The organism is Escherichia sp. HH091_1A (genome assembly GCF_030295175.1).
GTDB lineage: Bacteria > Pseudomonadota > Gammaproteobacteria > Enterobacterales > Enterobacteriaceae > Escherichia > Escherichia coli_F.
In genome coordinates this window covers 2,696,179-2,753,849 of sequence record NZ_AP025747.1, presented here as the reverse complement: position 1 = coordinate 2,753,849, position 57,671 = coordinate 2,696,179, and the positions used below count along the sequence as shown (strand labels likewise).

The following is a 57,671-nucleotide window of genomic DNA, read 5'->3' as shown; positions in this document are numbered from 1 at the left end:
TACCGACATCGGCAATTTGCGAGAACGTCAGACGGAAGCCATAAAGAATGATACCCAGACGTAATAAATATTGCTTGGCAAACAGCACGCCACCGTCACAGCTTTTCCAGATGTGCGGATAGATGGTGTTGCCTAAAACCATCCCCAACAAGATTGCGAGGGTGAGGGCACTAAACCCGGCACCCGCAACCGCGGGAATGGAACCACCCCACAGGGCGACCCCGGTGATAACTGCACTCAGGGCTAACCCCGGAATAAAATGCCACAGTGTACGATGTTGTTTCTGTAAGGTGATATTCGTCATAACCCTCTCCTTTAACCGGGTATAAGGTTACGACTAACTGGTTTAAAAATAAAATTGATTATATATTTATAATCAATCTTTATAAGTGGTAAGCGACTATGCACATCACCCTCCGGCAGTTGGAAGTTTTTGCAGAAGTATTGAAAAGTGGATCAACCACCCAAGCGTCGGTGATGCTGGCGTTGTCGCAATCAGCAGTGAGCGCAGCCTTGACTGACTTGGAAGGGCAGCTTGGCGTGCAACTGTTTGATCGCGTGGGGAAAAGACTGGTAGTTAATGAACACGGGCGGCTGCTCTATCCGCGAGCGTTGGCACTGCTTGAACAGGCGGTTGAAATCGAACAACTGTTTCGCGAAGACAACGGCGCGATTCGTATCTATGCCAGTAGTACTATCGGTAACTACATTCTGCCTGCAGTTATCGCCCGTTATCGCCATGATTATCCGCAGTTGCCGATTGAACTTAGCGTTGGGAACAGCCAGGACGTGATGCAAGCGGTGCTGGATTTCCGCGTTGATATTGGCTTTATTGAAGGCCCGTGCCACAGCACTGAAATCATCTCTGAACCGTGGCTGGAAGACGAACTGGTGGTTTTCGCCGCGCCGACTTCGCCGTTGGCTCGTGGTCCGGTCACCTTAGAGCAGCTGGCCGCTGCGCCGTGGATCCTGCGTGAACGCGGTTCCGGCACGCGGGAGATTGTCGATTATCTGTTGCTGTCACATTTACCGAAGTTTGAGATGGCGATGGAGTTAGGTAACTCCGAGGCAATCAAACATGCGGTGCGTCATGGATTGGGAATTAGTTGCCTGTCGCGACGGGTCATTGAAGATCAATTGCAGGCAGGCACGTTAAGTGAAGTTGCGGTCCCTCTGCCGCGCTTGATGCGCACGTTGTGGCGTATCCATCATCGGCAAAAACACCTTTCCAACGCGCTTCGGCGCTTTCTGGACTATTGCGATCCCGCGAATGTACCGCGTTAAGTTGCTGTACAAGAACATGCTGGTGCTGTGTCGATTTCGTGACGCAGCGCCCGCAGCATGCATTCGCCAGAAAAGAGATTGGCTGCTTTACTTATAATCCCGGGGCGATCATGAAGGTGTCTTATAACCGTGTATTTCTGCCGGAAGGATTGCCAATCGTCTGCTACAATCGCGCCTCATTTTTAAGATGGATAGCATTTTTGTATGGTTTCCGAAACTAAAACCACAGAAGCGCCGGGCTTACGCCGTGAATTAAAGGCGCGTCACCTGACGATGATTGCCATTGGCGGTTCCATCGGTACAGGTCTTTTTGTTGCCTCTGGCGCAACGATTTCTCAGGCAGGTCCGGGCGGGGCATTGCTCTCGTATATGTTGATTGGCCTGATGGTTTACTTCCTGATGACCAGTCTCGGTGAACTGGCCGCATATATGCCGGTTTCCGGTTCGTTTGCCACTTACGGTCAGAACTATGTTGAAGAAGGCTTTGGCTTCGCGCTGGGCTGGAACTACTGGTACAACTGGGCGGTGACTATCGCCGTTGACCTGGTTGCAGCTCAGCTGGTTATGAGCTGGTGGTTCCCGGATACACCCGGTTGGATCTGGAGTGCGCTGTTCCTCGGCGTTATCTTCCTGCTGAACTACATTTCGGTCCGTGGCTTTGGTGAAGCAGAATACTGGTTCTCACTGATCAAGGTTACGACGGTTATTGTCTTTATTGTTGTCGGCGTGCTGATGATTATCGGTATCTTCAAAGGGGCACAGCCTGCGGGCTGGAGCAACTGGACAATCGGCGAAGCACCGTTTGCTGGTGGTTTTGCGGCAATGATCGGCGTGGCAATGATTGTCGGCTTCTCTTTCCAGGGTACCGAGCTGATCGGTATTGCTGCAGGCGAGTCCGAAGATCCGGCGAAAAACATTCCACGCGCGGTACGTCAGGTGTTCTGGCGAATCCTGTTGTTCTATGTGTTCGCGATCCTGATCATCAGCCTGATTATTCCGTACACCGATCCGAGCCTGCTGCGTAATGATGTGAAAGACATCAGCGTCAGTCCGTTCACCCTGGTATTCCAACACGCGGGTCTGCTCTCTGCGGCGGCGGTGATGAACGCTGTTATTCTGACGGCGGTGCTGTCAGCGGGTAACTCCGGTATGTATGCGTCTACTCGTATGTTGTACACCCTGGCGTGTGACGGTAAAGCGCCGCGCATTTTCGCTAAATTGTCGCGTGGTGGCGTGCCGCGTAACGCGCTGTATGCGACGACGGTGATTGCCGGTCTGTGCTTCCTGACCTCGATGTTTGGTAACCAGACGGTATACCTGTGGTTGCTGAACACCTCTGGTATGACAGGCTTTATTGCCTGGCTGGGGATTGCGATTAGTCACTACCGCTTCCGTCGCGGTTACGTATTGCAGGGACACGACATTAACGATCTGCCGTACCGTTCAGGCTTCTTCCCACTGGGGCCGATCTTCGCATTCATTCTGTGTCTGATTATTACTTTGGGCCAGAACTACGAAGCGTTCCTGAAAGACACCATTGACTGGGGCGGCGTAGCGGCAACATATATTGGTATCCCGCTGTTCCTGATTATCTGGTTCGGATACAAGCTGATTAAAGGAACTCGCTTCGTACGCTACAGCGAAATGAAGTTCCCGCAGAACGATAAGAAATAAGTTTCCTCCCTTCCTTGCTAAGCCCTCTCAACCGAGAGGGCTTTTTCAATTCTATTTCCCTGACAAATCATGCGGATATAAATTTTAACATTTGGATTGATAATTGTTATCGTTTGCATTATCGTTACGCCGAAATCAAAAAAGGCTGACAAATCAGGGGCTGTTCCGGCTTTCTGGGATGATCACCTGCATACAAATAAGTCCACCGCGATGCTGCCGTACGCAAGGGGACGTGAAGAAGATGTGAGCGATAACCCATTTTATTTTCGTAGTTACCTCATGGAGATATGGAATGTTTAGGTTGAACCCTTTCGTACGGGTCGGGCTGTGTTTGTCCGCTATTTCTTGTGCATGGCCTGTGTTAGCGGTCGATGATGATGGCGAAACGATGGTTGTCACTGCATCTTCCGTTGAGCAAAACCTTAAAGATGCACCCGCCAGTATCAGCGTCATTACCCAGGAAGACCTGCAGCGAAAACCGGTACAGAATCTGAAGGATGTCCTCAAAGAAGTGCCTGGCGTACAACTGACGAACGAAGGGGATAACCGTAAGGGCGTTAGTATTCGTGGTCTGGACAGCAGTTACACCCTGATTCTTGTCGATGGTAAACGCGTTAACTCCCGCAATGCCGTTTTCCGCCATAATGATTTCGATCTGAACTGGATACCTGTCGACTCCATCGAGCGTATTGAAGTGGTCCGTGGCCCGATGTCGTCGCTGTACGGTTCCGATGCGCTCGGCGGTGTCGTGAATATCATCACCAAAAAAATCGGTCAGAAATGGTCGGGTACCGTTACTGTCGATACCACCATTCAGGAACATCGCGATCGCGGTGATACCTATAACGGTCAGTTCTTTACCAGCGGACCATTAATTGACGGCGTGCTGGGAATGAAAGCTTACGGCAGCCTGGCAAAACGTGAAAAGGATGACCCACAAAACTCAACGACCACCGATACCGGAGAAACGCCGCGTATTGAAGGATTCTCCAGCCGCGACGGCAATGTGGAATTTGCCTGGACACCGAATCAAAATCACGATTTTACCGCTGGATATGGTTTTGACCGTCAGGATCGTGATTCCGACTCGCTGGACAAAAACCGCCTGGAACGTCAGAACTACTCCGTTAGCCATAATGGGCGTTGGGATTACGGCACCAGCGAACTGAAATACTACGGTGAGAAAGTCGAAAACAAAAACCCTGGCAACAGCAGCCCGATTACTTCCGAAAGCAATACGGTCGATGGTAAATACACGTTGCCACTGACGGCGATTAATCAGTTTGTTACGGTTGGCGGTGAATGGCGTCACGACAAACTTAGCGATGCAGTAAACCTGACCGGAGGAACAAGCTCCAAAACGTCTGCCAGCCAGTACGCGCTGTTTGTGGAAGATGAATGGCGGATCTTCGAGCCGCTGGCGCTGACGACCGGCGTGCGTATGGACGATCACGAAACCTACGGTGAACACTGGAGTCCTCGTGCCTACCTGGTTTACAACGCCACCGACACCGTAACGGTGAAAGGGGGCTGGGCGACGGCATTTAAAGCACCTTCTCTGTTGCAACTTAGCCCTGACTGGACGAGCAATTCCTGCCGTGGCGCATGTAAGATTGTGGGTAGCCCGGATCTGAAACCTGAAACCAGCGAAAGTTGGGAGCTGGGGCTTTACTACATGGGTGAAGAAGGCTGGCTGGAAGGGGTTGAATCCAGCGTGACCGTTTTCCGCAACGATGTAAAAGATCGTATCAGCATCAGCCGTACGTCTGACGTCAATGCTGCTCCGGGCTACCAAAACTTTGTCGGTTTTACAGCGGACGGTGTGCCAGTATTCAGCTACTACAACGTTAACAAAGCACGTATTCAGGGCGTGGAAACCGAACTGAAAATTCCGTTCAACGATGAATGGAAACTGTCGATCAACTACACCTACAACGATGGTCGTGATGTCAGCAACGGCGAAAACAAACCGTTGTCCGATCTGCCGTTCCATACCGCTAACGGTACGCTGGACTGGAAACCGCTGGCGCTGGAAGACTGGTCATTCTATGTTTCTGGTCACTATACCGGGCAGAAACGCGCCGACAGCGCGACGGCTAAAACTCCGGGCGGTTATACCATCTGGAATACCGGCGCGGCCTGGCAGGTGACCAAAGACGTCAAACTGCGTGCGGGTGTGCTGAACCTTGGCGACAAGGATCTCAGTCGTGACGACTACAGCTATAACGAAGATGGACGTCGTTACTTTATGGCAGTGGATTATCGCTTCTGATGCGAATATGCCCGGCGTGGATCCCGCCGGGCATAATCCCAGAAATTCGCTTCTGGCTTTATAACCGATGAAATTTTGCCAGTAAGGCCAGTGAAAATGTTGTCAGCAAAATGGTAATGACTGCGTAAATATACACTCCTGACCATTCCCAACTGTTTTTCACCATAATAACTGGAAGCCCTGCCATTGCCGCGCCTAAATAACTAAACAAGCCCCTGAATCCAGTAATGGAACCTGCCGCATCTTTATGCGTAACATCAAGACACCCGACAGCGAATAACATATGCGGTCCATACAATGCAAACCCCATGATTGTAAACAGAATAGCCGTTAATGTGTAGGAGACGTCCTGCACCAGCGGTACGAGAACGATGCAAATACATAAAGCGATGGCAAAGATTAATCCTGTCATCCAGCGGTTACTTTTAAACATGAAATCGGACAAGTACCCCGCCAGTAATCCCCCAGCAAGTCCACCTGCTTCAAACCAGGATATAATGGAGTTCGCTTTAATCAGGCTCCAGTTATGAACCTGAGAATAATAAATTTGTGGCCAGTCATTGAGGATGGTGCGTGCAATATAGACCGACATATCCCCGAGGATAATGAGCCAAACTAATGGGTTGGTAAGAATATATTTAACGAATATTTGCCAAAAACTGAGATCAACCGGACTTGCTTTAACTTGTGCAAGTTCTGTCGGGTCGTTGCGCCACTTACCGACGTTAGGCAAACCGAGCGTGCCGGGACGATCTTTTATCGTAAACAAGGCAACAATCCCCATAATCAGTGAGATTACACCCGGAACATAAAAGCCCATCTTCCAGCTGCCACTAAAAGCAATAGCAAAGCTTGTCAGGAGAGGCGCAAGACTACCGCCAATATTATGCGCAGCTTCAACAACTGCCCACCAGCGTCCGCGTTCATTTTTCGAGAACCACGAGGCCATAATTTTTGCCATTGGCGGAAAACTGGTACCCTGGAGAATAGCATTAAGGCTATACAGGATATAGAACGCAGCAACGCTGTCTGAAAAACCGAAAAGAATGTTAACAATACCGACGCCAATAAGTACGGGGCCAGTCATCGCTCGTGGGTTAATTTTATCGACTAACATGCCACCTACAAACTTCATGGAGCCATAAAGAATGTAAAAGACCGACGACATGATAGCGAAATCTTGTGCGGTTAATGACGTATCCGTTAACATCGCTGGCATGGCCGCAGAGAAATTCTTGCGGGTTAAGTAAAATACGGCATAAGAGATAAATACAGAGGTGATGATTTCAATGCGAAATTTTTTATAAGTATGATCAACTTCTTCTTTTGGTTTGACCACCGGTTGGTCGGCCTGGCTGAAAATAAATTTTTTCAAACTCATTGTGAGTTTCCTTTTCTGTGAACCTTATGGCGCTATAATTTTTCTTCTATAAAAAAGAGAAGCGACTCGAAACCATTAAAATTAATCTGGTCAGCAATTTTTTCCCGGGTTTTAGGTTTTGCTTTCCATGCCACGCCATTTCCGGCATGCAAAAGCATAGGAATATCATTGGCACCATCTCCACAGGCAATGATGTTTTCACGGCAGATAGCTAACTCTGTCGCTAAATTTATCAGGGTTTGCTTTTTCTTTTCTGCATTCATAATAGGTAAGGTAATTGTATCAGTTAACAGATCTTCCTTAATGCGCACAGAGTTAGAAAATGCAAAATCAAGTTGATATTTTTCCTTCAATCGCTCAGTAAAAATATCCAAACCTCCAGATATAATTGCCGTCTTGAATCCTTTTTCTTTTAGTATGGGAAGAATAGTTTCAAGACCTGGTGAAAGAGTCATCTGTTCACAAACTTGATGCAATATATCTTTATGCGTTCCTTTAAGCATGGCAATTCGCCGGGTAAAACTGGTATCAAAATCGATTTTCCCTTCCATCGCTTCACGGGTCAGTGCGGTGATTTTTTCAGAGATGCCGAGTCTACGGGCTATTTCATCGACACCTTCTTCTTCAACAAAGGTGGAATCCATATCAAAGGCAATAATTCCCTGATCCGGTAAGACCCTGGGTTTACGGAAAAAATCAAACTGATGATTATCAGCACGGTGACGTAAACCAGCATAAAAAGCAGGGTTGGTAACATCATTTGGTAATACTAGCTTTAGATACTCTCTATTTATTTGCCTACTGTAATTCGTTGTTAGCGAAAACACCGAGGGGGAAATCTTTAAATGTTGCAGATAATCTTTCAGACATTTTTGGGTGATGTCGATGCCTGTTGGCGACAAGAAATAAATAATCGTCATTTACCGCTCCTTTTTATCTGCGATGATTATAATAAGATTTCGTAGAGGCTGATGTATCTGACAATCACAGTTGTGAATGTTAAATAAAAGATAAAAAGTACTTTTTTGATACTTTGAAATAATAAGATACTAAAAGTACCATTTTTGATATCTTTACCGGGATATAAAGAATAACTATTTTTCAACGTTGAAGGAATCATTTACAAATATGGAAAGCTGCATAGATATATTCAAGATAGTTATTGGTCCATCCAGTTCCCGCACAGTCGGGCCAATGCGTGCGGCTTATAATTTTGTGTCACAATTGAAACAGCAAGAAATGTTACCTTTGTTGCGGAAAATTGATGTCGAACTTTATGGTGCGCTGTCATTAAGCCGCAAGTGCCATAATGTTGATGTGGCGATTTATCTCGGTTTGCAAGGACACTTACCTGACAGCGTTGACATTCGCATGGAAATGTCCGCCATCAGGCGTGCAGAAACTGAGGCGACGCTGGAAGTTATGCCTGGTGTCAACGTCAGTGTATCCATTCTTTCTAATCTACAAGCGCATCCGGGGCACCCTTATGCGATGACATTTCGTGCCAGAGATGACTGGTTTACACTTTATGAAGAAACCTGGTTTTCTATCGGCGACGGTCAAGTGCTAAAAGCAGGAGAGGCGATTATTCCTCCATCAGTCACTCCACATCCTTTTGAATTCCAGAACGCAAACGAATTATTAAAACTTTGTCAGCAAAACGGATTATCTGTCGCGGCATTAATGATGAAAAACGAACTGCACTGCCAGACAGCAGCTTTTTTGCATGACGATCTTCATAAAAAATGGGAAGTAATGAAGGATGCGGTTTATCGCGGGATGCATACAGAAGGATTACTTCCAGGTCCGTTTCAGGTTAACCGTCGTGCCTGTGCTTTATATAAATCGTTGCAGTCAAAGGGGTTTTCCAATGACTTCCTGACTACGCTCAATTGGGTCAATACTTTTGCCATTGCGGTGAGCGAAGAAAATGCTGCGGGTGGACGTGTCGTGACAGCACCCACCAACGGCGCGAGCGGTATTATCCCGGCTGTACTGTGCTGGTATGATAAATTCATTCACGAGCTTGATACATACTCCGTTACCCGCTTTTTACTGACCGCTGGTGCCATCGCCATTCTGTTCAAAAAAAATGCCTCTATTCTGGGTTCTGAAGTTGGATGTCAGGGGGAAATAGGTGTTGCCAGTTCAATGGCGGCAGCAGGATTAGCAGAACTTATGGGCGGGTCAGTAGCTCAGGTACTTAGCGCGGCAGAAATTGCGATGGAGCATCATTTAGGTTTGACCTGTGATCCAGTTGGCGGGCAGGTACAAATTCCCTGTATTGAACGAAATGCTATTTCAGCTGTGAAAGCTATCAACGCAACGACGATGGCGTTGAGTCGCATAAGCGAGCCGTGCATTACGCTGGATGAGATAATTTCCGCGATGTATGAAACCGGAAAGGATATGAGCGCTAAATACCGTGAAACTTATCATGGCTGTCTGAGCAAATTGCAGCCAAGAAAAAAGGATGCGTAAGATGAAATATAATACTATGAATAACAACGAAATTATTTTATCACTGTGCGCTCGCATTAAAGAAACGCGTATCTCATTATCATTGACCCAACAGCAGTTAGCCGAGCGTGCATTGGTGGGCATAGCAACGGTCAAGCGGATTGAAAAGGGGGGAAGTTTAAATCTTGATACTCTCATTTCTCTTCTGCGCGCGCTGAATAAATTGCAAAATCTCGATGCCATATTGTTCGAAGCAGAAATGCGTAATTTCAACGAAAATAGTTCCAGCGGCGAAGGGGCAGGGCGACTACAGGTACGCCAGCAACTGACAGATTTAAACCAGAAGTCTCCAGCCCCGCACGCAGATGACCATAATTTTAGTACGGCGCTGGAAAATACCCTCTGCTGGTGATTATTTCTGTAAATACTGCGCATGGAAGCGCAGATGATCCTCTATAAAAGAGGCAATAAAGTAGTAACTGTGATCATATCCCGGCTGAATACGCAGCGTCATCGGCCACGCTTTTTGACGCGCGGCTTCTGCCAGCACTGCGGGTTGTAGCTGGTCGGCAAGAAACTGATCATTATCGCCCTGATCAATCAGTGTCGGGATCGCATCCTGCGCATTACTCGCATACATCAGCGCGCAACTGTCCCATTCCATCCAGTCATTTTTATCCTCACCCAGATAAGTGCTAAACGCTTTTATTCCCCACGGGACGCTGCACGGATTCACAATCGGCGCAAAGGCGGAAACACTGGTGTATTTGCCAGGATTTTTCAGCGCCATAATCAGCGCACCGTGACCACCCATTGAATGACCGCTAATAGCGCAGCGATCGCTGACGTTAAATTGCGATTGAATGAGAGTCGGTAATTCATCGCGCAGATAATCGTACATCCTATAATGCGTCGCCCACGGTTTTTGTGTGGCGTTGAGATAAAACCCCGCGCCCTGACCTAAATCGTAGCCCTCATCGTTGGCAACTTGTTCGCCGCGCGGACTGGTGTCTGGCATCACCAGTACAATCCCCAGTTCCGCCGCTACGCGTTGGGCCCCCGCTTTGGTGGTGAAGTTCTCGTCATTGCAGGTTAATCCGGAGAGCCAGTACAGCACCGGCGGCGGGGTGTGATCGCGAGGCGGTGGAAGAAAGATGCTGAACGTCATCGGGCAATTTAAGGTACTGGAGTCGTGCCGCCAGCGTTGTTGCCAGCCTTCAAAACAGCGGTGCTCTTCGAGCATTTCCATGCGTGGCTCCTTGTTGTGTTGTTTGCAATTTCTTCATCATACCGTTTATTCAATGTGCTGTGAGTAACTTTCACTTCCGTATATACATAACGATGTTTTAACATCTGCTGATGAAAGGCAGCGGCAATTACAATAATTATCGCTGTGAATACTGGATTATGTGCGCCGCCTCACGCACAATAATCAGGCTGTAAATCAGCTTAATAACTTTGCCCCCACGCAGGGCGGAGGCGTCACACCTGCAGGAGAAATCATAAATGCCATCACTCAGTAAAGAAGCGGCCCTGGTTCATGAAGCGTTAGTTGCGCGAGGACTGGAAACACCGCTGCGCCCGCCCGTGCATGAAATGGATAACGAAACGCGCAAAAGTCTTATTGCTGGTCATATGACCGAAATCATGCAGTTGCTGAATCTCGACCTGGCTGATGACAGTTTGATGGAAACGCCGCATCGCATCGCTAAAATGTATGTCGATGAAATTTTCTCCGGTCTGGATTACGCCAATTTCCCGAAAATCACCCTCATTGAAAACAAAATGAAGGTCGATGAAATGGTTACCGTGCGCGATATCACCCTGACCAGCACCTGTGAACACCATTTCGTTACCATCGATGGCAAAGCGACGGTGGCCTATATTCCGAAAGATTCGGTGATCGGTCTGTCAAAAATTAACCGCATTGTGCAGTTTTTTGCCCAGCGTCCACAGGTGCAGGAACGTCTGACGCAGCAAATTCTCATTGCGCTACAAACGCTGCTGGGCACCAATAACGTAGCTGTCTCTATCGATGCGGTACATTACTGCGTGAAGGCGCGCGGCATCCGCGATGCAACCAGTGCTACAACAACGACCTCTCTTGGTGGATTGTTCAAATCCAGTCAGAATACGCGCCACGAGTTTCTGCGCGCTGTGCGTCATCACAACTGATTAAAAGGCAGGAACCATGGAGCGCAACGTCACGCTCGATTTTGTTCGCGGCGTCGCCATTCTGGGGATCCTGCTATTAAACATCAGCGCCTTTGGGTTACCAAAGGCGGCTTATCTCAACCCCGCCTGGTACGGCGCTATTACGCCGCAGGATGCATGGACCTGGGCATTACTCGATCTCATCGGTCAGGTGAAATTCCTCACGCTTTTTGCGTTGCTGTTTGGTGCTGGCCTGCAAATGTTGCTACCCCGTGGCAAACGCTGGATCCAGTCGCGGTTAACACTGTTAGTCTTGTTGGGCTTTATTCACGGTTTATTGTTCTGGGACGGCGATATTCTGTTGGCTTACGGGCTGGTGGGCTTAATCTGCTGGCGGCTGGTGCGCGATGCGCTATCGGTAAAAAGCCTGTTTAATACCGGCGTCATGCTTTATCTGGTGGGGCTTGGCGTTTTGCTGTTGTTGGGGGTGATTTCAGACAGTCAGACCAGCCGCGCCTGGACGCCGGATGCATCGGCTATTTTGTATGAAAAATACTGGAAGCTTCATGGCGGCGTTGAAGCGATCGGTAACCGTGCCGATGGAGTTGGGAACAGTTTACTGGCACTGGGCGCACAGTATGGCTGGCAACTGGCAGGGATGATGCTAATTGGCGCGGCGCTGATGCGCAGTGGCTGGCTGAAAGGACAGTTTAGCTTGCGCCATTATCGGCGTACCGGTTTTGTGCTGGTGGCGATTGGGGTGATCATGAACCTTCCAGCGATCGCCCTGCAATGGCGGCTGGACTGGGCATATCGCTGGTGCGCCTTCTTACTTCAGATGCCGCGGGAACTGAGTGCGCCGTTTCAGGCGGTTGGCTATGCGTCGCTGTTTTATGGTTTCTGGCCGCAATTGAGCCGCTTTAAGCTGGTGCTCGCGATCGCCTGCGTCGGACGGATGGCGCTGACCAACTATCTATTGCAAACGCTGATTTGTACCACGCTTTTATATCACCTCGGTTTGTTTATGCAGTTTGACCGTCTGGAATTGCTGGCGTTTGTTATTCCGGTATGGCTGGCGAATATTCTTTTCTCTGTTATCTGGCTGCGTTACTTCCGTCAGGGGCCGGTGGAATGGCTCTGGCGTCAGTTAACTTTGCGTGCTGCCGGACCTGCATTATCTAAAACATCAAGATAACGATCTGGATCACATTCATTAACAAAATGGTTGTAACCGTTTCCATTGCTGTGACTCGATTCACGAAGTCCTGAATTCAGTGCTGACAAAATAGCCGCCAGCAAGCAGGCATTTACTGCAATCTCATAACAGGTAGTGAATATGATCACCATTCGTGATGTAGCGCGTCAGGCTGGCGTCTCTGTGGCAACGGTTTCCCGGGTGCTCAATAACAGCACGCTGGTCAGTGCCGACACGCGTGAAGCAGTAATGAAAGCAGTGAGCGAGCTGGATTATCGGCCAAACGCCAATGCCCAGGCGCTGGCAACTCAGGTTAGCGATACCATTGGCGTGGTGGTAATGGACGTTTCTGATGCGTTTTTCGGCGCGCTGGTAAAAGCGGTGGATCTCGTCGCCCAGCAGCACCAGAAATATGTGCTAATAGGTAATAGCTATCATGAAGCGGAAAAAGAGCGTCATGCCATTGAGGTGTTAATTCGCCAGCGTTGTAACGCGTTGATTGTTCATTCAAAAGCGTTAAGCGATGATGAATTAGCGCAGTTTATGGATAACATTCCCGGTATGGTGTTAATCAACCGCGTTGTGCCAGGTTACGCCCATCGTTGCGTTTGCCTGGATAATCTCAGTGGTGCCCGAATGGCCACGCGCATGTTGCTCAATAATGGTCATCAACGTATTGGTTATCTTTCTTCCAGCCACGGCATTGAAGATGATGCCATGCGCAAAGCAGGCTGGATGAGTGCGTTGAAAGAGCAGGATATTATTCCGTCGGAAAGCTGGATTGGCACTGGCACCCCGGACATGCCAGGCGGTGAGGCGGCGATGGTTGAACTGCTGGGGCGCAATCTACAACTTACCGCTGTATTTGCATACAACGACAATATGGCCGCTGGCGCACTGACGGCATTAAAAGATAATGGTATTGCGATTCCGTTACATCTCTCAATCATCGGTTTCGATGATATTCCCATCGCTCGTTACACCGACCCACAATTAACGACCGTGCGTTATCCTATTGCTTCGATGGCAAAATTAGCTACCGAACTGGCCTTACAAGGGGCAGCAGGCAACATTGATCCTCACGCCAGCCACTGTTTTATGCCGACGTTAGTGCGTCGCCATTCTGTCGCAACGCGCCAGAATGCGGCAGCGATCACTAACTCAACAAATCAGTCGATGTAACCGCTTTCAATCTGTGAGTGATTTCACAGTATATTAACAATGCGATAGCTATGATTGCACCGTTTTAACGCTGTAACCTGCATGTAACAGTGAATCATCACTTTCACCGAGGTAATAGCGTCATAACAACAATTAAAGCCTTTTCTGGAGCGTTACCGGGCATGGAAGAACGAATTTTAAAAAGTGAGCTTCGGCGTTCAGTAACACTTCATTAACTCTACTGCCCCGCCGAGCATTTATCTCAAGCACTACCCTGCATAAGAAAAACCGGAGATACCATGAATAAGAAGGTGTTAACCCTGTCTGCTGTAATGGCCAGTATGTTATTCGGTGCCACTGCACACGCTGCTGATACCCGTATTGGTGTAACAATCTATAAGTACGACGATAACTTTATGTCTGTTGTGCGCAAGGCTATCGAACAAGATGCGAAAGCCGCGCCAGATGTTCAGCTGCTGATGAATGATTCTCAGAATGACCAGTCCAAGCAGAACGATCAGATCGATGTATTGCTGGCGAAAGGGGTGAAGGCACTGGCGATCAACCTGGTTGACCCGGCAGCTGCGGGTACGGTGATTGAGAAAGCGCGCGGGCAAAACGTGCCGGTGGTTTTCTTCAACAAAGAACCGTCTCGTAAGGCGCTGGATAGCTACGATAAAGCCTACTATGTCGGCACTGACTCCAAAGAGTCCGGCATTATTCAGGGCGATTTGATTGCTAAGCATTGGGCGGCAAACCAGGATTGGGATCTCAACAAAGACGGTCAGATTCAATTCGTACTACTGAAAGGTGAACCGGGCCATCCGGATGCAGAAGCACGCACCACTTACGTGATTAAAGAGCTGAATGACAAAGGCATCAAAACTGAACAGTTACAGTTAGATACCGCTATGTGGGATACCGCTCAGGCGAAAGATAAGATGGACGCCTGGCTGTCTGGCCCGAACGCCAACAAAATCGAAGTGGTTATCGCCAACAACGATGCGATGGCAATGGGCGCAGTAGAAGCACTGAAAGCACACAACAAGTCCAGCATTCCGGTGTTTGGTGTCGATGCGCTGCCAGAAGCTCTGGCACTGGTGAAATCTGGTGCACTGGCGGGCACCGTATTGAATGATGCTAACAACCAGGCGAAAGCGACCTTTGATCTGGCGAAAAACCTGGCCGATGGCAAAGGTGCGGCTGATGGTACCAACTGGAAAATCGACAACAAAGTGGTCCGCGTACCTTATGTTGGCGTAGATAAAGACAACCTGGCTGAATTCAGCAAGAAATAAGACTGATTGGGCGCAGTCGTTTACTGCGCCCTTATTGTATGGCCAACAAGGTAAAATTATATGGTCAGCTCAACGACTCCGTCTTCCGGGGAATACTTGTTGGAAATGAGCGGTATCAACAAGTCTTTTCCGGGTGTTAAGGCACTTGATAACGTTAATTTAAAAGTCCGGCCACATTCTATCCATGCATTAATGGGGGAAAACGGCGCAGGAAAATCAACATTATTAAAATGCCTGTTTGGTATTTATCAAAAAGACTCCGGCACCATTTTGTTCCAGGGTAAAGAGATCGATTTCCATTCTGCCAAAGAAGCACTGGAAAATGGTATTTCGATGGTACACCAGGAATTAAACCTGGTATTACAACGTTCGGTGATGGACAACATGTGGCTGGGGCGGTATCCCACCAAAGGCATGTTTGTCGATCAGGACAAAATGTACCGCGAAACCAAAGCGATTTTTGATGAGCTGGATATTGATATCGATCCGCGTGCGCGCGTCGGCACATTATCCGTTTCGCAAATGCAGATGATCGAAATCGCCAAAGCGTTTTCCTATAACGCGAAAATTGTGATTATGGATGAACCGACATCTTCGTTAACTGAAAAAGAGGTCAATCATCTTTTCACTATTATTCGTAAATTAAAAGAGCGCGGCTGCGGTATTGTTTATATCTCGCATAAAATGGAAGAAATCTTCCAGTTATGTGATGAAGTCACCGTATTGCGCGACGGTCAGTGGATCGCTACCGAACCGCTGGCAGGGCTAACGATGGACAAGATCATCGCCATGATGGTTGGACGCTCTCTTAACCAGCGTTTCCCTGACAAAGAAAACAAGCCGGGCGAAGTGATTCTGGAAGTGCGTAATCTGACGTCGCTGCGCCAGCCGTCGATTCGCGATGTCTCGTTTGATCTGCATAAAGGGGAGATCCTCGGTATTGCCGGTCTGGTGGGGGCGAAACGTACCGATATTGTTGAGACGTTATTTGGTATTCGCGAGAAATCGGCTGGCACCATTACGTTGCACGGTAAAAAGATCAATAACCATAACGCTAACGAAGCCATAAACCACGGATTTGCACTGGTAACTGAAGAGCGCCGCTCAACGGGAATTTATGCCTATCTGGATATTGGCTTTAACTCGTTAATTTCCAATATCCGCAACTACAAAAATAAAGTTGGCTTGCTGGATAACTCGCGGATGAAAAGCGATACCCAGTGGGTAATTGATTCGATGCGGGTAAAAACGCCGGGACATCGTACGCAAATTGGTTCACTCTCCGGCGGTAATCAGCAAAAGGTAATTATTGGGCGCTGGCTGCTAACGCAACCAGAAATATTAATGCTCGATGAACCAACGCGCGGTATTGATGTCGGAGCGAAGTTTGAAATTTATCAGTTAATTGCCGAACTGGCGAAGAAAGGCAAGGGGATTATTATTATTTCCTCCGAAATGCCAGAGTTGTTAGGGATAACAGACCGTATTCTGGTCATGAGCAATGGTCTCGTTTCCGGAATTGTCGATACAAAAACAACAACGCAAAACGAAATTCTGCGTCTTGCGTCTTTGCACCTTTAAGATTAGGGGCCTCCCATGAGTGCGTTAAATAAGAAAAGTTTTCTTACTTACCTGAAAGAGGGCGGTATTTACGTCGTTCTTTTAGTTTTGCTGGCGATTATTATTTTCCAGGACCCAACTTTTTTAAGTCTGTTGAACTTAAGTAATATTCTCACCCAGTCATCGGTGCGTATTATTATCGCGCTTGGTGTGGCAGGATTAATTGTCACCCAGGGGACCGACCTTTCTGCGGGACGTCAGGTAGGGCTGGCAGCCGTGGTGGCAGCGACGTTATTGCAGTCCATGGATAACGCTAACAAAGTATTCCCGGAAATGGCGACGATGCCGATTGCGCTGGTAATTCTGATTGTCTGTGCCATTGGCGCGGTGATCGGTTTGATCAACGGCCTGATTATCGCTTATCTCAACGTGACGCCATTCATTACCACGCTCGGCACGATGATTATCGTCTACGGCATCAACTCGCTCTATTACGACTTTGTCGGGGCGTCGCCAATTTCTGGTTTTGACAGTGGCTTCTCTACCTTTGCTCAGGGCTTTGTTGCGCTGGGGAGCTTCCGTCTCTCTTACATCACTTTCTACGCGTTGATTGCGGTGGCATTCGTCTGGGTGTTGTGGAACAAAACCCGCTTCGGCAAGAACATTTTTGCCATTGGCGGTAACCCGGAAGCGGCGAAAGTTTCTGGTGTCAACGTTGGCCTGAACCTGCTGATGATCTACGCGTTGTCTGGTGTGTTCTATGCCTTTGGCGGGATGTTAGAAGCCGGACGTATCGGCTCTGCCACCAACAACCTCGGCTTTATGTATGAGCTGGATGCTATCGCAGCGTGTGTGGTGGGCGGTGTATCGTTCAGCGGTGGTGTAGGGACGGTGATTGGTGTGGTGACCGGGGTAATTATTTTTACCGTCATCAACTATGGCCTGACGTACATCGGCGTAAACCCATACTGGCAGTACATCATCAAAGGGGCGATTATTATCTTCGCCGTAGCGCTGGATTCACTGAAATACGCGCGTAAGAAATGATGTGAATGTGGGTATTGCCGGATGCGCCGCATCCGGCAATCGGTGCCAAATGCCGGATGCGTCTCTGATTTTACAACGTTACCGGGTGTTCTTTCTCTCCCTTCTTAAACTTCACTTCCCCGAGATCAATACAACCAACCGGGCAAACATGACCACAAAGCAGACAACCCACGCACTTCTCGGTATTACAATGCGGTGTGCGCGTTTTCTCGCTCCATTCCATCGCCTGGTGACCGCCGTCGTAACAGGAAATATAACAGCGTCCACAGCCAACACATTTATCGAGATTGATATGGGGATAGACGATATAGCTACGGTCTAAATCTTCCGCCGGGACAATATTGTGATTCGCCAGACCTACCATCTCCTGCAACGAATCAAATCCCTGATCGGCGAGATAATGCGATAACCCGCTCGCCATATCTTCCACTATCCGATACCCGTACTGCATAATGCCGGTGGTCACCTGTAACGTTGCTGCGCCGAGCAATAAAAACTCTGCCGCATCTTCCCAGGTTTCAATACCGCCGATACCGCTGATCGGGAAATCGCGCAGCTCTGGATGGGTGCGCATTTGCTGAATAAAGCGTAGGGCGATCGGTTTTACCGCTTTACCGGAATATCCGGAAATACTCGATTTACCGTTAACGATCGGCATACCAATTTTCTGATTAAGATCGATATTGGTGATGGATTTAACGGTATTAATCGCCGCAATGCCATCTGCGCCGCCGCGCTTCGCAGCCAGCGCCACTTCGCACATATCACCGATATTCGGCGTCATCTTCGCCAGCATCGGCAGCGTAGAACCACGTTTCACTGCCCGACAATATTTTTCTACCAGCTCCGGGCTTTGCCCGACATCACTACCCATCGCATGAGAAGTCATTTGCGGACAGGAGAAGTTACACTCAATCATATCGGCACCAGCTTCTTGCACCAGGCGCGCCAGCTCTTCCCACTGCTGCTCATTTTCCCCCATGATTGAAGCTATCAATACTTTGTCCGGATAATCTTCTTTCAGCCGACGCAGGGCGGCCAGATTCTCCTCCAGAGGATGCTCGGCAATCTGCTCCATATTTTTGAAGCCGATAAAACCGGTATCTTCTTTCACCAGATGATCAAAACGTGGTGAGACTTCGTTGGCGATAAAAAAGCCGATCGTTTTAAATACCACGCCACCCCAGCCCGTGTCGTAGGCTTTGGCGCACATCTCATAGCAGTTGCCTACCGGCGAAGAAGAGAGGCAGAACGGGTTGGGAAACTTCACGCCGCAAAAGGTAATCGAAAGATCTTTCGTTAACATGAGCAAGCTCCCTCTAAATAGTGATGAATCGCCTCAGCGGCTTCTTTCCCGGTTTTCACGGCATAAACCACGGTTTTGTCACCCTCAACAATATCGCCAGCAGCAAAGACTTGCGGGTCGCGGGTCTGGTAATTTTGTGTTTTGATGGTGTTACGCTGCGGCTCTAACTCCGCAAAGGCATCCAGTCTGGCATGCTGACCGACGGCGAGAATAATTTTATCTGCCGCCATCGTCAGTTCGCCCGGTAAGCGTACATGCTTAAACGTGACTTTATTGCCTTCCACGGCCACTGGTGTGAATCCATCGATGATCGAAACGCCCAACTCCCGGGCGCTGGCAAACTCTTTTTCGCTTGCCGGAAACTCATCTAACTCTTCACGTGCTACGCAGGTTACCGCCTGACAGCCGAGAACTTTCAGCGTGCTGGCAACGTCCATCGCGACATCACCGCCGCCGATAATTAATGCGCTTTGTGGAATGCTGATATCGCCCTGCGCCTGCCGTGCACGTTGCAAGAAGTCGACGGCAATCTCAACGTCGCTATGCTCAAACAGCGGTAGCCCGGAACCGCCCGACAACCCTACGGTGACAAGTACTGCGCGGTTTTCCGCTTTCAGTTGCTCCAGGGTGAGTACTTTACCGATTTCGTTATTGCACTTAATGGTCACCCCCATTTTTTCGATATGGGCGATCTCTGCATCCAGCACGGTTTGCGGCAAACGAAATTGCGGAATACCGTTACACAGCCAGCCACCGGGTTGCGCTTCTTTTTCATAAATAGTGACGTCGTACCCCATATTTGTCAGCGTCACGCTGGCCTGCAATCCAGCAGGACCTGCGCCAATAATGGCGACTTTGCCGAGCGTTTTAGTACCAGGCTGATAAATTTCCATCCCGGTTTGTTGTTCAAAATCAGTGATAAAACGCTGTAAGCGACCGATATCAATGGGATCATCAACACCGGCACGGGTACAACCGCTTTGACATAATTTCTCCGTTGGGCAAACTCTGGCGCATACAGCACCTAAGGCATTATTTTCGCGAATTGTCTCGGCAGCGCCTTTAAAATTACGAAAGTAGATTGAGCGAATAAATTTCCCCGGATCGGTTTGTGCCGGGCAAGCCTGACTACAGGGAGCGTCGTGACATAATAAACAGCGAGAGGCTTCTTTAATCGCCAGTAAAGGCGTAAAAGCCGGAGTGAGTTCATCCAGATAATTTTGTTGCGGCATGTGATCTTCCTTAATGCTATGAGTAATTAAGGCGAACGCTAAATATACTCGTCATACTTCAAGTTGCATGTGCTGCGTCTGCGTTAGCTCACCCCAGTCACTTGTCGCCTTCCTGCAACTCGAATTATTTAGAGTAAATATTGCGTGCTGATATTAAGGCTAAGCGTGTGGGGAAATTTAAACTGTGAAAGAATTCACAAATAGCTGCGGTTCAGAATGTTATATCCGCAGCTTATTGACTGAAGTAATAATTATTCTCAATAATTAACAGGGGAGGGACAATATTAACGATAGAAAATAAGATAAATAATCATACCAATAGATAAAATTCCGAAGCCACTATATGCCACTATATAAGCAAAGAAAAGTCCGGGATTTTTTGCTCGCCAGACATACACCGGTTCCGCTGCATTTTTAACCCGTTTATCAATCGCGCCTGCACGCCAGCCTTTCCATGCTTCGCGAAAACAAAATATCGGGATAAGGAAAAAAACGGCAACCACAAAAAACTGCTGTACATCCATAACTACTTTCCTTGTTTCTTCTGTAATTCAAGTAACTGTTCGGGCGTGACGGCGGGATACCCCTGTGCATCTTCCGGCACCTGGTGCATAGCCGGAATAGGCACAAGCGGCCCTAAAAAGCGCGGTTCACGTTTAAAAATATAAAGGTCAGCCAGCGCACCGAAACGGGCGGCAAATTCGCGAATACGTACTGACAGCATATCTTTTGGCGACGGTACGGCATAACACTGGGCCTGAATCCCCATATGTAGCGCTATAAATAATGCCCGCTCACAGTGGAAACGTTGGGTGATAATAATGAAATCATTAGTATCAAAAACTTTGCGTGTACGGACGATGGAATCCAGCGTACGAAAACCTGCGTAATCGAGGACAATATCTGATGGGTCGACACCTGCGGCGATTAAATCTTTGCGCATGGTCTTTGGCTCATTATAACTTTGCAAAGCATTATCGCCGCTCAGTAATAGATAATTTACCTTGCCGCTGTTATAGGCATTAATCGCTCCTTGAATACGGTAGCGATAATACTGATTAATTACGCCAGTACGATAATATTTTGCTGTGCCGAGCACCACGCCGACCTGGCGGTAGGGGAGATCCTGCAATTCGTCGTAGATATAAGGCGCGGTTTTCCAGCTCATCCAGCGATCGAGGCCGAGCACAGTCAACAGCAGCAAGCCGATCAGGACTAACAGGCTGTAGAACACGCGCTTTAACATGCAGGAGACTCGATCTAAGGAAAATTTCCATCAGGCTACTTTACCCGCTGGTTTTGCGCAAGAAACGGCAAACTGTTTGCCGGGATTTTCGACACCGGGAGAGAGCTGGCAAGTATGATGCGACGTTTATCAGTGTGTCAGACCTGAAGGCGGCCGGATAAGGCGTTCACGCCACATCCGGCACCAGGCTTAAGCGAGAAGCACGCGGTCGATACTGTGACAGCCGAGAGCTTTCAGCGTTGCGGAGGTGGCATCCCACTGAATCAACGGCGCATCGGCTTTTTCTGCCAGAACTGCGCGCTGGATATCCGGGTAATCATAACCCTTGAGATTCAACAGAATTAACGCCCCCTGCAACGGCGGCAGAGTCGGATTGAATGCGGCGTTTTCAGCGTAGCTGCCGCTGAAAATACGACCGTCTTTACATTCCAGCGCGACACCGCTTGGCGACTTACTGTAAGGCATGTGCGAACGGTTTGCCGCCGCAATCGCTGCCTGAGAAAGCGCATCACCAGTCAGCGCATAGCCGTGATCCTGCTCGTCCATCAGCAGCGTTTTAATCTCCAGATCTTTCGGCCCAAAGGCATCCGGCAGATAGTCACGCAGCGCGTGTGGCGCGCGGCCCGGCAGGTGAATACGCAGATCCAGACCGCTGTTCAGTTCATTCATAAACTGACGGCAGTGACCACAAGGCGTGTAGTTAACGGTGATGGCTGCGAGCGCTTTTTCACCACTCAACCAGGCGTGGCTGATCGCGCTTTGTTCGGCATGAACGGTTTGCTGCATTGTCGCACCAATAAATTCCATATTGGCACCAAAATACCAGGTTCCGCTCACACCGCGCGCGATTGCGCCAACATTAAAATTCGACAATGGCGTACGCGCACAGGCCGCCGCCAGCGGGAGTAGTGCGAATGCCAGCGCGTCTTCGTCCAGCCCCGTTGCGCTCTTCAGCGATGAGACTTGCTCCCCGGTCAACAAAGCGGGGAAGTACTTGTCTGCCAGAATAGGTTCCAGTGCAGATTGCAAGTTATCCGCAAGTTGGGCAAAAGCGGTTTGAAAACGTGGATGCATGGCGTTGCCTCATAATCATGTAATGGGATAACAGTTTACGAACCCGTTATGGCTTTATATGTGATCTGAATCTCATTAATTGTGCAACGAATGAAACTTACATCAAAAATGCGCGACACATCGCAAATTTTAGCCCATTACTGCCAGAATAATCGGGAAAAGGAAGGGTGCGATCAGCGAAGTAATAATCCCGCATAACACCAGCGCCAGCGAACTAAATGCACCTTCCTGATAATCCAGCTCAGCACAGCGTGCCGTACCGAGGGCGTGCGAGGCTGTCCCCATCGCCAGACCGCGCGCTGCTTTGGTGCGAATACGCATCGCATTAAGTAACGTATGACCAAACACTGCGCCCAGAATACCGACGAAAATCACGCAAACTGCGCTGATTGCCGGAATACCGCCAATACTGCCGCCAACCGCCATTGCAATAGGCGTGGTGACTGATTTCGGCAGGATTGACGCGGCAATTTCCGGGGAAGCGCCCATCAACAATGCCACGGAAGTCCCCGTCACCATCGCAACCACGCTGCCGATAAAACAGATGGTGATGATCGATTTCCAGCGCGCGCGGATCTGGTGTAGCTGCTCATATAAAGGATAGGCTAGTGCGACAACCGCCGGTTGCAGCAGATCGTTTAGCACTTCGCTACCTTTAAAGTAGCTGTCGTAAGAGATGCCGGTCAGCATTAAAAAAGGAATGATCACCACCATTGCAACCAGCAATGGGTTAAGCAAGGGAAACTTATACCGCGCCGCCAGTTTGCGGGCGGCAAAAAAGACAATTAACGTTAGCGGCAATGACCACCAGATATTTGCCATCATTCTTCTGATCCTTTCTGACCTACGACTTTACGTTCACCGTGCACCAGTTGCGAACTCCAGCTCACCACCAGAAAAACCACCAGCGTACTGACTGCACAGGAAACCACTACCGGACCAAACTGTGCGCGGAGCAAATCAAAATATTGCATGACGCCTACGCCAATCGGCACAAACAATAGCGCCATATAGCGAATCAGTACGTAGCACCCCGGATTGACCCACTTTGCCGGAAGAATTTGCAAGGCCAGCAGGACAAACAAGATCAGCATCCCGATGATGCTGCCCGGAATGGTTACCGGTAGCAGGGAAGCAATGAAAATGCCTGCATACAGGCAGGCATAAATCAGGATAAAAGCGCGTAAATATTGCCAGATAATGTTCAGTGTCTTACTCATAATCAACACCCCAGATGAGATGGATTCATCATACAATTAATTCGTAAAACGTGCTACCGATCACATTAAGAATTCTCAGCATAGTTGAATTACAGGGAAGTAACATCGGGCGAGTGCCCAGTTCAGCACACTAATTCTGCTGTAAAAAGTGCAGAAACTGACTTAAAGCATAAGAAGGCGTTTCGTTATTACGCCAAAACACACCGACGCTGCCTTTCTGTTCAATCTTTGGCAGGTTGAGGATCACCAGTTGCCCCTGGCTGGCATAACGTTGCGCCAGGCGTAATGACAAAATAGAGATCATATTGCTGCTTTGTAACAGGTTGGTACTGACGTTCATCGACGCCGACTCAATCGTGTTTTCTGGCAGCATCACGCCGTGGTCTACCAGCGCATTATCAATGCTGATGCGGATGGGGGTACCTGTCGGCCAGACTATCCACCGCCAGTTAGCAAGATCATTCCAGCTGAGGGTGGCGTATTTCGCCAGTGGATGCTCAGGACGGGCGACAAAGCATACCGGCTCGGTGTAGAGCACGCGATAATTCAGCGGCAATTGCAACGCGCGACCGCCAATTCGCCCAACCACCACATCGACAGAACCTGCCAACAGATCTTGCAGCAATGGGGTCATCACCTTCTCTTCGATATTCAGGTGTAGAGTTGGCATCTCCTTGAGCAAATGCAAAATCGCCTGGGATACGCAGTCAGTGGCGACGGGAGAACAGCCAATTTTCAGACTGCCGACCAGTCCACCTTGTTTAAAGCGAGCCAGTTCATATTGCGATCTTTCCATGTCATTGATTAACCGTTGGGCATGTTGCAATAACAATTTGCCGCCTTCGGTCGGACGAAGCCCTTTGCTGTGCCGCTCAAAAAGTGTGAGTCCGATCTCATCTTCCAGTTGTGACAACCATTTCGAAAGCGCGGGTTGGGTGATATTCATCATCCGTGCGACATGGGTCAGATTACCCTGTTCACCCAGCGCCACCAGCATTTGCAGGTGATGTAGTTTTAGTTTTTGCGCCCAGTTCGCCATTTGCCATAACCTCCAGGTTATCTCTCTGCCCGAAATGCCATTGTACATCTCATCTCTTTAATCACATTATCGCAACATATACAAAACAAAAGAAACATCTACCTTACCTGCACTGAGGCATTTACTATGACTCAACGACGTGATTTACAAGCACTGATCGATGCTGCTCCGGTCGGCAAGATGCAGTGGCGCGTTATCATCTGCTGTTTTCTGGTGGTAATGCTCGATGGTTTTGACACCGCGGCTATCGGATTTATCGCCCCTGATATTCGCACTCACTGGCAACTCACCGCAGGCGATCTCGCCCCGCTTTTTGGCGCGGGTCTGCTGGGATTAACCGCAGGCGCACTGCTTTGTGGCCCGTTGTCCGATCGCTTTGGTCGCAAGCGGGTGATTGAGCTGTGCGTCTTTTTGTTTGGCGCGTTAAGCCTCGCCTCTGCGTTTTCACCAGATCTGCAAACGCTGGTATTACTGCGTTTTCTCACAGGGCTTGGGCTTGGCGGGGCGATGCCGAACACCATCACCATGACCTCGGAGTATCTGCCTGCCCGCCGCCGAGGCGCGCTGGTGACGCTGATGTTTTGCGGCTTTACGCTGGGTTCGGCGTTTGGCGGGATTGTCAGCGCACAGCTGGTGCCGGTGATTGGCTGGCACGGGATCCTGGTGTTGGGTGGCGTATTACCGCTGATGCTGTTTGTCGCACTGCTTGTGATTCTTCCGGAATCGCCACGCTGGCAGGTGCGCCGCCAGTTACCACAGGCGGTGATTGCAAAAACTGTCAGCGCCATCACCCGCGAGCGTTATGTCGATACCCACTTTTATCTCATTGAATCAGCCTCCATTACAAAAGGCAGCATTCGTCAACTGTTTATGGGACGTCAGTTACCCATCACGTTGATGCTGTGGGTGGTGTTCTTTATGAGCCTGCTGATTATTTACCTGCTCTCAAGCTGGATGCCGACGCTACTGAACCATCGCGGCATAGACCTGCAACACGCGTCCTGGGTCACCGCCGCGTTCCAGATTGGTGGTACGTTAGGCGCGCTGGCGCTGGGTGTGCTGATGGATAAGTTCAATCCTTTCCGCGTACTGGCGCTGAGCTATGCCATAGGCGCTATATGCATCGTGATGATTGGCTTAAGCCAGGATGGATTATGGCTGATGGCGCTGGCGATTTTCGGCACTGGCATTGGCATTAGCGGATCGCAGGTGGGGCTGAATGCGCTGACCGCAACACTTTATCCAACACAAAGTCGCGCCACGGGCGTGAGCTGGTCAAATGCTATCGGCCGCTGCGGCGCGATTGTCGGCTCGCTTTCTGGCGGCCTGATGATGGCGATGAATTTCTCTTTCGACACCCTGTTTTTCATTATCGCTGTGCCCGCGGCGATCAGTGCGGTGATGTTAAGCCTGCTGATCACCGTGGTTCGCCAGTCGACCTCTGTCCCTGACTCACTGCCTCGCGCAGGTGTTGTGAACGAATAAGGAGCATCCTAATGACTGATAACAATCAAAAAAGCCGCGAGCAATTTTATCAGCATATTTCCGGGCAAAACCTGACCCCGCTGTGGGAGTCACTGCACCACCTGGTGCCGAAAACGCCCAACGCCAACTGTGCGCCAGCGTACTGGAATTATCAGGAGATCCGCCCGCTGCTGCTGGAGAGCGGCAGCCTGATTGGCGCGAAAGAAGCTGTGCGTCGTGTGCTGGTACTGGAAAACCCGGCGCTGCGCGGGCAGTCTTCCATTACCGCGACTTTATATGCCGGTTTGCAACTGATCATGCCGGGCGAAGTGGCACCGAGTCATCGTCATAATCAGTCGGCGCTGCGTTTTATTGTTGAAGGCAAAGGGGCATTTACCGCCGTTGATGGCGAACGCACGCCAATGAATGATGGCGATTTTATCCTGACCCCACAATGGCGCTGGCACGATCACGGTAACCCTGGCGACGAACCGGTTATCTGGCTCGATGGACTGGATCTGCCATTAGTGAACACTCTGGGCTGCGGTTTTGCCGAAGATTACCCGGAAGAGCAACAACCGGTAACGCGTAAAGAGGGCGATTATCTGCCACGTTACGCTGCCAATATGTTGCCGCTGCGCCATCAGACCGGGAACTCCTCACCCATCTTTAACTACCGTTATGACCGTAGCCGCGAAGTGCTGCACGATTTAACCCGCCTGGGCGATGCCGATGAGTGGGATGGCTACAAAATGCGCTACGTCAACCCGGTCACCGGCGGCTATCCGATGCCGTCGATGGGCGCCTTCCTGCAACTGCTACCGAAAGGGTTCGCCTCCCGCGTGGCGCGTACCACTGACAGCACTATCTACCATGTAGTGGAAGGTAGCGGACAAGTCACCATCGGCAATGAAATCTTCACCTTTAGTGCAAAAGATCTCTTTGTGGTGCCGACCTGGCACGGCGTGTCATTCCAGACTACGCAAGATACCGTTTTATTCAGTTTTTCGGACAGACCGGTACAAGAAGCCCTGGGGCTGTTCCGCGAAGCGCGTTATTAATTTGGGAGAGAGAAAATGACTCAATATGTATTCGAACCACAAGCGCCCGTTACCGTACCGGTTGTTGGCAGTGATGAACAATTCCCCGTGCGCCGCGTTTACTGCGTTGGGCGTAACTATGCCGCCCACGCCCGCGAAATGGGCTTTGATCCGGATCGTGAACCCCCCTTCTTCTTCTGCAAACCAGCAGATGCCGTTGTTCCGGTCGCCGCTGGCGAAACGCTGGCGCTGCCGTATCCGGCGCAGACCGATAACTATCATTACGAAATTGAACTGGTGGTGGCGATTGGTAAAAAGGGCAGCGATATCCCACTGGAAAAGGCCCATGAATATGTCTGGGGTTATGCCACAGGCCTTGATATGACGCGCCGGGACCGTCAAATGGAAATGCGTCAGATGGGCCGCCCGTGGGAAATCGGCAAAGCATTTGATCTCTCGGCCCCCATCGCACCGCTGCACAAAGCCAGCGAAACCGGCGGTATTGATAACGCACCAATCTGGTTACAGGTAAACGGTGAAGATCACCAGCGCAGCGATATTCGCCATCTCATCTGGTCGGTGAATGAAACCATCAGCTACCTGTCAGGCTTCTTTGAACTGCAACCGGGCGATCTAATCTTTACCGGTACGCCGGAAGGGGTTGGCCCAGTAGTCAAAGGTGATGTGATCACGGGCAACGTCGAGGGCTTAACCCCTATCGCGGTGAAGATCGTCTGAGGTGCATGATGAAGCTGTACAGTTTTTTTAATAGTTCAGCATCGTACCGGGTACGCATTGCGCTGGCGCTGAAAGGCATTAATTACCAGACCGAAGGGGTGAATATCCGTATTGGTCGGCAAAATGAACTGGCCTATCGGCGGATGAATCCTGTCGGGCTGGTGCCGACGCTGCTGACTGACGAGGGCGAGTCACTCGGTCAGTCGCTGGCGATTATTGACTGGCTGGATCGTCACTACCCGCAAGTTCCGCTGGTGCCGCAGGAAGAACCGGCCCGCAATAAGGTGCTGGAAATTGTCTATGCCATCGCTTGTGATATTCATCCATTGAATAACCTGCGCGTGGTGCGCTATCTGACCGAAGAGCTGAACGTCAGTGAAGAAGAGAAAAAACGCTGGTATGCGCACTGGATCCAGCAAGGGTTAAGCGCGGTGGAACAGCTACTGCGCCAGAGCCAGTCGGGGCAATTTTGTGTGGGTGAGACGCCGACGCTGGCAGACTGCTGCCTTGTTCCGCAGTGGGCGAACGCGCTACGTATGAACTGCGATCTGAGAGGATATCCGCGCTGCAAAGCGGTGTACGACGCCTGCACACAACTGCCAGCGTTCATTGCCGCAGCGCCAGAAAATCAACAAGATAAAATTTCAGCCTGACCAGGAGAACCATAATGACTAAAGTGACACGCGCAGTAATTGTGGGAGGCGGGATCGGCGGTGCGGCAACTGCGCTGTCACTGGCCCGCCAGGGGATCAAAGTGGTGCTGCTGGAAAAGGCGCATGAGATCGGTGAGATTGGCGCAGGTATCCAGTTGGGGCCAAATGCGTTTTCGGCGTTGGATAGTCTTGGTGTTGGCGAAATCGCCCGCCAACGTGCGGTATTCACCGATCACATCACCATGATGGACGCGGTGAACGCCGAAGAAGTGGTGCGTATTGAAACCGGGCAGGCCTTTCGTGACCATTTCGGCGGCCCTTACGCGGTGATCCACCGCGTTGATATTCATGCCTCGGTGTGGGAAGCGGTACTGACGCATCCGGACGTGGAATATCACACCTCCACCAACGTCGTGGATATTCGCGAGACGGAAGACGATGTCACCGTGTTTGACGATCGCGGCAATAGCTGGACCGGCGATATTCTGATTGGCTGTGACGGTGTGAAATCAGTGGTGCGCCAGAGCTTATTGGGCGATGCGCCGCGTGTCACCGGACATGTGGTCTACCGTGCGGTTATCGATTGTGCCGATATGCCGGAAGATTTGCGCATTAACGCACCGGTACTGTGGGCGGGGCCGCATTGTCACCTGGTGCATTACCCTTTGCGCGGCGGCAAGCAGTATAACCTGGTGGTAACATTCCACAGCCGCCAGCAGGAAGAGTGGGGCGTGAAGGATGGCAGTAAAGAGGAAGTGCTCTCTTACTTTGAAGGGATTCACCCCCGTCCGCGCCAGATGTTGGATAAACCGACTTCATGGCGACGCTGGTCAACCGCTGACCGTGAACCGGTGGCGAAGTGGGGAACGAAGCGCATAACGCTTGTGGGCGATGCGGCCCATCCGGTGGCGCAATATATGGCGCAGGGAGCCTGTATGGCGCTGGAAGATGCAGTAACGTTGGGTAAGGCGCTGGCGCAGTGTGAGGGTGATGCGGCGCAAGCCTTTGCGCTGTATGAGTCGGTACGAATTCCGCGCACCGCGCGCATCGTCTGGTCGACCCGTGAAATGGGGCGGGTTTATCACGCCGCAGGGGTAGAACGTCAGGTACGTAACCTGCTGTGGAAAGGGAAATCGCAGGCAGAGTTTTATCGCGGCATGGAGTGGCTGTACGGCTGGAAAGAAGATAACTGTTTGCAACCACGCTGAGCACTTCTTCACCCAATCAGGCGCACGGGCGGTCCCCTCGCCCCTTCGGGAGAGGGTTAGGGTGAGGGAAAAATCTTGCCCGAATTAATCAGTAAGTCAGTTTGTCTGCAAACTCCAGAGGCGCTAACATAGCGCCTCATTTTTTTGCGGGTGATGATATGCGTGTGTTACTGGCGCCGATGGAGGGTGTACTCGACTCTCTGGTGCGTGAATTGCTGACCGAAGTTAACGACTACGATCTGTGCATCACCGAGTTTGTCCGCGTGGTGGATCAACTGCTGCCGGTAAAAGTTTTTCATCGCATTTGCCCGGAGCTACAAAACGCCAGCCGAACGCCATCCGGTACGCTGGTGCGCGTGCAATTGCTGGGTCAGTTCCCACAATGGCTGGCAGAGAACGCCGCCCGTGCGGTGGAGTTAGGTTCCTGGGGTGTGGATCTTAATTGCGGCTGTCCGTCGAAAACGGTTAACGGTAGCGGCGGCGGGGCGACACTACTCAAAGATCCTGAACTCATCTACCAGGGTGCAAAAGCGATGCGTGAAGCTGTACCGGCGCATTTGCCCGTCAGTGTGAAAGTGCGTCTGGGCTGGGACAGCGGTGAGAAGAAATTTGAAATCGCCGATGCGGTTCAACAGGCTGGCGCTACGGAGTTGGTGGTGCATGGGCGGACAAAAGAGCAGGGGTACCGCGCGGAGCATATTGACTGGCAGGCGATTGGCGAGATTCGCCAACGGCTGAATATTCCGGTGATTGCCAACGGTGAAATCTGGGACTGGCAGAGCGCGCAACAGTGTATGGCGATCAGCGGCTGTGACGCGGTGATGATTGGTCGCGGAGCGCTCAATATTCCCAATCTGAGCCGAGTGGTAAAATATAACGAACCGCGAATGCCGTGGCCGGAGGTGGTTGCTTTGCTACAAAAATATACCCGTCTGGAAAAGCAGGGCGATACCGGGTTATATCACGTTGCGCGGATTAAACAGTGGTTGAGTTATTTGCGTAAAGAATACGATGAAGCAACAGAATTATTTCAGCATGTTCGGGTGTTGAATAATTCCCCTGATATTGCAAGGGCTATTCAGACCATTGATATCGAGAAACTCTAAGAAACCATAGTGATGTTTTTTGACAATGTGTTAGCTCTTTATCAATAGGCCGCACGGTTGTTTGGTGGCGTCAAAATCGCCGAGGCGTTCCCTGAAGGCCGGGGCAGCCCACATGGATGTGGGCTGAGGGCGCGTTTTACAGGGATGTTACCTCGCGCCCGACCCGGTAGCCGTAAGGGATAAGCCGAGGGCACCGCGCAGCGGCGATTTTGTTCGCCAGAGCCCGGGGGGGCAGGGGGCGGCGGCGACTGGTCGCCCCCTGCGCGCTCCTTGCGCTAGTGATTATATGAAGCAATGCACATGACAGGAGCGCAACAGGATGAGAGACTGAAATATTCTCGTTATTTTCGGATCTGATGACGTTAATTAATTTTAAAATATCATCTTAAATACGCCAGTCACCACCAGTAGTCCAATCAGGAAAATAATCAATACAGCCCAGAGTATAATTTTCATTGGCGTTCCTTTATTTGTGAGTGTCGAATAAGTATAGGAAAAAACGAAGCCCTTTGCCGTTACTCATAAGTGATTAAGATAAATCGGAGAATATCATTCACTTACTGTATATTTTTCTGAATATGTCGTTTTATTGCCACTGATGTATTGCCACGCGAAACTAAAAAATATATTGCATCACACGGTAATCTCCGCGCACCTTTTCTTACCTGACTATTCCTCCATGAATCGTGATTCCTTTTACCCAGCCATCGCCTGTTTTCCTCTGTTACTGATGCTGGCCGGGTGTGCGCCTATGCATGAAACCCGCCAGGCGTTAAGCCAGCAAACACCCGCTGCGCAAGTTGACACCGCATTACCTACGGCGCTGAAAAATGGTTGGCCAGACAGCCAATGGTGGCTGGAGTATCACGATAATCAACTCACTTCATTAATTAACTATGCACTGCAGAATGCACCGGATATGCAGGTGGCTGAACAGCGCATTCAGCTGGCTGAAGCCCAGGCGAAGGCAGTTGCCACTCAGGATGGCCCTCAGATCGATTTTTCTGCGGATATGGAGCGGCAAAAAATGTCGGCAGAAGGGCTAATGGGGCCGTTTGCTCTGAACGATCCTGCCGCAGGTACGACCGGTCCGTGGTACACCAATGGTACTTTTGGCTTAACGGCGGGCTGGCATCTTGATATTTGGGGAAAGAATCGGGCGGAGGTTACTGCTCGCCTCGGTACGGTTAAAGCACGGGCGGCGGAACGCGAGCAAACCCGCCAATTGCTGGCTGGCAGCGTTGCCCGCCTTTACTGGGAGTGGCAAACCCAGGCAGCGTTAAACACTGTTTTGCAGCAAATCGAAAAAGAGCAGAACACCATTATCGCGACCGATCGCCAGCTATATCAGAACGGGATTACTTCTTCAGTTGAAGGTGTGGAAACCGATATTAATGCCAGCAAGACCCGGCAGCAGCTCAACGATGTCGTGGGAAAAATGAAAATTATTGAGGCACGGTTAAGCGCACTTACAAATCACCAGATAAAGTCATTGAAGCTTAAACCGGTTGAGTTGCCGAAAGTGGCAAGTCAGCTTCCTGATGAACTGGGGTATTCATTGCTGGCACGGCGGGCAGATTTGCAGGCAGCGCATTGGTACGTTGAGTCATCGTTAAGCACCATTGATGCGGCAAAAGCGGCCTTTTATCCTGACATCAACCTGATGGCCTTCCTGCAACAGGATGCGTTGCACTTAAGCGATTTGTTCCGTCATTCCGCGCAGCAAATGGGCGTTACGGCAGGCCTGACGCTACCCATTTTCGATAGTGGTCGTCTTAACGCCAACCTCGATATTGCAAAAGCCGAAAGCAACTTGTCTATCGCCAGCTACAACAAAGCGGTGGTTGAAGCGGTGAATGACGTGGCGCGGGCAGCCAGTCAGGTTCAGACGCTGGCGGAGAAAAACCAGCATCAGGCGCAAATTGAGCGCGATGCCTTGCGTGTGGTAGGTCTTGCGCAGGCCCGCTTTAACGCGGGTATCATTGCTGGTTCCCGCGTCAACGAAGCCAGGATCCCGGCGCTGCGTGAGCGGGCCAATGGCCTGTTATTGCAAGGGCAGTGGCTGGATGCCTCCATTCAACTCACTGGTGCGTTGGGCGGGGGTTACAAACGCTGATGATATACGCCTTCTATACTTAACGTTTATTCAGCGTTAAGTGGAGAACTCGATGGCACAGGTCGCGATTATTACCGCTTCCGATTCGGGGATCGGCAAAGAGTGCGCGTTATTACTGGCGCAGCAGGGTTTTGATATTGGTATTACCTGGCACTCAGATGAAGAAGGGGCAAAAGATACCGCGCGTGAGGTGGTTAGCCACGGCGTACGTGCGGAGATGGTGCAGTTGGATCTCGGTAAACTGCCAGAGGGGGCAATGGCGCTGGAGAAACTTATTCAACGGCTGGGGCGCATCGATGTGCTCGTGAATAATGCGGGCACAATGACCAAAGCGCCGTTTCTTGATATGGCTTTCGATGAGTGGCGCAAGATTTTTACCGTTGATGTTGATGGTGCATTTTTATGCTCGCAAATTGCGGCCCGCCAGATGGTGAAACAAGGGCAGGGCGGTCGCATCATCAACATTACGTCGGTACATGAACATACGCCGCTGCCGGATGCCAGCGCCTATACAGCCGCTAAACATGCACTCGGTGGGCTAACCAAAGCGATGGCGCTTGAGCTGGTCAGGCATAAGATTTTGGTGAATGCAGTCGCGCCTGGGGCTATCGCCACGCCAATGAATGGCATGGATGACGGCGACGTGAAGCCCGACGCGGAGCCTTCGATTCCCCTGCGGCGTTTCGGCGCAACGCATGAGATTGCCAGCCTGGTGGCGTGGTTATGCTCTGAAGGCGCAAATTACACCACCGGGCAGTCGTTAATTGTCGATGGTGGCTTTATGCTGGCGAATCCGCAGTTCAACCCAGAATAGCACTGTGAGGTGCGTGGTTATTTCAATGGGTAATATTTGGTAGGCATGATAAGACGTGTAAGCGTCGCATCAGGCATAGTGCGACGGATGTCGGATGCGGCGCAAACCGCCTTATCCGAGGCAATGGTTTTACGCCTGATCATCCGGCTTTTTCTTCCCGCGCCGTTTCAGCCACCAGCGCACGCCAACCACCAGAACCACGACCAGAATCAACCAGACCCAGTGCTTCAAATGCTGGTCGAGATTGTGCAACCACGGCGCAATCACCTGACCACCAGCATAACCGATAGTGGTAAAAATCAACGCCCAGGCAAATGCGCCGAGAATATTCAGCGGCAGAAAGATTTTCGGCGGCAGCTGGCTGGCACCAATCAGCGTCGGGCCAATGACCCGAAAGCCATACATAAAACGCGTACCAATGACAAACAGATACGGATGGCGCTGGATAAGTTTCTGCGCCCGCTCAATTTTATCCTGATGCTTAGAGAAACGGCGTAACAGCTTGCCACCAAACCGCCGCCCGCACAGATAAAGCACCTGGTCACCAATCATGCCGCCAAGCGCTACAGAAAGTACCACCAGCGGGAACTTTAATAACCCCTGATGTGCCGCAACGCCTCCCAGCAACGTCACGGTTTCACCTTCCGCCAGACTTCCGAGCACCAGCGCAGCATAACCATATTGTGAGATGAGTGTATTGAGATCCATAGGCCCGTCTGTCTCCCTTTGGTTGCTTGTAAGCATACACCCTGTGAATCATTTACGCTGAAAAAGGACGCTCATCAGACGGTGCAAATTCTATGAATGCACAAAAAATAATCACAAGCTGACTTATACTTGAACTGTCAGGTTCATGAACTCACAACAAGGGGGCGGTATGAGCCATGTCTGGGGACTGTTTTCCCATCCCGATCGTGAAATGCAGGTGATTAATCGCGAAAACGAAACGATTTCTCATCACTACACCCACCACGTTTTGCTGATGGCGGCAATTCCGGTGATTTGCGCCTTCATTGGCACCACGCAAATTGGCTGGAATTTTGGCGATGGCACTATCCTGAAGTTATCCTGGTTCACCGGACTGGCGCTGGCCGTCTTGTTTTATGGCGTTATGCTGGCTGGGGTCGCGGTGATGGGGCGGGTCATTTGGTGGATGGCACGCAATTACGCGCAACGTCCGTCGCTTGCGCACTGTATGGTCTTCGCGGGCTACGTTGCGACGCCGCTGTTTTTAAGCGGTCTGGTGGCGCTTTACCCGCTGGTCTGGTTGTGTGCGCTGGTCGGCACGGTGGCGCTGTTTTACACCGGCTACCTGCTTTACCTCGGTATTCCAAGCTTCCTGAATATCAACAAAGAGGAAGGCCTTAGCTTCTCCAGTTCGACGCTGGCGATTGGCGTGCTGGTACTGGAAGTGCTGCTCGCCCTTACCGTTATACTATGGGGCTACGGTTATCGTTTGTTCTAGAAAGTTCTTTTGTGTTGCATTGCTGGCGTAAATGTCAGCAATGCAGCATTTCCTCACGATTCTTCTTTGACGATCGCACTTTTTGCTCGTTATGATGGCGTCGCTAGCCTTAGTAAATCCTTACTCCGGCGGTGCGCAACCCGTGCGCGTGAACCACTATCTGAATGCTCATCATGCCGAAATTTCGAGTTTCTTTATTTAGCCTGGCCCTGATGCTGGCTGTGCCTTTTGCACCGCAGGCCGTTGCGAAAACGGCAGCCGCTACCACCGCTTCACAGCCGGAAATTGCCTCCGGTAGCGCGATGATTGTTGATCTGAATACCAACAAAGTGATCTATTCGAACCACCCGGATCTGGTGCGTCCGATTGCGTCTATCAGCAAATTAATGACCGCGATGGTCGTGCTGGATGCGCGACTGCCGCTGGATGAAAAACTAAAAGTGGATATCAGCCAGACGCCGGAGATGAAAGGGGTCTATTCGCGCGTACGACTGAACAGCGAAATCAGCCGTAAAGAGATGCTGTTGCTGGCGCTGATGTCTTCAGAAAACCGCGCGGCGGCAAGCCTTGCGCACCATTATCCCGGTGGTTACAAAGCCTTTATTAAGGCGATGAATGCGAAAGCGAAATCTCTCGGAATGAACAACACGCGCTTTGTTGAACCGACCGGATTGTCGGTGCATAACGTTTCAACTGCCCGTGACTTAACCAAACTGCTTATTGCCAGCAAACAATATCCGTTGATTGGTCAGTTAAGTACTACCAGGGAAGATATGGCAACCTTCTCTAACCCGACGTATACGCTGCCGTTCCGCAATACTAATCATCTGGTGTATCGCGATAACTGGAATATTCAGTTAACCAAAACCGGCTTTACCAATGCGGCGGGCCATTGTCTGGTGATGCGCACGGTTATCAATAATAAACCGGTGGCGCTGGTAGTGATGGACGCGTTTGGCAAATATACCCATTTTGCCGATGCCAGCCGCCTGCGTACCTGGATTGAAACCGGTAAAGTGATGCCTGTTCCGGCAGCAGCGTTGAGCTATAAAAAACAAAAAGCCGCCCAGATGGCGGCGGCGGGGCAGACGGCGCAGAACGATTAAGGGTAGGCAGGATAAGGCGTTTACGCCGCATCAGGCATTCGGAGCACAATGCCTGATGCGATGCTTGCGCATCTTATCAGGCCTACAAACGTGACGCGTCCGTAGGCAGGATAAGGCGTTCACGCCGCATCCGGCATTCGGAGCACAATGCCTGATGCGATGCTTGCGCATCTTATCAGGCCTACAAACGTGACGCGTCCGTAGGCAGGATAAGGCGTTCACGCCGCATCCGGCATTCGGTGCACGATGCCTGATGCGATGCTTATATTTGCATCAGGCATCCAGCCGTATTTACTCCACTTCCTGCCAGTTTTTACGCTTACTGGTTTTACCGATCCCCGGATTCATGCTGTTGGTCGGATCGTTCTCGCGATAGAACTTCTGCAACGTCTCCGGTGCTTTATACAAATGACCGACGTTATGCTCGGCAGGGTATTGCGCGCCGCGCTGCTGTAGCAGTTCCAGCATCTGTTCTTTCAACGCATGTACATCCACGCCTTTTTTAACGATGTAATCCTGATGGAAGACATAGCACATAAAATGGCCGTAATAGAGCTTGTGCACCAACTGACTGTCGATCTCCGGCGGTAAATGCTCATACCACTCGGTGTCGTTACGCCGCAGAGCGATATCCAGCGCCAGAATGTCTTCGACTTCATCGGAATGCACCGCCTGATAACGAATTGCTGCGCCCGCAGCGGCGAAACGGTGTAAAAACGCTTTGCTGCCTTCCTCCGGCGTACAGACAAAGAAATCGCCCTCGGCCTGTTTGAAATAATCCACCAGCCACGATTTTGCTTCACCGACGCCATCGCCCGCCATTTTTAACAGCAGATGATGTTCATATTTATCGCGCCAGCTTTTCATGCGCGGTGGTAAATGGCTGGGGAACAGGTGACCGAATTTTTGCATCGCACGGTCGGTAAAATGCGGACGGAAGAATTTCACTTTCTCCAGCATCGCATCGGTGCGTCCCTTGAGATTAAAGAAGAACGGCATCTTGTCGGTGCCTAACTTATCAATCATCAGGAAGGTGTCTTTGCCGTATTTTTCCGCAATATCGTAGATATCCCGGTGCATATATTCCCCGGCAACCGGCAGATTTTCGAAATTAGCCAGAATATGACGGCGGATTTCGGTCAGTACTTCCGGCTGGTTGGTGCCGATATAAAACACCTGCTGATTTTTTTCCGCTTCGAAGGTATCAAGACGTACCGCAAAGACGGCCAGCTTCCCGGCGCAACCAGAAGATTCAAATAACCGATCCGGATCGGCGTTATAACGTGCGGGCGTGTCGGCTTCAATATCACGAACGCGGTGGACATAGTCATAATCGTGGGCGTGACGACCATCGTGGCGCACATCGTCATCTTTGATGCGATCGTCATCCAGCTTGCTAAGGATCTGCTCCGGCGTTTCGCCCAGATCAATCCCCAGATGATTCACCAGCGTCAGTTTGCCTTCTTCATTTATACGCGCGAATAACGACATTTCGGTATACGCTGGGCCACGCTGCACCAGCGAGCCGCCGGAGTTGTTACAGATACCGCCGATGACTGATGCGCCTATACACGATGAGCCAATCACCGAGTGCGGTTCGCGTCCCAGCGGTTTGAGGGCTTTTTCCAGCGAATAAAGCGTGGTGCCCGGATAGGCCAGCACCTGTTCGCCCTTGCCAAGAACGTGCAGCTTGTCGAGACGCAGGGTGCTGATGATCACGATATCGCGATCATAGTCGTTACCGTTTGGCGTCGAGCCTTCGGTCAGGCCGGTATTGGCAGCCTGCATCAGAATAATTTTGTCGGCGGTGACGCAGGCTTTCAGCACCCGCCACAATTCCAGTAGTGAGCCAGGGAAAACGACAGCCAGCGCGTCGCCCTGACCAGAACGGAAGCCCTTGCGATAGCGGGCCGTTTTTGCGGGATCGGTGAGCAGGTGTGAATGACCGACCAGACGGGCAAGTTCATTCAAAAAGGCTTTATTATCAGTTGTTGTCATGGAAGACATTTTCCACTCCTTGTGGTGGCGAAAAAATATCACAAACTAGAATAGCGCCTTGTATGACAATTCAGCGAGTGAATATTTTGAAAATTCAGACAATAAACTGAGCATTCTTTTTCTCTCTCCATCATGCTTATGGCAAACTACGGTTTTTGCACCATTTTCGCTGCCTCGTCGGGCAACAGAGGAAGAATAATCCATATGAAATGGCTATGTTCAGTAGGAATCGCGGTGAGTCTGGCCCTGCAACCAGCACTGGCGGATGATTTATTCGGTAACCATCCATTAACGCCTGAAGCGCGTGATGCGTTCGTCACCGAACTGCTCAATAAAATGACGGTTGATGAGAAAATTGGTCAGCTGCGCTTAATCAGCGTCGGCCCGGATAACCCGAAAGAGGCGATCCGCGAGATGATCAAAGACGGGCAGGTTGGAGCGATTTTCAACACCGTAACCCGTCAGGATATCCGCGCCATGCAGGATCAGGTGATGGAACTGAGCCGCCTGAAAATTCCTCTCTTCTTTGCTTACGATGTGCTGCACGGTCAACGCACGGTTTTCCCGATTAGCCTCGGTCTGGCCTCTTCTTTTAATCTTGATGCGGTGAAAACGGTCGGGCGTGTCTCTGCTTATGAAGCGGCAGATGATGGCCTGAACATGACCTGGGCACCGATGGTCGATGTCTCGCGCGATCCGCGCTGGGGACGTGCTTCCGAAGGTTTTGGGGAAGATACGTATCTCACTTCGATTATGGGTAAGACTATGGTGGAAGCGATGCAGGGTAAAAGCCCGGCAGATCGCTACTCGGTGATGACCAGCGTCAAACACTTTGCCGCTTACGGCGCGGTAGAAGGCGGTAAAGAGTACAACACCGTCGATATGAGTCCGCAGCGCCTGTTTAACGACTATATGCCGCCGTACAAAGCGGGGCTGGATGCAGGCAGCGGTGCGGTAATGGTGGCGCTGAACTCGCTGAATGGCACGCCAGCAACTTCCGACTCCTGGCTGCTGAAAGATGTGCTGCGCGATCAGTGGGGCTTTAAAGGCATTACCGTTTCCGATCATGGCGCAATCAAAGAGCTGATTAAACATGGCACGGCGGCAGACCCGGAAGATGCGGTGCGCGTGGCACTGAAATCCGGCATCAACATGAGTATGAGCGACGAGTATTACTCGAAGTATCTGCCTGGGTTGATCAAATCCGGCAAAGTGACGATGGAAGAGCTGGATGACGCTGCCCGTCATGTACTGAACGTGAAATATGATATGGGGTTGTTTAACGACCCGTACAGCCATCTCGGTCCGAAAGAGTCTGACCCGGTGGATACCAATGCCGAAAGCCGCCTGCACCGCAAAGAAGCGCGTGAAGTGGCACGCGAAAGCCTGGTGTTGCTGAAAAACCGTCTCGAAACGTTACCGCTGAAAAAATCAGCCACCATTGCGGTGGTTGGGCCACTGGCGGACAGCAAACGTGACGTGATGGGCAGCTGGTCCGCAGCCGGTGTTGCCGATCAATCCGTGACCGTACTGACCGGGATTAAAAATGCCGTCGGTGAAAACGGTAAAGTGCTGTACGCCAAAGGGGCGAACGTTACCAGTGACAAAGGCATTATCGATTTCCTGAATCAGTATGAAGAGGCGGTCAAAGTCGATCCGCGTTCGCCCCAAGAGATGATTGATGAAGCGGTGCAAACCGCGAAACAATCTGATGTGGTGGTGGCTGTGGTCGGTGAAGCTCAGGGGATGGCGCACGAGGCTTCCAGCCGTACCGATATTACTATTCCGCAAAGCCAACGTGACTTGATTGCGGCGTTGAAAGCCACTGGTAAACCGCTGGTGCTGGTGCTGATGAATGGGCGTCCGCTGGCGCTGGTGAAAGAAGATCAGCAGGCTGATGCGATTCTGGAAACCTGGTTTGCGGGGACTGAAGGCGGTAATGCGATTGCCGATGTGTTGTTTGGCGATTACAACCCGTCGGGCAAGCTGCCGATGTCCTTCCCGCGTTCTGTCGGGCAGATCCCGGTGTACTACAGCCATCTGAATACCGGTCGGCCGTATAATGCCGACAAGCCGAACAAATACACTTCGCGTTATTTTGATGAAGCTAACGGGGCGCTGTATCCGTTCGGCTATGGTCTGAGCTATACCACCTTCACCGTCTCTGATGTGAAACTTTCTGCGCCGACCATGAAGCGTGACGGCAAAGTGACCGCCAGTGTGCAGGTGACGAACACCGGTAAGCGCGAAGGGGCGACGGTAGTGCAGATGTACTTGCAGGATGTGACGGCTTCCATGAGTCGCCCGGTGAAGCAGCTGAAAGGCTTTGAGAAAATCACCCTGAAACCGGGCGAAACTCAGACCGTCAGCTTCCCGATTGATATCGAGGCGCTGAAGTTCTGGAATCAACAGATGAAATATGACGCCGAGCCTGGCAAGTTCAATGTCTTTATCGGCACTGATTCCGCACGCGTTAAGAAAGGCGAGTTTGAGTTGCTGTAATGTTTTAGTAAGGGCGCGACGTCTGCGCCTTTTGCCTGATGCGTTGCGCTTATCAGGCCTTCGCGGGTTTTTAACCTCTTGAATTTTCGCTGTTTGTAGGCCGGATAAGGCGTTTACGCCGCATCCGGCAAGAAACGCCGGGCAAAATATGCCCTTTAAGTATTTCTCTGATTCTGCAATTGAATCCCTCCGCTCAGGCTAACCCCGCCATTATCAACTATGCTTTTCTCTTAATTCGCTGAAAACAACAGTAAAAGAATGAGGAAAGCATCATGCCACTCTCAAAGCTCTGGGCAGGTTCACTGGTTTTGTTGGCAGCCGTGAGCCTGCCGCTACAGGCGGCTTCCCCCGTTAAAGTCGGTTCGAAAATCGATACCGAAGGCGCGCTACTCGGCAACATTATTTTGCAAGTGCTGGAAAGCCACGGCGTACCGACGGTGAATAAAGTCCAGTTGGGAACCACGCCGGTGGTGCGCGGCGCGATCACTTCTGGCGAGCTGGATATCTATCCGGAATATACCGGTAATGGTGCTTTCTTCTTTAAAGATGAAAATGATGCGGTGTGGAAAAATGCCGGACAAGGCTATGAGAAAGTCAAAAAGCTCGATGCAGAGCAAAACAAGTTAATCTGGCTGACGCCTGCGCCTGCAAATAACACCTGGACCATCGCCGTGCGTCAGGATGTTGCAGAGAAAAACAAACTCACTTCGCTTGCCGACCTGAGTCGTTATCTGAAAGACGGTGGCACCTTCAAACTGGCGGCCTCAGCAGAGTTTATCGAACGCGCCGATGCCTTACCCGCTTTTGAAAAAGCCTATGGCTTTAAGCTCGGTCAGGATCAGTTGCTGTCACTGGCCGGTGGCGACACTGCGGTGACAATCAAAGCTGCTGCCCAGCAAACATCCGGCGTTAATGCGGCGATGGCTTACGGCACCGACGGCCCGGTCGCGGCGCTGGGGCTGCAAACCTTAAGCGATCCGCAAGGCGTGCAACCTATCTACGCGCCTGCACCAGTGGTGCGTGAATCGGTGTTGAAGGAGTATCCGCAAATGGCACAGTGGCTACAGCCAGTCTTCGCCAGCCTCGATGCAAAAACATTGCAGCAACTGAATGCCAGCATTGCTGTGGAAGGACTGGATGCCAAAAAAGTGGCTGCCGACTACCTGAAACAAAAAGGGTGGACGAAGTAATTTCCCGTGACTTATTTCCGTATTAATCCTGTTCTGGCGCTGCTGCTGTTGCTGACGGCAATCGCAGCGGCGCTGCCGTTTATCAGTTACGCGCCTAATCGTTTAGTCTCGGGTGAGGGGCGTCATCTCTGGCAGCTGTGGCCGCAAACGATCTGGATGCTGGTGGGCGTTGGTTGCGCCTGGCTGACCGCCTGTTTTATTCCCGGTAAAAAAGGCAGCATTTTTGCACTCATTCTGGCGCAATTCGTCTTCATATTGCTGGTGTGGGGCGCGGGAAAGGCGGCGACACAACTGGCGCAAAATGGCAGTGCGCTGGCGCGTACCAGCCTCGGCAGTGGTTTCTGGCTGGCTGCGGCTCTGGCATTGCTGGCCTGTAGCGATGCCATCCGCCGAATCTCCACGCATCCGCTGTGGCGCTGGTTGTTGTATATGCAGATTGCCATTATTCCGCTGTGGTTGCTGTATTCCGGCGCGCTTAACGATCTCTCGCTAATGAAAGAATACGCCAACCGTCAGGATGTGTTTGATGATGCGCTGGCACAGCATCTGACCCTGCTGTTTGGCTCGGTAGTGCCTGCGCTGGTGATTGGCGTGCCGCTGGGCGTCTGGTGCTACTTTTCCACTGCGCGGCAGGGGGCGATTTTTTCTCTGCTGAATGTCATTCAGACCGTGCCTTCGGTGGCGCTCTTTGGCCTGTTGATTGCGCCGCTTGCCGCGCTGGTTACGGCCTTTCCGTGGCTGGGTAAGCTCGGCATAGCAGGAACCGGAATGACACCCGCACTGATTGCGCTGGTGCTCTATGCCTTGCTGCCGCTGGTGCGCGGTGTGGTAGTCGGCTTGAACCAGATCCCGCACGATGTGCTGGAGAGCGCCAGAGCGATGGGCATGAGCGGGGCGCAGCGATTCCTGCATGTTCAGTTACCGCTGGCGTTACCGGTATTTCTGCGCAGCCTGCGGGTGGTGATGGTGCAAACCGTCGGCATGGCGGTGATTGCGGCACTAATTGGCGCAGGCGGTTTTGGTGCGCTGGTTTTCCAGGGGCTGCTAAGCAGTGCCATTGATTTAGTGTTGCTGGGGGTGATCCCGGTAATCGTACTGGCGGTGCTGATCGACGCACTGTTCGATCTGGTTATCGCACTGCTGAAGGTGAAAAGTAATGATTGAATTTAGCCATGTCAGCAAACTGTTCGGCACACAAAAAGCTGTTAACGATCTCAATCTCAATTTTCAGGAAGGGAGTTTCTCGGTGCTGATTGGTACATCAGGCTCCGGTAAATCCACCACGTTGAAAATGATCAACCGTCTGGTAGAGCATGACAGCGGAGTGATCCGCTTTGCCGGAGAAGAAATTCGCTCGCTGCCAGTGCTGAAGTTGCGCCGCCGGATGGGCTATGCCATTCAATCTATTGGCCTGTTTCCCCACTGGAGCGTGGCGCAAAACATTGCCACTGTGCCGCAATTACAAAAATGGCCGCGGGCGCGGATCGACGACCGTATTGACGAATTAATGGCGCTACTGGGGCTGGAGACGAATTTGCGTGAGCGTTATCCGCATCAGCTTTCCGGCGGTCAGCAGCAACGTGTGGGAGTGGCCCGCGCGTTGGCTGCCGATCCGCAAGTCTTACTGATGGATGAACCCTTTGGCGCACTGGACCCGGTAACGCGCGGTGCGTTGCAACAAGAGATGACGCGTATTCACCGTTTGTTAGGGCGCACCATTGTGCTGGTCACTCATGATATTGATGAGGCGCTACGGCTGGCAGAACATCTGGTATTGATGGATCACGGTGAAGTGGTGCAGCAGGGCAATCCGCTGACGATGCTGACTCGTCCGGCGAATGATTTCGTCCGCCAGTTTTTTGGCCGTAGTGAACTGGGGGTCCGCCTGCTTTCGTTACGTAGCGTGGCGGATTACGTGCGTCGCGAAGAACGGGCAGAAGGTGAGGCACTGGCAGAAGAGATGACGCTACGCGATGCGCTCTCCCTGTTTGTCGCACGGGGTTGTGAAGTGCTGCCGGTGGTGAACACGCAGGGCGAGCCTTGCGGCACGCTGCATTTTCAGGATCTGCTGGTGGAGGCGTAAGCGTATGAAGATGTTGCGCGATCCGCTGTTCTGGCTCATTGCTTTGTTTGTGGCACTGATTTTCTGGCTGCCTTACAGCCAGCCGCTGTTTTCTGCCTTGTTCCCACAACTGCCACGCCCCGTTTATCAGCAAGAAAGTTTTGCTGCTCTGGCACTGGCTCATTTCTGGCTGGTGGGAATTTCGAGTTTGTTTGCGGTGATCATTGGCACAGGTGCCGGAATTATTGTTACTCGCCCGTGGGGCGCGGAATTTCGCCCACTGGTGGAAACTATCGCCGCCGTTGGGCAGACTTTTCCGCCCGTCGCGGTGCTGGCGATTGCTGTTCCGGTGATGGGGTTTGGTCAGCAACCGGCGATTATCGCCTTGATCCTGTACGGTGTGCTGCCCGTCCTGCAGGCGACACTTGCCGGGCTGGGATCGATTGATGCCAGCGTGACAGAAGTTGCGAAAGGTATGGGAATGAGCCGTGGTCAGCAACTGCGTAAGGTCGAGCTACCGCTGGCAGCTCCAGTGATTCTGGCGGGTGTACGAACGTCGGTGATTATCAACATTGGCACGGCGACGATCGCCTCAACGGTAGGGGCCAACACGCTGGGTACGCCCATCATCATCGGGCTTAGCGGATTTAATACCGCGTATGTGATCCAGGGGGCGTTACTGGTGGCACTGGCGGCGATCATCGCAGACCGCCTGTTTGAAAGGCTGGTGCAGGCGCTTAGCCAGCACGCAAAATAAAGGTATAACCTGCGAGCATGACGCCACCAATTCCGCCTAACGCCATAAAAAGGAACAGGGCGATGACCCCAATTTTAGCTATGCGCATAATGCACTCCTTATGTTAACGAAAGGATTGTACAGTAAAGCGCATTTGTTAACGAATCATTAAATGCCGAGTGGGAAAATATCATGGCCTTGTTCCTGCCAACTGGTAAGTTGCTGCTGTTGGGCAGAGGTTCGATTTTCACCGCACCACACCAGCAATGTACGGCCTTCGAACAGTTCTGGGCGTAGTTGATTGAGCGAGTGGGCGAGGACATCAATGCGCCATCCTTGTTGACTGGCAATCCAGCCCTCTAGCCACAGACGGGTGGTATCCTGAATATTCCAGCCAACCACCAGCGCATCTTTACCCTGTTTTTTACGTGCCGAAGCCAGACAAATGGCGATGTAGTTGATCAGTACGCCGTCGAGGATCGCCAGCAGCGCCTGGAGAGTCGGTTGTTGGCACTGAAGTCGTCGGCGCAGAGGAATAAACAGGTGCGTGGTGAGTGTCTGGGCGGGGTAATCCTGACCGCGCTCTTTGATCCACGTTCGCAGGCTATGCAGATTGCCGCTTTGCAGGTAAGTCAGTAATGTTTCTTGCTGATCGCGCCAGCCGTTCTGCACATCAACATTTTCATTACTGAGCAGCATTTTAACTTTGCTGACCTGCACGCCGTTGTCGATCCAGCGTTTGATCTCGCGGATCCGGTCAATATCGGCATCATTGAACAGCCGATGACCGCCGTCTGTCCGTTGCGGTTTCAGCAATCCGTAACGCCTCTGCCACGCGCGTAACGTGACAGGGTTAATATCACAAAGCAACGCCACTTCACCAATTGTGTAAAGCGCCATCGTCTCACCCTTGCTCGCGAGGTCCCAGTTTAACTTTAGACGCAGTTTTGCGAACCAGGTAGTTTTGCCCGTTTTTTGTTCATCTATAGGGTGATTTTATTTTTGCCAGGCGATTTTGAGTGATCGTACTTACGAATTCTCATTTTTCTGCAAGAGTTCAAAGAAAGTTAAACGCAGGCAATGTATGTTACGCGTTTTAAAGGGAAGTGTGGTTTGCGGGTATGTACGATTTTAATCTGGTGTTGCTGCTGCTTCAGCAGATGTGCGTTTTTTTAGTCATTGCGTGGTTAATGAGTAAAACGCCATTATTCATACCGTTAATGCAGGTCACGGTTCGTCTGCCGCATAAATTTCTCTGCTACATCGTCTTTTCCATCTTCTGCATCATGGGCACCTGGTTTGGGCTGCACATTGACGATTCTATTGCCAATACCCGTGCGATTGGTGCGGTAATGGGGGGCTTACTCGGCGGTCCGGTCGTCGGTGGGCTGGTTGGTCTGACCGGCGGGTTACATCGATATTCGATGGGGGGCATGACCGCGCTAAGTTGCATGATCTCGACCATCGTTGAAGGATTGCTCGGCGGCCTGGTACACAGCATCCTGATCCGTCGCGGGCGCACTGATAAAGTCTTTAATCCCATTACCGCCGGTGCCGTCACGTTCGTCGCTGAAATGGTGCAAATGCTGATCATCCTGGCGATCGCCCGACCTTATGAAGATGCGGTGCGTCTGGTGAGTAATATTGCTGCGCCAATGATGGTCACCAATACCGTCGGCGCGGCGCTGTTTATGCGTATATTGCTCGATAAACGCGCGATGTTTGAAAAATACACTTCGGCTTTTTCTGCTACTGCGCTGAAAGTGGCTGCCTCGACGGAAGGCATTTTGCGCCAGGGGTTTAACGAAGTGAACAGCATGAAAGTGGCACAGGTGCTGTATCAGGAGCTGGATATTGGTGCAGTCGCGATTACCGATCGAGAGAAATTGCTGGCTTTTACCGGAATTGGTGACGACCACCATTTACCCGGCAAACCGATTTCTTCGACTTACACCTTAAAAGCGATTGAAACCGGTGAAGTGGTCTACGCCGATGGCAACGAAGTGCCTTACCGTTGCTCGTTGCATCCGCAATGCAAACTGGGTTCGACGCTGGTGATTCCGTTGCGTGGTGAAAATCAGCGGGTGATGGGCACCATCAAATTGTATGAAGCCAAAAACCGTTTGTTCAGTTCAATCAATCGCACGCTGGGCGAGGGGATTGCGCAACTGCTTTCGGCGCAGATCCTCGCCGGGCAATATGAGCGGCAAAAAGCGATGCTCACCCAGTCAGAGATCAAACTGCTTCACGCCCAGGTGAACCCCCATTTTTTGTTTAATGCGCTTAACACCATTAAAGCGGTGATCCGCCGCGACAGCGAACAGGCCAGCCAGCTGGTGCAGTATCTTTCCACTTTTTTCCGTAAAAACTTAAAGCGGCCTTCGGAGTTTGTTACTCTCGCCGACGAAATTGAACATGTGAATGCTTATCTGCAAATTGAAAAGGCGCGCTTCCAGTCGCGGTTGCAGGTCAACATTGCTATTCCGCAAGAATTATCCCAGCAGCAATTGCCCGCGTTTACCCTGCAACCGATTGTGGAAAACGCCATTAAACATGGGACATCACAACTGCTGGATACAGGGCGAGTAGCAATCAGCGCCCGACGTGAGGGGCAACATTTGATGCTGGAGATCGAAGACAATGCTGGCTTGTATCAACCGGTAACCAATGCCAGCGGGCTGGGGATGAATCTGGTGGATAAGCGTTTACGTGAACGGTTTGGCGATGACTATGGGATAAGCGTCGCCTGTGAACCTGATAATTACACCCGAATAACGTTACGACTGCCATGGAGGGACGAGGCATGATTAAAGTCTTAATTGTCGATGACGAACCGTTAGCACGGGAGAACCTGCGCGTATTTTTGCAGGAGCAGAGTGATATTGAAATTGTCGGCGAGTGTTCAAACGCTGTAGAAGGGATCGGCGCGGTGCATAAACTGCGCCCGGACGTGCTGTTTCTCGATATCCAGATGCCGCGTATTAGCGGTCTGGAAATGGTGGGGATGCTCGACCCGGAACATCGTCCGTATATCGTTTTTCTCACCGCGTTTGACGAATACGCCATTAAAGCCTTTGAAGAACATGCATTTGATTATCTTCTGAAGCCAATTGATGAAGCGCGGCTGGAGAAAACGCTGGCGCGTTTGCGTCAGGAGCGCAGCAAGCAGGATATTTCGCTGTTACCGGAAAATCAACAGGCGCTGAAATTTATCCCTTGTACGGGGCATAGTCGGATTTATTTGCTGCAAATGAGAGATGTAGCATTTGTCAGCAGTCGGATGAGCGGTGTCTACGTTACCAGCCACGAAGGGAAAGAAGGTTTCACCGAACTGACTTTGCGCACTCTGGAGAGCCGTACACCACTACTGCGCTGCCATCGTCAGTATCTGGTTAACCTCGCGCATTTACAGGAGATTCGCCTGGAAGATAACGGTCAGGCTGAGTTGATTTTGCGTAATGGTTTAACCGTCCCTGTCAGCCGCCGCTATCTGAAAAGTTTAAAAGAGGCGATTGGCCTGTAAAAGACTGCTAAAATGGCTTTTTGCCTCATCAACACCTGAAGGCCTCATGCTTAGTAATGATATTCTGCGCAGCGTGCGCTACATTTTGAAAGCCAATAATAACGACCTGGTGCGCATTCTGGCGCTGGGTAATGTCGAAGCCACTGCGGAACAGATCGCCGTCTGGCTACGCAAAGAAGACGAAGAAGGGTTTCAGCGTTGTCCGGACATTGTTCTGTCTTCATTCCTGAATGGCCTGATTTATGAAAAACGTGGCAAGGATGAGTCAGCGCCGGCACTGGAGCCGGAACGTCGCATTAATAACAACATCGTGCTGAAAAAATTACGTATCGCGTTTTCGCTGAAAACTGATGATATTCTGGCGATCCTTACCGAACAGCAGTTCCGCGTTTCGATGCCGGAAATTACGGCGATGATGCGTGCACCGGATCATAAAAACTTCCGCGAATGCGGCGATCAATTCATGCGTTATTTTCTGCGTGGGCTGGCAGCGCGCCAGCATGTGAAGAAAAGCTAAGACGGGTATGGCGGCCATGCGAAGAACATGGCCGCCGACAGATTATTTCACTTCTTTAAAACCAGCGGCTTTCATCACCAGTTCCATTTGCGCCATAGTGATACCTTTTTTGGCATCTTCAGCAGAAACGTTGATACCTGAAATACCCTGCAGGGCTTTAAAATCAACTTTTTCCATATCGATAGTCACGTTTTCCTGAGCATAGGTATCGGTAAAGGTTAATTTTTCTTCAACGCCAGGGATGTTTTTATATTTGGCACTTAACGGCTCAAGTGTCTTGGCAGCATCTTCTTTGGTGGTTGCACCAATGGAAGCAAATTGAATTTTGGTTTCAGAAGATTGCTTAAGAACCTTGTCACCTTTGTAGACATAGGTAATAGCAATTTCAGTACCGTTCAGATTAGCGCTAAATTTCTTCGATTCTTCTTTGTCACCGCAGCCAGCAAGAGAGAAAACCAGAACAGATGCAACAACAAGGGAAAACAGCTTATTGAAAGCCTTCATGTAAAACTCCATTTTATTTAATCAAGGAACTGGTGACCACACCAGGGGCCATATAGGATATGCCTAATACCTTGGCGTGAGCAGTCCGGAACTGGAGTAGAACTCTTTGTAAAAAGCACTATTTGTCCTTGTTACTCAAGCAAGGTTAATAATTGTTCGCAAAGCAAAACGCAGTTATTCATTGCTTCTCCCCGTGCCTCGCCTTCTGTATTACGAAATTGTCCCAACACATGTGCCAGCCGATAAAAACCCATCGCGGTGAGTTCATTGACCAGCAACTCTGACTGACTAATGGCACTCTGTTCCTGATAGCGCCAGCCATTATGGAGCAGTTGAATAAGCAACGCCTGACAGCGCATCAGTAACTGATGAGTGGTAGACGGTACAGGCAGAACGCTGGCAGAAGGTAGCGGTGCCACAGGCGCAGTTTCTGCGTCCAGTGCCCAGGCGCGGGTTTGCGTCATCATCACCCGTGGTTCCAGTGTCAATTGCCCCTCAGCAAAATTGATAAACCCAGAAACCAGACTCACGGGATCTTCTGTTTGTTGTAACAGAGATGCCATGCGTTCAACAGCAAAGGGCGAACAGGTAGAGGCTGGTAGGGATAATGTCAGCACGTTATCTTCACCTTCGCCGCTGATTACCTGCGCATCCAGCGTTTGGCGGCTGCTATCCCAACCGAGTGAAATGCACTCTTCTACTGGCAGAATAAATAAGTTATCGACCTGGTTAAGCGGTCGTATGGCGGCTGGCGGACGTTGGCGTAAATATTCCCGCAAAGCCACAATGCCCGGCTGGCGCAGTGGTGCGCTCAACATTTGCCAGGCATCAGGCGACAGCGGAACAACACTGCTTAAGCGGTTGCGGGTAGCTAATAGCAACTCGCCATCAGCACTGCGTTTTGCTGCTTGTGAAACAATTTGCCCACCCGCCAGCGCGCCAGCCTGAAAACTAAACAGCCGCCGTTTTGCCGCTGGAGAGTTATCCTGTTCACTTCTCGGCCAACTGCGCGAAAGATGCAAAATACTGCCGGTGTCGGGATCGGTGAACCAGATGCGTAAACCATACCGCTCATTATCCTGCCAGCAACGCATACCTAGTGACACCAGCCGCAAATGATCAAGCTTTGCTTCGCCAGCAATGCCTGCGCCAACGACCGTGCGCCACGGTATGGGCGGTACTTCACCGACACTGTCACGTCGCGCTATCTCTTGTGCACTGTTCAAGCGACTGGTTAACGCCGCAAGCTGGCACAAGCATTTTCCGGCATGATAGTGGCTGGCGCGGGCGTGGAAGGCATCAACGCTTGCCCGTAGCTGTCGTAGTGATTCACTTACCCAACGCCAGTTGCAGCGTTCCGCCGCTTGCTGCGCGCGGCTGAAAGCGGCCTCGTAGTGGATTGACGGTTGGCTGATGCCGCCCAGCCATAATGCCTGACTTAATTGCTGAACATATTGACGACATGCTTTACCTTCGTCGCTGGAAAACGGATCGTCAGATGATGTGACGTGTTCACTGTGCATCTGCCAGATCAAATGAGTAAATTCTGCTTGTTGATTTTTGGCCTCGACGAAGGCCTGCACAGCCAGTGCTACGTGTTCACACAGCGTTCCTTCAATACAATCACAACGGGCGAAACGAATGCTGCTGCGGGAATAAAAACGCACATCGCTCATCGGTAAGCGGGCAGAGGGAATTTCGCCCGGTGTGCAGAACAACTCAATGGTGATGCCTTTAGCGACCAGCGCCTGCGCGCGTTTACGCGTGGTATTGGGCAGGGTAGCCAGTTCTTCCTGCCAGATTGCCGGATCCCACTCTTCTTCTTTTTCCGTAGGCTGGGCGGTGGCACAAAGTCGTTGATAACTTAACACCAGCATCACGCGATGACGGCACATGCCGCTGGCCCCGCAGCTGCATTGAGCCTCTTTCAGTGCCTGACTGTTCGCCAGCCGGGTACGGACACCGTCACTGAACGTGGCGATTAAAGCGCCGTTCTCATGGCAGATTTCCGGGACATTGCCATTTTCCAGTTCCCTAAGGCTGCGCTTCACAAAACCAGCATTGCTTAACGCCGTCAGGGCCTGCGGTGTCAGTTCTAATAATTCCGGACGTAGTGAATTCATGACTGAAGATTCTCCGCAAGCCAGGTAGCCAGTTCGCCTGGCGTCATCGCGGCTATTTGTGCTCCGACATTTACCAGCGCCTGGGCTGTATCGCGGTCGTAGCAAGGTGTTGCGGTGCTATCGAGCACTGCCAGTCCCAGCACTTTGATGCCGCTCTGGACACACTTTTTCACCTGATGCGTCAGCAATGATGATGAACCCCCTTCATAAAAATCGCTCACGAGGATGATGACGCTTTTCGCTGGTTGTTCAATAAGTTGCCGACCATATTCCACGGCGCTGGCGATATTGGTCCCGCCACCCAGCTGTACTTTCATTAATAACTCTACCGGATCGGCAACGTCTGCCGTGAGATCGACGATGCTTGTGTCAAAAGCGACCAGATGGGTGCGGATACCGGGTAACTGCCATAAACAGGCCGCCATCACCGCTGAGTGGATCACCGAGTCAACCATCGATCCGCTTTGATCAACCAGTAAGACCAGTTGCCATTGATCGCTATGGCGCTTAATGCGACTGTTAAAGCGGGGGGATTCGATATACAACTTGCCGTGTTGCGGGTGCCAGTGTTGCAGGTTGGCGCGCAGGGTACTTTTGAAATCGAAACTACGCGCCAGTGGAATAAATGAGCGGCGACGGCGATCGCGGACACCTGAAAAAGCCTGACGAACTTCCTTTGCCAGTCGCGCCATAATTTCTTCAACAACCTGGCGCACTATCCGGCGGGCGGCAGCCAGCACTTCGGGATTCATCAGATGTTTGGTGTGCAAAACGGCGCGTAACAGGCTTTCAGAGGGCTGCATACGTTCCAGCACGTCGAGATTTGTCACTACATCTTCAATGCCATAGCGCAGTACAGCATCGCTTTCCAGCCGCTCAATCACCTGTTGCGGAAACAGCGTGTGAATACTGTTGATCCAATCAGGGGTGGTGAGATTTGAGCCACCTAATCCACCGGAGCGTTCACCACGCTGGAGCCGTTCAGGGTCGCGCCCGTACAGCCACTCCAGCACGTGGTCTATCCGCCGGGCGTTGTCATCCAGCCCACAAAGTGTCGTTTCTGCCGCTTCGCCAAGAATTAATCGCCAGCGTTGTAGCTCACGAGTGGTCAGAAGATCGTTCAGTTCAGACATGGAAAACTCCCCAGTGTTGCAGTGATGCCAGTGCCTGCTGTTCGAGCTGTTGATGATGTGCAATGGCTTGCGGTAGGCAATGCAACGGCATTTGCAGCGCCGAAACGGGAAGCTGAGCGAGCTGGTAATGCTCAAGCACCTGATGCGCCAGCGTCCCGCGTTCTCGTGGCGGTAGCCAGGCCATCGCCGCGCGTAAATCGGGCAGGGCGTTAATAAAATCGGCGTCACTCAGTTGATTCAAATGGCTGCTGAAATCGGCGATAAATGCAGGCTGACTGGCCAGTTGATGGCGGGCTAATGCCAGCAAACCGTGCAGCGCCTCGCCAGATTGTGCCGGGGATAATTGTGCCAGCATCGTCAGCGCCGCTTCGGCACTGGCGTTGGGATGTTCCAGACGCATCAGCGCGCCAAGGGCCGCACCGCGATCCAGCGCTGGGGCATGAATCGCCTGACTGCGACGTTCCAGTAAGGCTACTGCCGCAGAAAGCGAAACGCCGGGTAAATTAACGCCGCTATTTAGATCGCGCAGGATATGGCAAAGCGCCTGCCAGCTATGCAGGTGAGCGTGAAACTCCTTCTCATCCGGCCTGCCGTTGGATTCACATAGCCACAGTGTGCGATCGATAGCCGCGTATACCGTCGTCTGTAATATCTGCGCGCCTTGCATACCGCTGATTTCATCGAGCTGCCACAAGGCGTAAAGCACTTCCAGCGCCTGGCCCATTTCGGCAAACTGATTTTCCTGGGCGATTAATAATGTGAGTTGTTCCAGTAATTGCTGACTGAAGGACGCCAGACCCGCTAACGCTGCCTGGCTAAGACATGTGGTGATGCCGCTGATTCCACCCGCGTCCAGCATATCGGCTTCTAATTTATTGCGTGCGGCCTCCTGGAGTGTGGCACCAAAGCATGCGGCTTCAATCAATGCCGCATGTTGGCTAAGTGGCTGGGTTAATGTCCAGCGTTCTTCACCGTTGCCCGCCAGCGTCAGTGTACTTCCTTGCTCGCGCACAATGCCGGGAATCTCCAGTATTGCCAACTGATGTAGCACCTGACTTTGCGCCAGTCCATCGGGGGTAAAGCGATTTAAGGTAAGCTCCGCCGGAAGAGAGATTCCGGTACGTTCCAGTTCGCAGGTGACATCTTTTGGCAGAGGTGGCTGTGGCGTCGAGGGGGCAAGTTTACCGAATCCGTCACCTGCTAATGTGTCTATCAACGTTACCAGTATCGGATCGGTATCGGGATGAATAACGCCGCGATAGCTCCACGGCAATGGCGCGTTCAGGGCTTCTTTGATCAGCGAGCCTGCTATAGCATCCAGCCAGTCAGTGCGTAACGGTAGTGTATGACCGCGCAACTGTGCCAGTGCCATCGCATGCAGATGAGCGGCAGCCATATCCGCTGTTGAAGCAGGCAAGTGGTGCTGGCGCAAACGGGTAAGAACCGTTTTTAGTAGTTGTTCACCTGCCTGCTGCAAGCCCCACCGCCAGCACCAGTTTTGCCAGACCGGGGCAGGCATTCCTGAAAGGTATCCTGCCAGCACATCAAGGCGCTTTTCACTGTATGGCGTGAGATAGCAACCTGTAACGGCATCTGCCAGCGAAGGCAATTCTGGCTTGTTCATTTCTTGCAAACATTCGCGCCACATTTTTGCCAGTGCCGGAGCGTGCCAGCCACCACAGACGACTAACACGCCGCCATTGTTTTGCTGCATCGCCCATGCAATCCAGTGGGCCATAAAGGCTTCGCGCTGACGATTGAGCGCATCGCCGGGGTAGTCGCCCCGCAGTTGGGCAAAATAGTGCGCCAGTGCATAGGGTAATATAGTTTGCTGGCTTTCATCTTCGAACAGGTGATCCCACAGGGTGTCGCTGTTATCCATACGAGTGGCACGCAGCAACAAAGCCTGGCTTTCCTCTTGCGTACCGGGTGACTCGTCCTCTTCTTCACTCTGCGCCCAGCAAGGCAAATCAATAAAGTAAGTTTGTGCCTGAATATGACGTGCGGTTTGTAGCGCCTGCCACTCCGGCGAAAATTCAGCAAATGGCGTCCAGGCGCCACGTCCGGGGGCAGCACCGTCCTGATACTGGCAATAACTGTAAATCGCCACCGGAAGCTGGTGGGCTAAAAACAGTTCGTCTATCCGGTCATTAAAATCCGCCGGGCCTTCAATCAACACGTATCGCGGCCGCTGGTTTTCGATTAACGATTTCACCAGTCGGGCGCAGGCCGGGCTATGATGCCGGATGCCGACAATTAACGGCTCGCTCATGCATCTTTCCTCACGGCAGGCGGTGGCGAGCTTGATAATAAGCCTGCCAGTGAGCTTCTTTATGTGTAGCGACACGTTGTTCGAAGTAACGGCGCAGACGTGCGCGATCTTCTTCGTTATCTTTGACGATGGTTCCGGCAATACAGTCCACCAGGTCGGCTGGCTCCCCCGCGCGATTCGCTAAAAACCAGGCGCGGACGCCCACAGCGTGGGCCACGTTCACGGCTTCAGCGGTGGACATAATCGCTGTCAGTGTATCCATTGACGTTTTCTTTTCGCCGTTGGCACGCAGATCGCGGAAGGTGCGTACCAGTAACTCAAGTACCGCGTCAGGCACTTTATGCGGAATACCGCTATGGGCCAACAAACGCGCCGAAGCACTGGCGACCAGTTCCAGCTCCTGAGCAAAATCCATAATCGGAAAGACAGTTTCAAAGTCGAATCGGCGTTTTAGTGCCGCGCTCATTTCATTAACGCCGCGATCGCGGGTATTGGCGGTGGCAATAATATTAAAGCCTTCCCGCGCATAGAGCTGACTGGCTTCACCAGTGAGTTCCGGCACCGTCATAACCCTGTCAGAAAGCATACCTAACAGACAGTCTTGTACTTCCAGTGGTGTACGCGTTATCTCTTCAAAACGGACAATTTTGCCGTCGCGCATTCCCTGGTAGAGCGGGGCAGGGACCAGCGCTTCCGTTGACGGACCATGATTAATAAGCAGGGCGTAGTTCCAGCCGTACTTGATTTGATCTTCGGTGGTAGATGCGCCGCCCTGGATAGTTAACCCAGCATCGCCGCTAATAGCGGTTGCCAGTAATTCAGACAGGAGAGATTTTGCGGTGCCAGGTTCCCCCACCAACATCAAACCGCGCCCGGTAGCAAGAGTGACTAACATGCGTTCGACAGCGGAGGGACTAATCACGACTTTACGGCTGATATTTTGCGCGCTATCGCCAAGAATAAAAGAACGGGCCGCAGGCAAACTTAACTGCCAACCGGGCGGGCAAGGTGCGTTATCATTTTGCTTTAATTTTGCCAGTTCATCGGCGTATAACACAGCGGCAGGCGGACGCTGCAGATGATTATTCTGCGGTGACATATATTCATCCCTGAAATGTATTAATCAAATAAACGATATTTTACGCGCAATAAATGTTTGGCGCATTAGTTGTTTGAGCGGAAAATATCTGGAAAGCAATCACAGTAAATAAAAAAACCTGCTGGTGAGGCAGGTTCTTTTATTTACTACTTTCAGGCCTAACACCACGGCCTGTGCAACATCGTGTTCCAACGAACGAATTATAACCATCGGTGGACCCCGTTGCAATTAAGATAATGAGATTTATAATCCTGACTGTTGGGACGTTGCGCCGGATCGAACCCATTTCAAGTCCTGGCTACCGGACGGGTGGTGCCGCAGGTAGTGCCCTGATCCGGAGTGCAACATCGTGGTCCAACATACGTAAACCAGTATCGACAGGCAGTGTAAGGGTAAGATGCTGGTGTTGCGCTCCTTAATAAGGAGAGCGGATGGACACGCTGACACAAAAGTTAACCGTGCTCATTGCCGTACTGGAGTTATTAGTGGCTCTGTTACGGCTGATTGATTTGTTGAAGTAACGGGCAAATTGAAACGCATCTAAGGGGGAAAATACCGCTTCCCCCTTTAATAAAATGATTATTGCTTCCATTAATTCACCCGATAACTTTTTTCTTATTTATTAATTCATCGATTTTATAATTAACGTACATTTGACCGGGATGTGAGTATTTATGGTGGATTATGGGCAAAAATATCTGGAAAGCAGATCGCAGAAAATAAAAAAACCTGCTGGTGAGGCAGGTTCTTTTATTTACAACTTTGACGTTAAGTTACTGATTATGCAACATGGCGCCCCAACGAACGAATTATAACGACCTACGGACCCCGTTGCAATTAAGATAATGAGATTTATAATCCTGACTGTTGGGAAGTTGCGCCGGATCGAACCAATTTCAAGTCCTGGCTACCGGACGGGTGGTGCCGCAGGTGGTGCTCTGATCCGGAGTGCAACATGGCGACTCAACATACGTAAACCAGTATCGACAGGCAGTGTAAGGTGCTGGTGTTGCGCTCCTTAATAAGGAGAGCGGATGGACACGCTGACACAAAAGTTAACTGTGCTCATTGCCGTACTGGAGTTATTAGTGGCTCTGTTACGGTTGATTGATTTGTTGAAGTAGCTGGCAAATTGAAACGCATCTAAGGGGGAATACCGTTTCCCCCTTTAATAAAGCTATTTTTCTATTTGTTGGATGAATATATTTTGTAGTTCACGATTAAAAATTGCTATTACAGTTTTAGGTGATTCACCTCGTAATTTACGCTCATCAATAAATTCATCTCTTATATAAATCAACGCATCATTTATTAGCGGGTCGACATTTCTCGATCACGTTGATGAAATGTTGGATGTAGCCGGAATCGCTCCAACCGGTAGACGGAACCAGTAAATAATTCAGAGCGTTTATGGACCTCAAGTCTGAAGGAAAACGGATCTTCAGGTACAGGGACTTCATAATCATAAGTAGCGACCAGCTCTTTTTGCACGATCATCACTTTTCCCGGTGGTAAGTCGTGTTGATAACGGGCAGTCGCATCACTGCCCGCTGTGTTTTAATGGAAAATGACGTCAGGTGCGCTTAACGCTTCACTCAAATCAAACGTATCGAGTTCGGCAAAAGTGACAGATTTATTGTCACGGTACACTCGAAGAGAACGGAAGCTCATTAGCGCTTTGCTATCAGCACTGTAGTGG

The 57,671-nt window shown here is 51.1% G+C and carries 52 protein-coding genes and 1 pseudogene (2 of these 53 only partly in view); 29 read left to right on the top strand and 24 right to left on the bottom strand.

From position 1 onward, the window contains the following. Positions 1–304 carry the start of a YeiH family protein gene (locus tag QUF14_RS13960; RefSeq protein WP_000182053.1) on the bottom strand. 746 nt of this gene lie to the left of the window's left edge, so 304 of the gene's 1,050 nt are visible here — the first part of the coding sequence; it begins with the start codon at positions 302–304; its stop codon lies beyond the left edge, outside the window. 98 nt (positions 305–402) lie between these two features. On the opposite strand from QUF14_RS13960, the gene yieE reads away from it, so the two are divergent. The 3 genes from yieE to cirA all read left to right on the top strand — a co-directional run bounded on the left by yieE (position 403) and on the right by cirA (position 5,230). After that, complete coding sequence (yieE, locus tag QUF14_RS13955; RefSeq protein WP_000548294.1) at positions 403–1,284, top strand: DNA-binding transcriptional regulator YeiE; 882 nt, start codon at positions 403–405, stop codon at positions 1,282–1,284. 204 nt (positions 1,285–1,488) lie between these two features. Further along, entirely contained in the window at positions 1,489–2,958 is a 1,470-nt protein-coding gene (gene lysP / locus QUF14_RS13950) for a lysine-specific permease (RefSeq protein WP_000253277.1), read from the top strand. Between the two features lie 292 nt (positions 2,959–3,250). Next, a complete protein-coding gene (cirA, locus tag QUF14_RS13945; RefSeq protein WP_000489261.1) occupies positions 3,251–5,230 on the top strand; it encodes a catecholate siderophore receptor CirA in 1,980 nt (659 codons plus the stop codon). Between the two features lie 58 nt (positions 5,231–5,288). Here the strand turns inward: cirA and QUF14_RS13940 are convergent, their stop codons facing one another. Together QUF14_RS13940 and serB are read right to left on the bottom strand one after the other, a co-directional pair. Then, positions 5,289–6,611 carry an MFS transporter gene (locus tag QUF14_RS13940; RefSeq protein WP_000053687.1) on the bottom strand — a complete coding sequence of 441 codons (1,323 nt, stop codon included), beginning with the start codon at positions 6,609–6,611 and terminating at the stop codon, positions 5,289–5,291. A 32-nt stretch (positions 6,612–6,643) separates the two neighbouring features. Beyond that, entirely contained in the window at positions 6,644–7,531 is an 888-nt protein-coding gene (gene serB / locus QUF14_RS13935; protein WP_000152725.1) for a phosphoserine phosphatase SerB, read from the bottom strand. A 208-nt stretch (positions 7,532–7,739) separates the two neighbouring features. Between serB and QUF14_RS13930 the strand changes: the two genes are divergently transcribed. Both QUF14_RS13930 and QUF14_RS13925 read left to right on the top strand, forming a co-directional pair. Continuing rightward, complete coding sequence (locus QUF14_RS13930) at positions 7,740–9,092, top strand: L-serine ammonia-lyase (protein ID WP_000443201.1); 1,353 nt, start codon at positions 7,740–7,742, stop codon at positions 9,090–9,092. Position 9,093: 1 nt separating this feature from the next. Next, entirely contained in the window at positions 9,094–9,483 is a 390-nt protein-coding gene (locus QUF14_RS13925; RefSeq protein WP_001353094.1) for a helix-turn-helix domain-containing protein, read from the top strand. On the opposite strand, the gene yeiG is transcribed toward QUF14_RS13925, so the two are convergent. After that, on the bottom strand, positions 9,484–10,320 hold the full coding sequence (gene yeiG / locus QUF14_RS13920; RefSeq protein WP_000425467.1) for an S-formylglutathione hydrolase: 837 nt from the start codon (positions 10,318–10,320) through the stop codon (positions 9,484–9,486). A gap of 257 nt (positions 10,321–10,577) precedes the next feature. On the opposite strand from yeiG, the gene folE reads away from it, so the two are divergent. The 6 genes from folE (at position 10,578) to mglC (ending at position 17,486) form a co-directional block, all read left to right on the top strand. Further along, positions 10,578–11,246 (top strand): GTP cyclohydrolase I FolE, encoded by a 669-nt coding sequence (gene folE / locus QUF14_RS13915; RefSeq protein ID WP_001139613.1) that lies wholly within the window; start codon positions 10,578–10,580, stop codon positions 11,244–11,246. 16 nt (positions 11,247–11,262) lie between these two features. After that, entirely contained in the window at positions 11,263–12,420 is a 1,158-nt protein-coding gene (gene yeiB, locus QUF14_RS13910) for a DUF418 domain-containing protein YeiB (protein ID WP_100733652.1), read from the top strand. A gap of 141 nt (positions 12,421–12,561) precedes the next feature. Further along, complete coding sequence (gene galS / locus QUF14_RS13905; RefSeq protein WP_000628667.1) at positions 12,562–13,602, top strand: HTH-type transcriptional regulator GalS; 1,041 nt, start codon at positions 12,562–12,564, stop codon at positions 13,600–13,602. A 278-nt stretch (positions 13,603–13,880) separates the two neighbouring features. Continuing rightward, entirely contained in the window at positions 13,881–14,879 is a 999-nt protein-coding gene (gene mglB / locus QUF14_RS13900) for a galactose/glucose ABC transporter substrate-binding protein MglB (RefSeq protein WP_001036980.1), read from the top strand. Positions 14,880–14,939: 60 nt separating this feature from the next. Then, on the top strand, positions 14,940–16,460 hold the full coding sequence (mglA, locus tag QUF14_RS13895; protein WP_000255032.1) for a galactose/methyl galactoside ABC transporter ATP-binding protein MglA: 1,521 nt from the start codon (positions 14,940–14,942) through the stop codon (positions 16,458–16,460). A 15-nt stretch (positions 16,461–16,475) separates the two neighbouring features. Continuing rightward, on the top strand, positions 16,476–17,486 hold the full coding sequence (mglC, locus tag QUF14_RS13890) for a galactose/methyl galactoside ABC transporter permease MglC (protein ID WP_001275118.1): 1,011 nt from the start codon (positions 16,476–16,478) through the stop codon (positions 17,484–17,486). 70 nt (positions 17,487–17,556) lie between these two features. Here the strand turns inward: mglC and preA are convergent, their stop codons facing one another. The 8 genes from preA to QUF14_RS13850 all read right to left on the bottom strand — a co-directional run bounded on the left by preA (position 17,557) and on the right by QUF14_RS13850 (position 24,603). After that, complete coding sequence (gene preA / locus QUF14_RS13885) at positions 17,557–18,792, bottom strand: NAD-dependent dihydropyrimidine dehydrogenase subunit PreA (protein WP_000956067.1); 1,236 nt, start codon at positions 18,790–18,792, stop codon at positions 17,557–17,559. Next, positions 18,786–20,024, bottom strand: coding sequence for an NAD-dependent dihydropyrimidine dehydrogenase subunit PreT (gene preT / locus QUF14_RS13880; protein ID WP_001136351.1), 1,239 nt, complete (start codon positions 20,022–20,024; stop codon positions 18,786–18,788). Before preT ends, preA begins: the two co-directional genes overlap by 7 nt. A 284-nt stretch (positions 20,025–20,308) precedes the next feature. After that, a complete protein-coding gene (locus QUF14_RS13875) occupies positions 20,309–20,548 on the bottom strand; it encodes a DUF2542 family protein (protein WP_000383089.1) in 240 nt (79 codons plus the stop codon). Between the two features lie 2 nt (positions 20,549–20,550). Next, complete coding sequence (gene sanA / locus QUF14_RS13870; RefSeq protein WP_000920073.1) at positions 20,551–21,270, bottom strand: outer membrane permeability protein SanA; 720 nt, start codon at positions 21,268–21,270, stop codon at positions 20,551–20,553. A 189-nt stretch (positions 21,271–21,459) separates the two neighbouring features. Continuing rightward, a complete protein-coding gene (gene cdd / locus QUF14_RS13865; RefSeq protein WP_000553548.1) occupies positions 21,460–22,344 on the bottom strand; it encodes a cytidine deaminase in 885 nt (294 codons plus the stop codon). A gap of 129 nt (positions 22,345–22,473) precedes the next feature. Next, positions 22,474–23,169, bottom strand: coding sequence for a CidB/LrgB family autolysis modulator (locus QUF14_RS13860; RefSeq protein ID WP_000968208.1), 696 nt, complete (start codon positions 23,167–23,169; stop codon positions 22,474–22,476). Next, positions 23,166–23,564, bottom strand: coding sequence for a CidA/LrgA family protein (locus tag QUF14_RS13855; RefSeq protein ID WP_001353095.1), 399 nt, complete (start codon positions 23,562–23,564; stop codon positions 23,166–23,168). Before QUF14_RS13855 ends, QUF14_RS13860 begins: the two co-directional genes overlap by 4 nt. A 130-nt stretch (positions 23,565–23,694) precedes the next feature. Then, positions 23,695–24,603: a LysR family transcriptional regulator gene (locus QUF14_RS13850; RefSeq protein WP_032184600.1), complete on the bottom strand. Its 909-nt coding sequence runs from the start codon at positions 24,601–24,603 to the stop codon at positions 23,695–23,697. A gap of 126 nt (positions 24,604–24,729) precedes the next feature. Between QUF14_RS13850 and mhbT the strand changes: the two genes are divergently transcribed. The 6 genes from mhbT to dusC all read left to right on the top strand — a co-directional run bounded on the left by mhbT (position 24,730) and on the right by dusC (position 30,812). Then, the gene (mhbT, locus tag QUF14_RS13845) at positions 24,730–26,088 is read left to right on the top strand and encodes a 3-hydroxybenzoate transporter MhbT (RefSeq protein WP_179799807.1); all 1,359 of its coding nucleotides are present in this window, start codon (positions 24,730–24,732) and stop codon (positions 26,086–26,088) included. A gap of 11 nt (positions 26,089–26,099) precedes the next feature. Then, positions 26,100–27,128, top strand: a complete 1,029-nt coding sequence (gtdA, locus tag QUF14_RS13840) for a gentisate 1,2-dioxygenase (protein WP_100733654.1) — start codon at positions 26,100–26,102, stop codon at positions 27,126–27,128. Between the two features lie 15 nt (positions 27,129–27,143). Then, positions 27,144–27,845 (top strand): fumarylacetoacetate hydrolase family protein, encoded by a 702-nt coding sequence (locus QUF14_RS13835; protein ID WP_000196040.1) that lies wholly within the window; start codon positions 27,144–27,146, stop codon positions 27,843–27,845. A gap of 8 nt (positions 27,846–27,853) precedes the next feature. Continuing rightward, the gene (gene maiA / locus QUF14_RS13830; RefSeq protein ID WP_286333538.1) at positions 27,854–28,498 is read left to right on the top strand and encodes a maleylacetoacetate isomerase; all 645 of its coding nucleotides are present in this window, start codon (positions 27,854–27,856) and stop codon (positions 28,496–28,498) included. A 14-nt stretch (positions 28,499–28,512) separates the two neighbouring features. Next, positions 28,513–29,706 (top strand): 3-hydroxybenzoate 6-monooxygenase, encoded by a 1,194-nt coding sequence (locus QUF14_RS13825; RefSeq protein ID WP_286333530.1) that lies wholly within the window; start codon positions 28,513–28,515, stop codon positions 29,704–29,706. A 158-nt stretch (positions 29,707–29,864) separates the two neighbouring features. Then, positions 29,865–30,812 (top strand): tRNA dihydrouridine(16) synthase DusC, encoded by a 948-nt coding sequence (gene dusC / locus QUF14_RS13820; RefSeq protein WP_001264874.1) that lies wholly within the window; start codon positions 29,865–29,867, stop codon positions 30,810–30,812. Positions 30,813–31,184: 372 nt separating this feature from the next. On the opposite strand, the gene yohP is transcribed toward dusC, so the two are convergent. Beyond that, positions 31,185–31,268, bottom strand: a complete 84-nt coding sequence (gene yohP, locus QUF14_RS13815) for a small membrane protein YohP (RefSeq protein ID WP_000691708.1) — start codon at positions 31,266–31,268, stop codon at positions 31,185–31,187. Between the two features lie 223 nt (positions 31,269–31,491). On the opposite strand from yohP, the gene mdtQ reads away from it, so the two are divergent. Together mdtQ and QUF14_RS13805 are read left to right on the top strand one after the other, a co-directional pair. Continuing rightward, the gene (gene mdtQ / locus QUF14_RS13810; protein WP_286333529.1) at positions 31,492–32,928 is read left to right on the top strand and encodes a multidrug resistance outer membrane protein MdtQ; all 1,437 of its coding nucleotides are present in this window, start codon (positions 31,492–31,494) and stop codon (positions 32,926–32,928) included. Positions 32,929–32,980: 52 nt separating this feature from the next. Continuing rightward, positions 32,981–33,742, top strand: a complete 762-nt coding sequence (locus QUF14_RS13805) for an SDR family oxidoreductase (protein WP_000079553.1) — start codon at positions 32,981–32,983, stop codon at positions 33,740–33,742. A gap of 129 nt (positions 33,743–33,871) precedes the next feature. On the opposite strand, the gene QUF14_RS13800 is transcribed toward QUF14_RS13805, so the two are convergent. Next, positions 33,872–34,450, bottom strand: a complete 579-nt coding sequence (locus tag QUF14_RS13800) for a DedA family protein (RefSeq protein ID WP_001353099.1) — start codon at positions 34,448–34,450, stop codon at positions 33,872–33,874. A gap of 169 nt (positions 34,451–34,619) precedes the next feature. Here QUF14_RS13800 and QUF14_RS13795 point away from each other — a divergent pair, with 169 nt between their 5' ends. Together QUF14_RS13795 and pbpG are read left to right on the top strand one after the other, a co-directional pair. Then, positions 34,620–35,207, top strand: a complete 588-nt coding sequence (locus QUF14_RS13795; protein ID WP_010360277.1) for a Yip1 family protein — start codon at positions 34,620–34,622, stop codon at positions 35,205–35,207. Between the two features lie 173 nt (positions 35,208–35,380). Further along, a complete protein-coding gene (gene pbpG / locus QUF14_RS13790; RefSeq protein ID WP_032184587.1) occupies positions 35,381–36,313 on the top strand; it encodes a D-alanyl-D-alanine endopeptidase in 933 nt (310 codons plus the stop codon). A 291-nt stretch (positions 36,314–36,604) separates the two neighbouring features. Here the strand turns inward: pbpG and dld are convergent, their stop codons facing one another. After that, entirely contained in the window at positions 36,605–38,320 is a 1,716-nt protein-coding gene (dld, locus tag QUF14_RS13785; protein ID WP_100733655.1) for a D-lactate dehydrogenase, read from the bottom strand. Between the two features lie 195 nt (positions 38,321–38,515). Here dld and bglX point away from each other — a divergent pair, with 195 nt between their 5' ends. From bglX to yehW, 5 genes are all read left to right on the top strand, one after another. Further along, entirely contained in the window at positions 38,516–40,813 is a 2,298-nt protein-coding gene (bglX, locus tag QUF14_RS13780) for a beta-glucosidase BglX (protein WP_000871524.1), read from the top strand. A 272-nt stretch (positions 40,814–41,085) separates the two neighbouring features. Next, positions 41,086–42,003: a glycine betaine ABC transporter substrate-binding protein OsmF gene (osmF, locus tag QUF14_RS13775; RefSeq protein WP_001131233.1), complete on the top strand. Its 918-nt coding sequence runs from the start codon at positions 41,086–41,088 to the stop codon at positions 42,001–42,003. Between the two features lie 6 nt (positions 42,004–42,009). Beyond that, positions 42,010–43,167 carry a glycine betaine ABC transporter permease YehY gene (yehY, locus tag QUF14_RS13770; RefSeq protein ID WP_000220840.1) on the top strand — a complete coding sequence of 386 codons (1,158 nt, stop codon included), beginning with the start codon at positions 42,010–42,012 and terminating at the stop codon, positions 43,165–43,167. After that, on the top strand, positions 43,160–44,086 hold the full coding sequence (yehX, locus tag QUF14_RS13765; RefSeq protein WP_100733656.1) for a glycine betaine ABC transporter ATP binding protein YehX: 927 nt from the start codon (positions 43,160–43,162) through the stop codon (positions 44,084–44,086). The genes yehY and yehX overlap by 8 nt, the downstream gene beginning before the upstream one ends. A 4-nt stretch (positions 44,087–44,090) precedes the next feature. Next, positions 44,091–44,822 (top strand): glycine betaine ABC transporter permease YehW, encoded by a 732-nt coding sequence (yehW, locus tag QUF14_RS13760; RefSeq protein WP_100733657.1) that lies wholly within the window; start codon positions 44,091–44,093, stop codon positions 44,820–44,822. Here yehW and QUF14_RS13755 read toward each other — a convergent pair. Together QUF14_RS13755 and mlrA are read right to left on the bottom strand one after the other, a co-directional pair. Continuing rightward, positions 44,803–44,910, bottom strand: coding sequence for a protein YohO (locus QUF14_RS13755; protein ID WP_001216963.1), 108 nt, complete (start codon positions 44,908–44,910; stop codon positions 44,803–44,805). The two genes, yehW and QUF14_RS13755, sit on opposite strands and share 20 nt — an antisense overlap. Positions 44,911–44,969: 59 nt before the next feature. Then, the gene (gene mlrA / locus QUF14_RS13750) at positions 44,970–45,701 is read right to left on the bottom strand and encodes an HTH-type transcriptional regulator MlrA (protein ID WP_001240401.1); all 732 of its coding nucleotides are present in this window, start codon (positions 45,699–45,701) and stop codon (positions 44,970–44,972) included. 221 nt (positions 45,702–45,922) lie between these two features. Between mlrA and btsS the strand changes: the two genes are divergently transcribed. Genes btsS through QUF14_RS13735 form a run of 3 tightly spaced genes read left to right on the top strand, consistent with a single transcriptional unit; the run spans position 45,923 to position 48,841 of the window. After that, positions 45,923–47,608 carry a two-component regulatory system sensor histidine kinase BtsS gene (gene btsS, locus QUF14_RS13745; RefSeq protein ID WP_024212152.1) on the top strand — a complete coding sequence of 562 codons (1,686 nt, stop codon included), beginning with the start codon at positions 45,923–45,925 and terminating at the stop codon, positions 47,606–47,608. Next, positions 47,605–48,324, top strand: coding sequence for a two-component system response regulator BtsR (gene btsR, locus QUF14_RS13740; RefSeq protein WP_024212151.1), 720 nt, complete (start codon positions 47,605–47,607; stop codon positions 48,322–48,324). Before btsS ends, btsR begins: the two co-directional genes overlap by 4 nt. 46 nt (positions 48,325–48,370) lie before the next feature. Next, on the top strand, positions 48,371–48,841 hold the full coding sequence (locus QUF14_RS13735) for a YehS family protein (protein ID WP_001353102.1): 471 nt from the start codon (positions 48,371–48,373) through the stop codon (positions 48,839–48,841). Between the two features lie 42 nt (positions 48,842–48,883). Here QUF14_RS13735 and QUF14_RS13730 read toward each other — a convergent pair whose 3' ends face one another. From QUF14_RS13730 to QUF14_RS13700, 7 genes and pseudogenes are all read right to left on the bottom strand, one after another. Further along, the gene (locus QUF14_RS13730) at positions 48,884–49,345 is read right to left on the bottom strand and encodes a YehR family lipoprotein (RefSeq protein ID WP_001353103.1); all 462 of its coding nucleotides are present in this window, start codon (positions 49,343–49,345) and stop codon (positions 48,884–48,886) included. Positions 49,346–49,476: 131 nt separating this feature from the next. Next, on the bottom strand, positions 49,477–51,468 hold the full coding sequence (gene yehQ, locus QUF14_RS13725) for a zinc finger protein YehQ (RefSeq protein WP_100733658.1): 1,992 nt from the start codon (positions 51,466–51,468) through the stop codon (positions 49,477–49,479). After that, on the bottom strand, positions 51,465–52,601 hold the full coding sequence (locus QUF14_RS13720) for a VWA domain-containing protein (protein ID WP_024212150.1): 1,137 nt from the start codon (positions 52,599–52,601) through the stop codon (positions 51,465–51,467). The genes yehQ and QUF14_RS13720 overlap by 4 nt, the downstream gene beginning before the upstream one ends. Then, on the bottom strand, positions 52,594–54,873 hold the full coding sequence (locus QUF14_RS13715; protein WP_100733659.1) for a DUF5682 family protein: 2,280 nt from the start codon (positions 54,871–54,873) through the stop codon (positions 52,594–52,596). Before QUF14_RS13715 ends, QUF14_RS13720 begins: the two co-directional genes overlap by 8 nt. A gap of 10 nt (positions 54,874–54,883) precedes the next feature. Beyond that, positions 54,884–55,972: an ATP-binding protein gene (locus tag QUF14_RS13710; protein WP_000074861.1), complete on the bottom strand. Its 1,089-nt coding sequence runs from the start codon at positions 55,970–55,972 to the stop codon at positions 54,884–54,886. A 1,177-nt stretch (positions 55,973–57,149) separates the two neighbouring features. Beyond that, positions 57,150–57,469 (bottom strand): annotated as a pseudogene (yehK, locus tag QUF14_RS13705) (protein YehK). A 60-nt stretch (positions 57,470–57,529) separates the two neighbouring features. Beyond that, positions 57,530–57,671 carry the end of a DUF4132 domain-containing protein gene (locus QUF14_RS13700; RefSeq protein ID WP_000356810.1) on the bottom strand. 3,503 nt of this gene lie beyond the right edge of the window, so 142 of the gene's 3,645 nt are visible here — the last part of the coding sequence; its start codon lies beyond the right edge, outside the window; it ends in the stop codon at positions 57,530–57,532.

Coding starts and splice junctions, on each gene's coding strand:
- maiA (WP_286333538.1), top strand. CDS start 27,854: ATGAAGCTGTACAGTTTTTTTAATAGTTCAGCATCGTACCGGGTACGC.
- QUF14_RS13835 (WP_000196040.1), top strand. CDS start 27,144: ATGACTCAATATGTATTCGAACCACAAGCGCCCGTTACCGTACCGGTT.
- lysP (WP_000253277.1), top strand. CDS start 1,489: ATGGTTTCCGAAACTAAAACCACAGAAGCGCCGGGCTTACGCCGTGAA.
- QUF14_RS13825 (WP_286333530.1), top strand. CDS start 28,513: ATGACTAAAGTGACACGCGCAGTAATTGTGGGAGGCGGGATCGGCGGT.
- QUF14_RS13930 (WP_000443201.1), top strand. CDS start 7,740: ATGGAAAGCTGCATAGATATATTCAAGATAGTTATTGGTCCATCCAGT.
- yehW (WP_100733657.1), top strand. CDS start 44,091: ATGAAGATGTTGCGCGATCCGCTGTTCTGGCTCATTGCTTTGTTTGTG.
- osmF (WP_001131233.1), top strand. CDS start 41,086: ATGCCACTCTCAAAGCTCTGGGCAGGTTCACTGGTTTTGTTGGCAGCC.
- folE (WP_001139613.1), top strand. CDS start 10,578: ATGCCATCACTCAGTAAAGAAGCGGCCCTGGTTCATGAAGCGTTAGTT.
- preA (WP_000956067.1), bottom strand. CDS start 18,792: ATGTTAACGAAAGATCTTTCGATTACCTTTTGCGGCGTGAAGTTTCCC.
- QUF14_RS13940 (WP_000053687.1), bottom strand. CDS start 6,611: ATGAGTTTGAAAAAATTTATTTTCAGCCAGGCCGACCAACCGGTGGTC.
- dld (WP_100733655.1), bottom strand. CDS start 38,320: ATGTCTTCCATGACAACAACTGATAATAAAGCCTTTTTGAATGAACTT.
- serB (WP_000152725.1), bottom strand. CDS start 7,531: ATGACGATTATTTATTTCTTGTCGCCAACAGGCATCGACATCACCCAA.
- mglA (WP_000255032.1), top strand. CDS start 14,940: ATGGTCAGCTCAACGACTCCGTCTTCCGGGGAATACTTGTTGGAAATG.
- yeiB (WP_100733652.1), top strand. CDS start 11,263: ATGGAGCGCAACGTCACGCTCGATTTTGTTCGCGGCGTCGCCATTCTG.
- cdd (WP_000553548.1), bottom strand. CDS start 22,344: ATGCATCCACGTTTTCAAACCGCTTTTGCCCAACTTGCGGATAACTTG.
- btsR (WP_024212151.1), top strand. CDS start 47,605: ATGATTAAAGTCTTAATTGTCGATGACGAACCGTTAGCACGGGAGAAC.
- mdtQ (WP_286333529.1), top strand. CDS start 31,492: ATGAATCGTGATTCCTTTTACCCAGCCATCGCCTGTTTTCCTCTGTTA.
- yehX (WP_100733656.1), top strand. CDS start 43,160: ATGATTGAATTTAGCCATGTCAGCAAACTGTTCGGCACACAAAAAGCT.
- QUF14_RS13860 (WP_000968208.1), bottom strand. CDS start 23,169: ATGATGGCAAATATCTGGTGGTCATTGCCGCTAACGTTAATTGTCTTT.
- mglC (WP_001275118.1), top strand. CDS start 16,476: ATGAGTGCGTTAAATAAGAAAAGTTTTCTTACTTACCTGAAAGAGGGC.
- mhbT (WP_179799807.1), top strand. CDS start 24,730: ATGACTCAACGACGTGATTTACAAGCACTGATCGATGCTGCTCCGGTC.
- dusC (WP_001264874.1), top strand. CDS start 29,865: ATGCGTGTGTTACTGGCGCCGATGGAGGGTGTACTCGACTCTCTGGTG.
- yieE (WP_000548294.1), top strand. CDS start 403: ATGCACATCACCCTCCGGCAGTTGGAAGTTTTTGCAGAAGTATTGAAA.
- QUF14_RS13795 (WP_010360277.1), top strand. CDS start 34,620: ATGAGCCATGTCTGGGGACTGTTTTCCCATCCCGATCGTGAAATGCAG.
- QUF14_RS13925 (WP_001353094.1), top strand. CDS start 9,094: ATGAAATATAATACTATGAATAACAACGAAATTATTTTATCACTGTGC.
- mglB (WP_001036980.1), top strand. CDS start 13,881: ATGAATAAGAAGGTGTTAACCCTGTCTGCTGTAATGGCCAGTATGTTA.
- QUF14_RS13735 (WP_001353102.1), top strand. CDS start 48,371: ATGCTTAGTAATGATATTCTGCGCAGCGTGCGCTACATTTTGAAAGCC.
- QUF14_RS13730 (WP_001353103.1), bottom strand. CDS start 49,345: ATGAAGGCTTTCAATAAGCTGTTTTCCCTTGTTGTTGCATCTGTTCTG.
- QUF14_RS13710 (WP_000074861.1), bottom strand. CDS start 55,972: ATGTCACCGCAGAATAATCATCTGCAGCGTCCGCCTGCCGCTGTGTTA.
- mlrA (WP_001240401.1), bottom strand. CDS start 45,701: ATGGCGCTTTACACAATTGGTGAAGTGGCGTTGCTTTGTGATATTAAC.
- yohP (WP_000691708.1), bottom strand. CDS start 31,268: ATGAAAATTATACTCTGGGCTGTATTGATTATTTTCCTGATTGGACTA.
- QUF14_RS13875 (WP_000383089.1), bottom strand. CDS start 20,548: ATGGATGTACAGCAGTTTTTTGTGGTTGCCGTTTTTTTCCTTATCCCG.
- gtdA (WP_100733654.1), top strand. CDS start 26,100: ATGACTGATAACAATCAAAAAAGCCGCGAGCAATTTTATCAGCATATT.
- QUF14_RS13720 (WP_024212150.1), bottom strand. CDS start 52,601: ATGTCTGAACTGAACGATCTTCTGACCACTCGTGAGCTACAACGCTGG.
- galS (WP_000628667.1), top strand. CDS start 12,562: ATGATCACCATTCGTGATGTAGCGCGTCAGGCTGGCGTCTCTGTGGCA.
- QUF14_RS13800 (WP_001353099.1), bottom strand. CDS start 34,450: ATGGATCTCAATACACTCATCTCACAATATGGTTATGCTGCGCTGGTG.
- QUF14_RS13855 (WP_001353095.1), bottom strand. CDS start 23,564: ATGAGTAAGACACTGAACATTATCTGGCAATATTTACGCGCTTTTATC.
- preT (WP_001136351.1), bottom strand. CDS start 20,024: ATGCCGCAACAAAATTATCTGGATGAACTCACTCCGGCTTTTACGCCT.
- yehQ (WP_100733658.1), bottom strand. CDS start 51,468: ATGAATTCACTACGTCCGGAATTATTAGAACTGACACCGCAGGCCCTG.
- yeiG (WP_000425467.1), bottom strand. CDS start 10,320: ATGGAAATGCTCGAAGAGCACCGCTGTTTTGAAGGCTGGCAACAACGC.
- QUF14_RS13805 (WP_000079553.1), top strand. CDS start 32,981: ATGGCACAGGTCGCGATTATTACCGCTTCCGATTCGGGGATCGGCAAA.
- QUF14_RS13755 (WP_001216963.1), bottom strand. CDS start 44,910: ATGCGCATAGCTAAAATTGGGGTCATCGCCCTGTTCCTTTTTATGGCG.
- sanA (WP_000920073.1), bottom strand. CDS start 21,270: ATGTTAAAGCGCGTGTTCTACAGCCTGTTAGTCCTGATCGGCTTGCTG.
- QUF14_RS13715 (WP_100733659.1), bottom strand. CDS start 54,873: ATGAGCGAGCCGTTAATTGTCGGCATCCGGCATCATAGCCCGGCCTGC.
- cirA (WP_000489261.1), top strand. CDS start 3,251: ATGTTTAGGTTGAACCCTTTCGTACGGGTCGGGCTGTGTTTGTCCGCT.
- btsS (WP_024212152.1), top strand. CDS start 45,923: ATGTACGATTTTAATCTGGTGTTGCTGCTGCTTCAGCAGATGTGCGTT.
- QUF14_RS13850 (WP_032184600.1), bottom strand. CDS start 24,603: ATGGCGAACTGGGCGCAAAAACTAAAACTACATCACCTGCAAATGCTG.
- bglX (WP_000871524.1), top strand. CDS start 38,516: ATGAAATGGCTATGTTCAGTAGGAATCGCGGTGAGTCTGGCCCTGCAA.
- pbpG (WP_032184587.1), top strand. CDS start 35,381: ATGCCGAAATTTCGAGTTTCTTTATTTAGCCTGGCCCTGATGCTGGCT.